Origin of the sequence: Xenorhabdus sp. NBAII XenSa04 (genome assembly GCF_963866145.1) — a bacterium.
Classification (GTDB): Bacteria; Pseudomonadota; Gammaproteobacteria; order Enterobacterales; family Enterobacteriaceae; genus Xenorhabdus; species Xenorhabdus indica.
In genome coordinates this window covers 57,672-100,171 of record NZ_CAWMEB010000401.1, presented here as the reverse complement: position 1 = coordinate 100,171, position 42,500 = coordinate 57,672, and the positions used below count along the sequence as shown (strand labels likewise).

The following is a 42,500-nucleotide window of genomic DNA, read 5'->3' as shown; positions in this document are numbered from 1 at the left end:
CTTCAATGATGATTGGTATAGAAGAAAATCAATTGAAAAATGAATGATATCTATGATATAGAGATAACACGATCAGCAAACTTAATTGTTGATGGTCTATGAGCAATAATAATTCTGGTAATATTCAATGCAGAGATTGATTCGTTGATATACGCTTCATTAGTTAAATCCAGATGGCTGGTTGCTTCATCCATAAATAAAATACTTGGACGACGATATAGCGCTCTGGCTATCAATAACCTTTGTATTTGTCCACCAGATAATCCATTACCTAATTCACCAATAAGTGTTTCATACCCCATTGGCATCAATAAAATATCATCATGAATGCTGCACCGTTTAGCACATTCTTGTATAAGGTCGATATTGGGTGAAGGTTCAAAACCGGATATGTTTTCAGCGATAGAGCCGGAAAGTAATTTATCATCTTGCAACACACAGGCAATACACTTCCGGTAGTTATTTAGACCAATGACATTAATATCAAGCCCGTTCATTAAAATAGTACCTTTATCTGGTTCTAATAACCCACTCATTAATTTCATGAGTGTTGTTTTTCCAGCCCCAGATGGGCCAACAATGGCCACACTTTCTCCCGCTTTGACATTAAGATTAAAGCCGGATATCACCGGTTTTGATAAGCTATCATATTGATAATGTAAATCATGAACTGTTAAATCAACAGGTTGTCCTGAAACGCCGATTTCCCGCGCAGGGGCTTCTCTTTCTGGTTCAGAGAGGACGATATCGGCAATTCTCTCATTATGTAAATTTAACATGCGCAATTTAATTGCCATGTCGATCAAATTACTTGCTCTGTCAGCAAATTGTCCCCGATATGCGTTAAAAGCAACAAACATCCCAAGTGTCATTTGGTTGTCTATCACTAATGATGCACCTAACCACAGAATAATAATTTGTTCACAAGTAGTAATAAAAACATTAATGATATTAAAAATTGAACTTATCTTACTGAGTTTAGTATTTGAGTTCAGGGTATCAATATTCAGGTTTAACCAGGATTTTGCACGAGTTTCACATAATCCCAACGCCTTTAATGTATTAATACTGTATAACGTTTCCATAAAATGGGAGTTTGCTCTGGCCTCTTTAACTATCTGTTCTTCAGAAAGCTGTCTATAATATTGATATGTCAGAAATCTGACTATTATATAAATGATAGTGAACCCTGATACAATCCAAACCAGCCAGTTACCATAAAGCAGCATCATAACAAAGACGCTGATCAGCATAATGGTGTCAATAATTCCATTAACAATATTTTGGGTAAAGGTTGTGCGAATAATATTTAGTGAACCGAAGCGTGACTGAATATCACCTAGCTTACGTTTTTCAAAGTAAGCTAAAGGTAATTTCATTAAATGGTCAAATACACCTGATTTCCATTGTACATCAACGAATGCTTCCATAGTAATGGATACCCAGCTACGTAACGTTGACACACTGACTCTAAATAAGATAAAGAAGAGCAAACCACAGCAAATAATAGTTAAAAGGCTATGATCTTGAGCAATGATAACATGATCCATGACCAATTGTGTCCCCACTGGGAGCAGTATATTAATAGCTTCTATGACAACAGATAAGAAGAAAATTTTCCCCAGTGCAGATTTAATTCCTTGAATATTATTTAATAAGGAGATAATACGTAATCTATTTTGCTTTTTTACAGGGGTAAAATCATTACCCGGCCATAATTCCAATGCAATACCCGTAAAGTGTTTGGAAAACTCCTGAGTACTCATTATCCGTTGCCCAAACGCTGGATCATGGATAGTAATCTTATTTTTTTTTACACTGACTAAGACAACAAAATGATTCATATCCCAATGTAAAACACAGGGGGTTTTTAATGCATGAAGCTCATCAAGATCTAACGATACAGCTCTGGTTTTAAATTTGAGCGTAGTAGCTATGCTAATTAAGGCAGGGAGTGTCGCCCCTCGCGTAGAAATTCCAAACTGACTACGTAAACTGGATAAATCGATTTGTAACCCATGATAATGAAATACCATTGCTAAACTTGCTAATCCACATTCGGCTGCTTCAGTTTGTAAAATCTTGGGGATTCTTCTTCTGAATCCTAAATTCAATTTTTCGGTAATGACGTCAAAAGATGCTTTATTCATTGCTAGGGCCTGTTAATGTTTTTTTCATATCATAGAATGGTGAGAACATCCATTGATAAAGAGGTCTTTTTTCAAGGAAGAAAGTAGATTGGGCTTTCATGCCATTAGATAAATATAAATTTTTTCCGTTATAACTAAACTGATTCTTATCCAGACTTACTAACACCTTATAATAAGATTCGGCTTTTTCTCCGACCTTATTTATCGGTGAACTTTTATAATGAGACATTTCTTGAGAGGATGCCGGGACATATGAAATGTTATTGATGTGTCCTGAAAATTGGCCGAATTTTTCAAATGGGAAGGCATCATAACGTATATTAATTGCATCACCTTTTGTAATGTAGGGTAAACTGTTATTAGGAACCCATAGGATTAAATAATAAATTGGTTTTATACCATTTTGGATCACCTGTGCTAAATTGTCATTTGTAATGACCATTTGCCCCACAGTAAATCCAAGTGATTCAATACGTCCATCAATAGGGGAGGTGATGAATAGGGAGCCACTGGCAGCCATTTCGGCTAGTTGCCGCTGTAGATCGTCTCGTTGAATTTTGTATTGTGAAATTTGTTTATCGAAATCCGCTTGCTTGAGCATGATATCACTATTCAGGCTTGTGATCTTTAATGAATCGCTGATATATTGACTATAGAGATTTTGGTATGTGTTTTGCTGCTGGTAATAAGAATACCCATAATTATTAAATTGATCTTTCGTGATCAGACCTCGTTTCTGATAGCTCTTGTAATTTTTCATATTTTCTTTTGCAAATTCAATACCCTGACGTGCATTTTCAACGACAATTCTGTCCTTCTCATGGGATAATTCATACTGTTTTTTTTGTTCTTCGAGGCTTTCTAAAGTGATACGTTTATTATATTGCAGGTTTTGAATAATATTATTGACTTGTATTAATTGATTCTTGAGGGAGTTTTTTGTATTAGTACTGATTTTGCCAGACTCTGTAATTTGGCTGAAATCTACCTGATAAATTTTCTGGCCTTTTTTTACTATGTCACCTACTTTGACGAATGTTTTTGAAATAAATCCTTGTTGAGAAGATAAAATATTTATTGGATGAGGATTAGTGATAACTTCACCATAAACACTAATTCTTCTTGTATAACTTCCAAAAGTAATAAATATAAATAAAACAGTTAAAAAAGTTAATGAAGCAATACAAATAACCCATGCTGGAATTTTTGCTATCAATAGTGCTTTTCCTGTCCATTTGGATTTTTGGTTATCTAAGGCTTCTTGCCTAAATAACTTATTCATAGCAGTCATATGTAATTAATCTTCATGCTTTGTTTAGTGATTATGGTTCGAGGAATAGTTGAAAATATCAATTTATCAGTGTGATGTCGGTAGATTTGGTCTGCTTGATGCAATATTACTGTAATATAGTTAACCTGAATGCCACTTCAACCATTAATAAAATTTCTTAATGTGGAGTTTCAAAATTTCGTCTTGGAATATTAAGAATAGGCGGGCTTATAAAAGAAAAATCCGCGTGATCACGCGGATTTTTAGCATAAATCTCATGGATTGGTATTGGACAAGATAAGTAAATTTGTTTATAGATTAGACGTTGAACAAGAAATTCATTACATCGCCATCTTTAACAATATAATCTTTCCCTTCAGCACGCATTTTGCCTGCTTCTTTTGCGCCTTGTTCACCTTTGTAAGTAATAAAATCTTCAAATGAAATCGTTTGGGCACGGATAAAGCCTTTTTCAAAATCAGTGTGGATTTTACCCGCAGCCTGTGGCGCCGTTGCACCAACCGGGATTGTCCATGCACGCACTTCTTTTACCCCTGCTGTGAAATAGGTTTGCAGGTTCAGCAACTGATATCCAGCACGAATAACGCGGTTTAAACCCGGTTCTTCCAGCCCAAGTTCTGCCATGAACTCTTCACGGTCTGCATCTTCCAGTTCTGCGATATCCGCTTCAATAGCTGCGCAAACCGGAACAACTACAGAGCCTTCCTGCTCTGCAATAGCGCGAACGGTATCAAGATGCGGGTTGTTTTCAAAACCATCTTCATTGACGTTGGCAATGTACATAGTTGGTTTCAACGTCAGGAAACTCAGATAGCGAATTACCGCTTTTTCTTCCACGCTCAGGTTTAAAGAGCGCAACATACCCGCCTGCTCAAGGTGGGGAAGACACTTTTCAAGCACTTCTAATTCAGCTTTAGCATCTTTATCACCACCTTTAGCTTTCTTCTGAACACGCTGGATAGCACGTTCACAGGTATCCAGATCTGACAATGCCAGCTCGGTGTTGATAACTTCAATATCGGTAGCCGGATCAACTTGACCGGAAACGTGAACAATATTGTCGTTGTCGAAACAGCGTACAACATGACCGATGGCTTCCGTCTCGCGAATATTAGTCAGAAACTGGTTACCCAAACCTTCGCCTTTTGAAGCACCTTTTACCAGACCAGCAATATCTACGAATTCCATTGTGGTTGGGAGGATGCGCTGTGGTTTTACAATTTCAGCTAGCTGGTCGAGACGTGGATCCGGCATTGGTACAACACCCGTGTTTGGCTCGATAGTGCAGAAAGGGAAGTTTGCTGCTTCGATACCTGCTTTGGTCAGCGCATTAAATAATGTAGATTTCCCAACGTTAGGCAGGCCAACGATACCGCATTTGAATCCCATAGATTTATCACCTTTGATCACTTATAAACCGACAGAAAATAGTCTGTCGGTGAGTTATAAAAAATTGGCGTTATTATACACGCAATAGTCTGATGCGCCACGCTCTACTCCGAGCGGACCTGTTAAGCGCTGGCTTTAAAAGCGTGCAGGCGGTTAATGGCTTTATTCATACCATCATTCATAAGAATGTCAGTACAACTGAGAGCTTCAGCAATAGCATCATCAATCAGTTTTTGTTCATTGGCAGAGGGCTTGCCGAGAACAAATCCCACAACTTTGTTTTTATCACCCGGATGGCCGATACCAATACGCAGACGATGAAAATTAGGATTATTGCCAAATTTGCTCTGGATATCTTTCAGGCCGTTATGCCCGCCATTGCTGCCACCTAGCTTCATTTTTGCGACACCGGGGGGAAGATCAAGCTCATCGTGTGCAACCAGAATTTCATCTGGCTGGATACGGTAGAAACTGGCTAAAGCAAGAACAGACTTGCCACTGAGGTTCATGAATGTGGTTGGCACAAGCAGACGGACATCTTGCCCATTCATATAGATACGAGCGGTATAACCAAAAAATTTACTCTCTTCTTTTAAGGGCTGGTTATGGCGTTGTGCCAATAAATCGACAAACCATGCTCCTGCATTGTGTCGGGTTTGTGCATATTCAGCACCGGGGTTTGCCAGACCAACGATTAATTTTATGTTACTCACAGTGTTTGATTTCGCTTATTGGCATTAAGGTATTAAAAAAAGAGGCTTAGTGTACCTGCCTGAAGGCTTGAGTACAAAACTCATTATGATATTAGATAATAAAGAGAAATAAGTTAAAAATCGTACAGCTTGTGATCGCCAACGCAATAACCTTTTAGATATTATGGCTATAATGTCTAAAAGGAGGTATCTGCTTTCGTGCTTTTGAATTCGTTTGTTGACAAATTGCGTTCACAAACTACGTTCACAAAAAGTATTGGAGGTTGGTTATGAAACGTAAAAAAGCCTTTATTCTGGGCAATATTTTCATGGGATTAGGCATGATGGCAATGCTTATCAGTTTATCTTATGTCTTGCTCAGCCACATATTCAGTTTTAGTGAATCTGAATTTTTGGCAGGAATCGCACTAATGGGGTTATTTGTTGGTGCATTGATTTGGCTAGGGGGAGCCAGTCTTGGAGGGCGGGAGCAGGTTACTGATAAGTATTGGTGGTTGAAGAATTATGATCAACGTTATCGCCGTAAAAAACAACATAAACATTCATAATTTTTATTACGTTATTTTTTAGATGTTGCTGATTTTGACGTAACACACGATATAACAAACACATAATATGAAACGAATACCTCACTTTTTAACTGACTCGATTTATAATATAGATGATTAATCGAATCAGCTCTCTGCACTGTAGATTTTTATCATAGTCTAATAGATTTCAAGTTGCAGCCAACAAGGCTGCAACTTGACAGGCAAAAGGATACATATAATTCACACTAAAAACTTGCATTGATACCCAGGCTGACATTGTAATCAGGCTCTTGGGCACTTCCTTCGTTGCGTGTTACGGAAACAATTCCATGTAAATTTTTTAAAAATTTAGCATTGATACCCACTGTATATTGACGCCAGTCCTTACTCTGTTTGCCGCTATCCATAACAAACGATGTTTTGGTGGAATTAATGGCGCTGCGCAGTTTGTAATGGGTATCACCGAACTGGTGATTAAACTGAACAGAGGCATATGGGTTGAAACGACCTAACTGAGTATCAACACGCCAGCCGAGAGAGCCTACTTTGGAAGTGTATTTCTGATCAGAAAAGTGCATAGAGGTGCTGTTGTGACCGGATTCACGGTAGCCTTTTATATTACCTTTATCCCAGGTGTACTGGATGATCGGGCTGGTGGTGATGACTTTAGTGACAGGAATGTCCCAACCTGCCGTAAGACGAGTACCCCATTGTTTACCTGTGGTTGAGCCTGATTCTCTGCGAGTTGCTTCACCAAGTTGGATACTACGGGTCAGGCTATCGTAATTAAGACGGGCATAGTGGAGATCGCCACTTAACCATGCATTGTTATAGAGATTCCATAAGCCATAAGTAGTCACAACATGACCAAGCCCCTCATAAGTGAATCTGGAGGCGAGGGTACGTTCATCTTGGTAATTAGAATATACTGCGCCCAGTAACAGACTATCCGTTAGTTGGTAGTCGCTACCCAATGTAAGGACATGGTTACCACTGTTTGTGTAACCACCAAAAACACCGATTTTCCCCTGTGGATTACCTCCGTTGCGAAGTTGTTGCAGGTGACCATCAAGAGAAGCCCGAACACCTTTAACCGCGAGTCGGTTAACTTGAGTCAGTGACATTACAAGTGATGGGGCTATATAAATAGAGGCAATGTATTGGCCAATAACTTGATGCCCTAATGGTGTTGGATGGAAACTATCGGAGAATAAAAATTCTCTGTTTTTATTAAATTCTTTATCCTTAGAAGAACAAGAACTGGCTGATTCTCCCTGAGGGCAGGCATAACCTAACGTATTTTGGATACCATAAATGTAGGGATTTGCTATCACTTCACGCATCAGAGCATTGACATCTGCACGCAGGATATTGCTATTACTCTGGCTGATTTTATCATCTATCAGCTTATTATAAGTATCAGTAAGCTCTGAGGCGTTTTTATTAGTTTTTTCGTAGGCCTCAGTCAGTTTTTTTTCAATTATTTCAGCGGGTATTCCAAATTCCTCCTGGGCTTTTTTAGCTAATTCTTCAAATATTTTTTTAAGGGCAAGTTTACGGGCTTTATCACTGGGGATATCATACTGGTCAATTTTCTTATGGACTTTATCCAGAACTTCTTGAATCTTCTCTTCAGAAGAACCTATTTTTTCTAAGCTATTTTTAATCAATATTTCTAGCAGCTTAGGTGTCATTCCCACATCGGGAGCAGTAGGTACAATGATGAGTCCGGCACCAGCTTTAACAAGTTGATTGATTTGTTCTGTGGTAGCATTGGCACTGGTATTGATAATGTTACGTGATTTAGAAAAGTCATCCTGACCAGCGACTAAAGCTTCAGCAAGATCATTACCGCCTACCCAGTGAATATAGATACCATTTGGATCGGCTTTTCCGTTATGTTGTTTGAGGTAATTATCAAGTTGTTCTTTAGTATTTGGCTGAAAAACATTTAATATAGGATTTTGCCGTGGCATCGGCAGGGCTGTTGAACCTCCCAGAGCATAATTAGTTCCTTTTTCGTTAGAAGGGATTAATTTCTTACCCGTAAGTTGATGAGAAATATACTCATCGTACAATTCGCTGTTGGCTCCGTCCGTTGTGAAACGATTATAATTTCCTCCGTCACTCAGACTATCACCAAAAACATAGACATTGTCATAAGCATAGGCGTTTGTAATGAAATTAACCAAAAATATTGTTGTTGTTGATATTCCAAAAAGTACCTTTTTCATTCGAATTCCCCGGTCGATGTAGCCATTACTTTTCAGTCAGCACAAAACCTCGAATAAAAAACCTCGCTCGAATTAAGGAGGTATTTATTTTTTCTCGAATCTGTCCGTCTTATTGGTTGGGTTGAGGGCTGATCCCTATTGATAATTTCTATGTGATATTACTTCTGGCTATATATACGGAAAGTCAACACCATGCAGGCATATGTATACGTAGGTTGAACGATGAGAAAAAAGCATGACAGGAATACAAAAGCGCAAGGAGGTTTCATTTTCCTTGCGCTTTTGCAGTGTTACGCATGTTATTGTGATGGTTTTATCAGATACATCACTTTACTACGTGCACAACATTAGAAACTGGCATTGATACCCAGATTGAAGTTGTAGTGAGGATCTTGCGAGCTGCCTTCATTACGGGTTACGGAAGCGAAGCCACGTACGTTACCAAACAGATTAGCATTCGCCCCTACTGTATATTGACGCCAGTTTTTGCTGTGTTTACCACTATCCATAACAAACGATGTTGCGGTGGAATTAATGGCGCTGCGCAGTTTGAAATGGGTATCGCCGAATTGGTGATTAAACTGAACAGAGGCATAAGGGTTGAAACGGCCTAATTGGGTATCTACACGCCAACCTAATGTACCGACCTTAGACGTGTAATTCTGGTCACTAAAGTACATGGAAGTACTATTATTGCCGGATTCACGGTAGCCTTTAACATCCCCTTTATCCCAGGCGAACTGGATGATTGGGCTGGTGGTGACAACGTCAGCGACAGGAATATCCCAGCCTGCGGCAAAACGGGCACCCCATTGTTTACCTGTGGTTGAGCCTGATTCTCTGCGGGTCGCTTCACCAAGTTGGATACTACGGGTCAGGCTATCGTAATTAATACGGGCATAATGGAGATCGCCACTTAACCATGCGTTGTTAAACACGTTCCACAATCCATAGGCGGTTGCAACATGGGCATTTCCATTATAGGTGAAATTGGAGGCAGGGGAGTGTTCAGTCTTGTCGTTAGAATACAGTGCACCCAGTAACAAGCTTTCTGTCAGCTGATAATCGCCACCTAAGGTGAACGTGTTATTGCGGCTGCCGCTATAGCCACCGAATACGCCCAATTTCCCCGTTTCATTGCCCCCGCTGCGCAGTTGTTGCAGGTGACCATCAAGGGAAGCACGAGCGCCTTTAACCGGGGTACGGTTGACTTGATTCAGGGTCATTACCTGTGATGGGGCGATATAAATAGATTCAATATATTGTCCCAGAATTTTGTGTGCAAGTGGGGTAGGATGGAATTCGTCAGAGAATAAAAACTCTCTGTCTTTATTAAATTCAGGATCTTTATCCTTATCGGAGCGACATATACTAGCTGATTGTCCCTGAGGGCAGGCGTAGCCTAATGTATTTTGAATACCATAAATATAAGGGTTGTCAATGACTTCATGCAGCAGACCATTAATATCAACACGCAGGATATTGCCATTGCTTTGGCTGATTTGATCATCGACTATCTCGTTATAAGAATTGGTGAGTTTTGTTGCCCCCTCGCTGGCCTTTTTATATCCCTTTGTAAGTTCTTTTTCAATTTCAGCCGCGGATAATGGTTTTTCGCCAGACGCTAATGATTTTTTCTTTAGTATCTGTTCGGCGTTTTGCGATAATTTTTTAAATAATTGTTGCAAAGCAAGCTCACGGGCGGCCCCGCTAGGAATATCATGCGTATTAATGCTCTGATGTACTTCTTTCAGAGTATACTCAATTGTAGCGTCGTCAATTTTGTGGTCTTCTAAACCTTGTCTGAGCACCGTTTCAAGAAGTCTAGGTGTTGTACCTACATCAGGCACGGTGGGTGCAATAACCAATCCGGCTCCAGCGTCTACCAACTGTGTAATTTGTTTCGCGGTTGCGCTTGCACTTTTTCGCACAATATCGTGAGCAATAGAAGGATCCTTCTGGCCCGCTATCAAAGCCGCAGCAAGATCATTACCCCCAACCCAATGGATGTAGATGCCATTAGAATCTGCTCGCTTATTACTTTGCAGATAGCTGCTGACTTGTTTGTTCGTTGTATTGTCAGGGGTTTTAGGATTTAATTCCCAAATAGAAGTCGCCCCACCTTTGGCATAATTAGTTCCACCTTTATTTGAAGGTATTAATTCGCTGCCAGTAAGTTTCCAGGAAATATATTCAGCATAAAGTTGCTCACTTTTCCCATTTGTTGTAAAGCGTTCTATATCTAGTTTATCCGTCTTACTATTTCCGGTGTCACTTAAGCTATCACCAAAAACATAAATTTTATCATAAGCATTAGCATTAGAAACGGTGCTGATTGAAAGCGCTAACAGTGCAGGTGTGAATAAAAATGCCTTTTTCATTAGCATTCTCCTTAAAGTAATTTTTCTTATTTATTATTTACCAGCGTATTGACTTCTACTAATAGCAAAGCCTGATTGACGCCCCTTCGTCAGATTTTGAGGTGCTGATGGGTTGAATATTCTAAATGGATATACTCTTAGTCAGGCTGTTAACCTATTGATAACAATTCTTTGGATTAAGTACTGATTCCCTGTTAACAATATTCCATATCGCTTTGATTTATTTGTATATAATGTGTTCTAAGAAATGTTTGGTGTTTATACCTTTTATTAACTGAACTAAAGCGACAATCAATGTTGGCACTATTTAACCCAAAGTTGATTTCATTAGAGAATTTTGATTTTTCTGATGAAAATTATTTAACAAAATAATTGTTGTGTAACTTGTCTATTTTTTGGCATTCATACTTTTCCTTGAAGGTACTTCGGAGATGGATATCAATTCTTCACCATCAATACCTCACAAGGCATAGCAGAAAACGGCCGACAGATTAGCAGTATACATGGCACCATACCAGTATTGTTACTCATGTTAATTACTGGACATACCAGATGATTTATTAAGCTGTCATGAGGTTGGTTTTTTTCTGTTCTTAGTATACAGGTTGTTGTTTTGTTTAATATGAAGTTTGTTATATTAATTAACTAATTGATATTAATAATTATTTTAACGATATAAATATTTCGGTTTTTAATTAAAACTATTGAAATTATTAAATTCATGGATTAGATAAAACAGAAAAACCCGTTGGTACAAATGTACCAACGGGTTTTCAGCGATAACTTATTTAATCACTTGTATAAGTTTGTGCTCAACATCTGCACTGCACTATACCTTAGTGTTCAAACATTACCTTAGTGTTCAAACATTGCAGAGATTGACTCTTCATTGCTGATACGGCGGATTGCTTCAGCAAGCATACCAGACAGTGTCAGAGTACGAACTTTGTTCAACGCCTTGACCTCAGCAGACAGAGGAATTGTGTCACAGACAATGAATTCATCTATCATTGAGTTCTTGATGTTTTCTACAGCATTACCAGAGAAAATAGGGTGGGTTGCATAAGCAAATACCCGTTTCGCTCCACGCTCTTTCAATGCCTCAGCGGCCTTACACAGCGTGCCACCTGTGTCGATCATATCATCAACCAGAATACAGTCACGGCCAGCAACATCACCAATGATGTGCATAACTTGAGAAACGTTCGCCCGTGGACGGCGTTTATCAATAATAGCCATATCAGTATCGTTCAACAGCTTAGCAATAGCACGGGCGCGGACGACACCACCAATGTCTGGGGATACAACAATCGGGTTTTCCAAATCTTTCTGGAGCATATCTTCCAGAAGGATTGGGCTACCAAATACATTATCAACCGGAACATCAAAGAAGCCTTGGATCTGCTCGGCGTGCAGGTCAACCGTAAGAACACGGTCTACACCAACGCTGGACAAAAAGTCCGCAACGACTTTGGCAGTGATAGGCACACGCGCTGAACGAACACGGCGATCCTGGCGGGCATAACCGAAGTAAGGAATTACAGCAGTAATACGCCCGGCAGAAGCGCGACGCAGAGCGTCGACCATAACGACCAATTCCATTAAGTTATCATTGGTTGGTGCACAAGTAGACTGGATGATGAATACATCGCCACCGCGTACATTTTCGTTGATTTGAACACTGACTTCACCGTCGCTAAAACGACCGACAGCAGCGTCTCCCAGGCTTGTGTACAGACGGTTGGCAACACGTTGTGCTAGTTCAGGGGTGGCATTACCAGCAAAAAGCTTCATATCGGGCACGAGAAAAACCTCAGGCTTGCGTCCAGAGAGATATTGTTGACCAATTGAACATTACCTTCATCTTTCAAGTTGCCTCTTGGTTGGCTGCGTTCACTTACCCTGATCACATAGTTATCTATGCTCCTGGGAATTCGTTCTCTTTCCGCCGAGATGCAACTCGAAATCTATTGGGTATAATTATTCATCGGTTCAATAACATGTTTATCCCAGAGCGGAATGTATGCAACGGTGAAATGTTAACGCCACGCGCAACAAAGCCCTGCATCCACTCTGGGGCTTGATTAAACACCTTACGGGCTGATGCTTCTGATTCGAACTCGCCGAAAACACATGCACCAGTTCCGGTCAGGCGTGACGGTGTGTATTCTAGCAGCCATGAAAGAAGCTGTTCAACCTCACGAAAACGTTTTCTTGCGATTGGTTCACAATCATTTTTGAATGGTGCCTGTAATAATGCGGGTAAAGTGCGGATCGGAGAATTTCTTTTTAATTCAGGATCTGTGAAGATTGTCGGGGTTGAGATCTCAATTCCGGGGTGGGCAACCAGAAACCATTTCTCTTTTGGAGAGGCTGGTTGAAGTTTTTCCCCGATACCTTCTGCAAAAGCAGCATGGCCTTTGACAAATACTGGAACATCAGCCCCCAATTTGAGGCCAAGTTGTGTCAGCTCATCATCAGCTAAATTAGCTTGCCAGTGGTAATTCAGGGCGATAAGCACGGTTGCTGCATTGGAAGAACCTCCACCTAGCCCCCCGCCCATTGGCAGACGTTTGTTAATATGAATATCGGCTCCCAGATATGGGGGGATAACTGAGACGGGGGTATTGTCTTGTAATAATTGGCTTTGTAATAAATGATTCTGTAATAAACGGGCAGCACGTACGATTAGGTTATCATCATGTGCTACGCCTTTAACAGGAGTCAACAGGCGAATTAGGTTATCCTGACGGGGAACAATAGTAATTTCATCACCGTAGTCCAGAAACTGAAACAGTGTTTGCAGTTCGTGGTAACCATCAGGGCGTTGTCCGGTGATATATAAAAATAAATTTAATTTTGCCGGGGAAGGCCAGGTCAAAGTCATTATTGGGTCGTCCAGTTATCCATTTTTAATTTGATACGGTTATTGCCCTGAATGAGTTCCAGCCGGTTTGGCAACGCGGGAGTGATTGACGTGTCATATCCTTGGTAATTGACTTGCCAGATTTCATCACCTGCGCCATCGCTTACGGATTTGAGCAGATAGTTTTTATCTAGCTGAAAATTTTTGACGTTTCCGGGCAGGCCGATAATCCAATTTTTCAGATTATCCAAAGGGATGTTCATATGGGTGAGTTGATAAATTAAGTCTTCAGGATTATCACTGATATATTTCTTTCCTTCATGATCAGTAAGCTGGATCATATTTGGCTGGACAAGTAATTCCAACTCAGTTGTTCCTAATGGATTAAGCAGCAGCAGTTTGTAATTATTAACGGTATATTGTTGCCAGAAAAAACGGGCATACACTTTTTTTTCATTTGCCAGGTAAGCAAAAGAACCTCGTGTCTGATAATGCTTTAAATTTTGCAGTTGTTGTTTGCGATCATGCCATTGCGGAGCATCTGCTGACCCTGTTCCGACGGGTGCTTGCGTAACGGTACAGGCTGTCAGTAAAACAGCGGAGAGGGGAAGTAAACGAAAAAATAATGCTATTTTCATACAGTAACCTTTGGCAGACAGACAAAATGGTCTGGTGGCGAATAATGGGCCATCAAAGTCTATAATCAAGGGGATAATTTAGCGAAGTTTTGCCAAAATTTCTCGAATAATTACAGCGGAACTGTTCTATTGACTTTTATTGGATTGTTGCATCAAGTAGAATGCTCGACCAATGAGAGTCCTTATGAAGGGTATAGGTTTATGAGAATGATTATTAATATTGTCATGGACTCCTGCCCATGATAACTCAACGCAGTTAAGATGACTTTATTAGCACTCGGTATTAATCATAAAACAGCGCCTGTTTCCTTACGTGAGCGGGTAGCCTTTTCTCCAGATACGATAGGGCTTGCGCTTGATAACCTGCTCCGGCAACCGTTGGTGCGGGGTGGTGTTGTGCTGTCAACCTGCAATCGCACGGAACTCTATCTCAGTGTTGAGCAGCAAGATAATCTAAAAGAGCAATTGATCGATTGGTTATGTGAATACCATCAACTTAATCCTGAAGAGATTAGCACAAGCCTTTACTGGCATCTTGATAGTGAAGCAGTCAGTCATTTAATGAGAGTTGCCAGCGGCCTGGACTCATTGGTGCTTGGGGAACCGCAGATTTTAGGGCAGGTGAAAAAAGCTTTTGCCGAGTCACAAAACTACCAGTCCTTGTCAGGAGAGTTGGAACGTCTGTTCCAAAAATCGTTTTCTGTTGCTAAACGAGTGAGAACCGAAACAGAGATTGGAGCCAATGCAGTTTCTGTTGCCTTCGCAGCTTGTACACTCGCACGACAGATTTTCGAATCCCTCTCTCAATTAAATATCCTGCTGGTGGGGGCAGGAGAAACTATTGAGCTTGTGGCACGCCATCTTAAGGAACATCAGGTAAATCGTATAATAATTGCCAACCGCACGAAGGAACGGGCACACGCACTGGCCAATGAGGTTAATGCTGAAGTTATTTCTCTGCCAGAAATTGATACCCGTCTGGCAGAAGCTGATATTGTGATCAGTTCTACTGCCAGCCTTTTGCCGATTATCGGCAAGGGTATGGTTGAACGGGCATTAAAATTACGCCGTAATCAACCTATGCTACTGGTTGATATTGCTGTTCCCCGTGATATTGAACCGGATGTTGAGAAATTGAGTGACGTTTACCTGTACAGTGTTGATGACTTACAGGCTATCATTCAGCAAAACCTTGCACAGCGCAAAGCTGCTGCTGTGATTGCTGAAGGAATTGTGCAACAAGAGAGCACTCATTTTATGGATTGGTTGCGTTCCCAGGGAGCAGTCAATACAATTCGCGAATATCGGGAACAGGCAGAAAAAATCAGGGCTGAAATGACTGCAAAAGCATTAATCTCCATACGGCAAGGTGCTGATGCAGAACAGGTCATCAACCAATTGACTCACCAATTGACGAATCGTCTGATCCATATACCGACTAAATCACTCCAACAGGCTGCCAGCGATGGTGATTTTGAGCGCCTGAATCTCTTGCGGGACAGCCTTGGGCTGGATCACAACTAACCCTATTTTAAATAAGGTCTGATATTACGAATGAAGCCTTCTATTGTCTCTAAACTGGAAGCATTGCAAGAACGCCATGAAGAAGTTTTGGCTCATCTCGGTGACGCCGATGTGATCGCTGATCAAGAGCGTTTTCGCGCATTATCAAAGGAATATGCACAACTTACTGATGTCACAAGCTGTTTTAAAACTTGGAAAACGATTCAGGATGATATACAGACTGCTGAGATGATGCTTGATGATCCCGAAATGCGGGAAATGGCGCAGGAAGAACTCAAGGACGCAAAAGTTCGTAATGAAGAACTGGAGCAGCAGCTACAGTTATTGCTGTTACCCAAAGATCCGGATGATGAACGGAACTGTTTTCTTGAAGTCCGTGCAGGAACAGGCGGTGATGAAGCTGCAATCTTTGCAGGAGATCTGTTCCGTATGTATAGCCGCTATGCTGAAGCCCGTCGTTGGAAAGTAGAAATTATGAGCGCTAACGAAGGTGAGCACGGTGGTTACAAAGAGATCATTGCGAAAGTTTCAGGAGATCAGGTCTATGGTCATTTGAAATTTGAATCAGGTGGTCACCGTGTTCAGCGAGTACCGGAAACGGAATCTCAGGGCCGTATTCATACTTCTGCCTGTACTGTTGCAGTTCTGCCGGAAGTTCCGGAAGCTGAATTGCCGGAAATCAGCCCCAGTGATTTAAAAATTGATACTTACCGCTCTTCTGGCGCCGGAGGGCAGCACGTTAATACCACCGATTCAGCTATTCGGATTACCCATATTCCGACAGGGATTGTGGTGGAATGTCAGGATGAGCGCTCGCAGCACAAAAACAAGGCTAAGGCTTTGTCTGTACTGGCTGCCCGCATTCGTGCCGCTGAGGCGCAGAAACGTCAAGAAGCAGAGGCCTCAGAACGTCGTAATCTTCTTGGTTCTGGTGACCGTTCAGATCGTAACCGCACCTATAATTTCCCGCAGGGACGAGTTACTGATCATCGCATCAACTTGACGTTATATCGTCTTGATGAAGTCATGGAAGGTAAACTGGATATGTTGATCCAGCCAATCATTACCGAATATCAGGCCGATCAATTATCTGCCCTGTCAGAACAGGAATAACAGCCAGAGCAGGACTAATGAATTATCAACATTGGCTACAATATGCAACGGCTCAGTTGTCTGATGACTTGCCTGGTAGTGACAGCCCTAAACGTGATGCGGAAATCCTGTTGGGATACGTGACTGGACATTCCCGCACTTATCTGATTGCTTTCAGTGAAACTTCCATTTCAGAGGAAGAGTCTCACAGGCTTGATAATCTATTGGCTCGCCGTATGCAAGGTGAGCCGATTGCTTATATTGTGGGTGAAAAAGAGTTCTGGTCATTGCCGCTTGCCGTATCACCGGCAACGTTGATCCCGCGCCCTGATACCGAGTGTCTGGTTGAAAAAGCGCTGGAATTATTGCCGGAAACGCCCGCAAAAATTCTGGATCTTGGTACAGGAACAGGAGCAATTGCTCTGGCACTGGCAAGTGAGAGACGTGATTGCCATGTGACAGGGGTTGATATCAACCCTGAAGCAGTCGCACTGGCGAAATATAATGTGGAAAAAATTAATACAGGGGAAATTGTCTCACAACTCGCAATTCACAATGTGAATTTTTTACAAAGTGAGTGGTTTTCTGCGGTGGGTGACAGACAATTTGATATGATTGTCAGTAATCCTCCGTATATAGACGAGAATGACCCTCATTTGCAAGAGGGTGATGTCAGGTTTGAACCAGCTACTGCATTGATTGCGGCCCATAATGGTCTGGCAGATTTAAAGGCAATTGTGGAACAAGCCCGCCATTTTTTATTACCAAATGGATGGCTGTTATTGGAACATGGCTGGAAACAGGGAGCTGTTGTGAGGAGCCTGTTTTTAGAGAAGGGTTATCATCAGATAGCGACTTTTCAAGATTATGGTGGTAATGAACGTATCACGGTAGGTCGATGGAATAAAAATGAACCCCATAGCTAATTATGAATTCAATAATGCTCCTCTGATTGATGGTATTATTTTGGTTACAAAGGCTATTCGTCCTGATTTTCCACAAACTTCAGTGGCAGAACAGTTAACTGTTTTGGTTGAAGAAGCACGGCAGGTACTTTCTTTAGTCAACGATACCAGGGCAAAATTGCAATCGTTGCTGACACTTTTTTATCGGGAATGGAAGTTTGGCGCGGCGAATGGGGTGTACTGTCTATCGGATACTTTATGGTTGGATAGTGTACTTCATTCACGTCAAGGTGCTCCGGTTGCGTTAGGTACGCTGTTTGCACATATAGCTCAGGCATTGGCAATGCCTGTACAGCCAGTGATATTTCCAACACAGTTGATATTGCGCATCGATTTGCCTGATCAACCTACGTGGTTCATTAATCCCATGAATGGGGAGACTCTCAATGAGCATACCCTTGATGTCTGGTTGAAAGGTAACATTGGCCCAACTGTTCGGTTGGAAAAGAAAGACTTGCAGGAAGCGGATAACAGCAGCATTGTGCGCAAGATTACAGATACGATCAAAGTTTCTTTAATGGAAGAGAAAAAGATGGAACTGGCACTCAAAGCCAGTGAGGTCGTATTGATGTTCGACCCTGATGACCCGTATGAAATCCGTGATCGTGGGCTTATTTATGCTCAGCTCGATTGTAATCATATTGCTGTTTCGGATTTGAGTTATTTTGTAGAGCATTGCCCTGAGGATCCAATCTCAGAGATGATAAAAATGCAGATTAACTCCATAGAGCAACCGCCAATAGTACTGCATTAACAGTATTTAAATAAATAGACTTATCGTGCAATGACGAAATGTCTGCGCCTGATTTTATGTTTTATTAATACAGCAAATTTATTTGCGCTTAACAACAGAAGGTATAAGCATGCAACAGAAAGTGGTTAATATTGGTGATATTAAGGTCGCAAATGATCTGCCATTTGTATTGTTTGGTGGCATGAACGTTCTTGAGTCACGGGATTTGGCCATGCAGATTTGTGAGCACTATGTCACAGTGACACAAAAACTGGGCATTCCTTATGTTTTCAAAGCATCTTTTGATAAGGCTAATCGTTCTTCTATCCACTCTTATCGTGGCCCTGGTTTGGAAGAGGGAATGAAAATCTTTCAGGAACTGAAACAGACTTTCGGCATAAAAATCATCACTGATGTGCATGAACCTGCACAAGCTCAACCTGTGGCTGAAGTGGTTGATGTTATCCAGCTTCCGGCTTTCCTCGCCCGTCAAACTGATCTGGTTGAAGCGATGGCGAAAACTGGAGCTGTGATTAATATTAAAAAACCACAATTTGTTAGTCCGGGGCAAATGGGTAATATCGTAGAAAAATTCAAAGAAGGTGGCAATGAACAGGTGATCCTGTGTGACCGTGGTAGTAACTTCGGTTATGACAATCTGGTTGTTGATATGTTGGGTTTTGGTGTGATGAAACAAGCAACCAATGGTTCACCTGTGATTTTTGATGTAACACATTCATTACAGTGTCGAGATCCTTTTGGTGCAGCTTCCGGTGGCCGCCGCGGGCAGGTTGCTGAACTGGCTCGTGCGGGAATGGCAGTGGGCATTGCTGGTTTATTCCTTGAAGCGCATCCAGACCCAGAAAATGCAAAATGTGATGGCCCATCTGCACTACCACTGGCAAAACTGGAACCATTCTTGATGCAGTTGAAAGCGATTGATGATGTAGTGAAAGGTTTCCCGGCATTGGATACCAGTAAGTAATAATTTAATCGACTGAAATATTGAATAATATGCGGTTACAGATAATTATCATTGTAACCGCTTTTGTATATCTGGTGTTTTTCAAATCGCAGCTTGAAAGCCATATTATTAATTTTTTAGACCTTTATAAAATAGCTGATCAATAATCAAGAATTTGAGTTGTCGAATTTTACACAGATTATACGGGGATTTTTTATTATAATGGAGCGATGAATGATTCATCACTCCATTATAATGTGGATGAGAAATTTTGTTCTTGGTTATGATATCAATATGCTAGTTTTTATCCTGGATAGAAATGTAAATAATATTAATTAATTACTTTTGCTCTTGTATTGTACTTGTTAAATAAAAATAAAATTCAACGTCTCTTCCTTGATGAAGATGAATGCTTGGTTTTTCAAAATGAGACATAAGACCTTTTGATGCGGGAGATTGTGCAAAATATCGCAGTTGTAATGCAGTTGTAACACTTTGAAATACTATGCCAGTTACTATAGGAATACCTGGAATTTTAAAGGCCTCCCACGAATTAGATTTTATATATGTTGATGCGAATTTTTCCTTTTTATTGAAGTAAAGGTATATAGATACGTAAAAATTGAATTCAGTATAGTTAGCTATGTACTTATCAGGATTATAATGAAGATTACTATCCATTTCATAACCTCCTGTTAGTTATGTTAAATGATATTATAATTCAATCAACGGAATTATAGAAACCTGAAAATATTCAGGTGGATTAACTTCATTCGTTTCATTATAATTAAGAACGAATTTTTCATATTTTAAAAAACTAGTTATTTCCGGCTCTTGCTCCATAGTTTTTAAACTCATACCAAAGTCAATTTGGTTATACTGTATAACCAAATCAAGCCGCGATATATAGTCTCCATCAACAGTTAAAGTTTCTGTTTCTTGAGGGTTGACTGTTTGTCTGTAGACTGAAGGGCTAACTGTACCCCTTACATACTCTGCCCCAAGAATTACTAAAATAGGCATTTTTGTATTGTTATAAAAAGTTTTTTCTATTTTCATGATGCTCCCCTTAATAATGAAAAATAGAAACTTTACATCCGACTTTCCGCAGCTATATCTGTAATATTTTGATCTCTAAGTGTTTGTATGTATATTGCATACACGACAATTCTTAATGAAAAGAAAACAATAAATTATGAATGAAGTGCGAAACGAAGGTATACTATTAAAGGTAGGTCATAAACGGTAATTGTCAAGATTGTTGTCACTCCAGATAAATTAAGTCGCTAAGGCAATGAATACCAGTAAATCTGACATGGACAATCCCGTAAAAAGGGTTCCACTGGATTAGTTTGATGTCTGATTGGATAAGCCAAGAGAATCTTAACAATGGCTGGTTTTTTCTGCTGAAATACAAATTTCAGGGGAATAATTAAACTCCATCTCTTTTAATGCTTTGGGTAAGGTAGCATAAAAACTAAGTTGTCCCTCAATGGGTACAATTTTTGCTCTTGCCAGTGTTTTCAATGGTTGGAAAGGAATGTCACAGACTACAACATGCTTCTGTCCTTTCGCCATTTCGCGTACAAAACCCTGAAAAGCATGTAGCCCACCGGCATCCAAAACAGGAACAGCATCCCACTGCATAATAATAATCTGATATTCCACACTTTTTTCTTTCAATTCAGTAAAAATACGCTCGGCAGCAGCGAAGAAAAGAGGGCCGTTAATCCGGACAGCTAATAGCCCTTGTTCAGTATCCGTCATTGCTGAGGTACTAATCCGGGTCATGTTGGCAATTTTGCGCATAAACAAAAGTGATGCCAGAACAATGCCAATAGTAATTGCTATCACCATATCAAACAATACAGTTAATGATAGACACAGCATCATCACAATGATGTCATCTCTGGGGGCATGACGAACTAAATCAACAACCTTGTGAGCTTCGCTCATATTCCAGGCTACTATCAATAAAATCGCGGACATTGCCGCTAAAGGTAAGTATGAGAGCATTGGGGCCAAAAATAACAGTGCCAATAATACCAGCAAGGAGTGAATGACTGTGGCAATAGGGGAGGTTGCACCTGCACGCACATTGGCGGCTGAGCGGGCAATAGCCGCAGTTGCAGTAATGCCTCCAAAAAAAGGTGCAACAATATTACCTAATCCCTGTCCAAGTAGCTCGCTGTTGGAGTGATGTTTTTTCCCTGTCATGCCATCAAGAATGACTGCACATAATAATGATTCAATAGCACCTAGCATAGCCATTGAAAAGGCAGCGGGCAGTAATGCAGAGACGGTATTCCAGCTAATATCGGAAGAACTTGAACCCGGTAAATTCCATGGCAACACAAATTGAGGAAGGATTGGCGGAATGCCCTGACCTTGTGCTCCATCCCCCAGTGTGTAACTAAACGAAGAACCGATAGTAGCGACATCATGCCCCAATAGGTGCATCACTCCCATTATAGCTGTGCCGGCAACCAAAGCAGGTAGATGACCTGGTAACTTAAGTCCCAATTTAGGCCAGAAAATCAGTATCAGAAGAGTGGTCAGACCAATAAGTGTATCACTCAACTGAAATGAAGGGAGGGACTGAGAGAGAGCAATAATTTTATCAATATAATTTTCGGGGACATGTGTGAGTTGCAGACCAAAGAAATTTTGTATCTGCATTGTGGCGATGGTGATAGCAATACCAGAAGTAAACCCCAGCGTAACGGACAGCGGGATGTATTCAATAAGCCGACCCAAACGTGCTAATCCCATCATAATCAGGATAACACCAGACATAAGTGTTGCTATCAGCAAGCCACTCAAACCAAATTGCTGTGATACCGGATAAAGAATGACCACAAAAGCAGCCGTTGGCCCGGAAACGCTATAACGTGAGCCACCTGTAATGGCAATAATCATACCTGCGATGGCGGCTGTATATAGCCCATATTGAGGCGCAACGCCACTCCCTATTGCCAGAGCCATTGCCAGAGGAATGGCAATAACACCAACAGTGATCCCGGCAATAGCATCTTTGATAAAACGGGAAAAGGAGTAAGATTCCTTCCAGCAGGAATCAATAAACGCACTAAATAGTCGTATCCCATTAATTTTACGAGTATTCATTTTAATATAAGACCTAAAAATAAGCTGCCCACACAACAGACTAAAATAAGTAATTAGTACAAGGATACCGCTTTTATCATCCAATAAAGGTGTTATACGTCAAAAAGTTACCTGATAGGTTAGCGTTGAATCAATAAAAATCAAATGAATAGTGTTTTTTTATAATTTCACTGTGAAATAATGTGTTCAGTATTTTTATGTCTATTCATTTATTGAGCTTGATTTCATTTAGTGCTCTGACAATCCGGTTATAACACGTTATCAAGAGTAAAATGGCTACAATAGGAAACAAATAACTGCTCCAATTTAAAGCTGAAGGAAAAATTGCAATAACCAATCCATAAACCCCAAAAACAAAAGCCCGGTCACTTTTCCCCATCGGACCGTCATAACGCCGTGATGCGCCGATTGTTTGCGCCAATATGCCAATAAATTCAGTCAGAATGGTAAGAAACAGAATAAGCAGTAAACTGATATTGCTGACATGAGGTAAAAAACAAAAAGGGAGATAAAGAGCCACATCAGAAATGACATCTCCCAATTCATTATAGATAGCTCCCAAATGAGATTTTTGGTTGTGTTCCCGTGCCAACATGCCATCAATGGCATTCAGTGCCATACGAATAAAAAGAAAAATAGGCAGGAGCCAATAGAGATGAGGAAAGGGGAATAAACTTAATAATAAACCGACAAAAATTGACAAAAACAGTGCAGCTAATGTGATCTGATTGGCTGTGCATCCTCGTTGATGAAGTTGAATGACGATAGGACGCAACAGGTTCTGAAAACGGGGTTTTAAATCATATATAGTCATTATTCCCTAAATCCTTTAGAGGTAAAACCGTTAGTCTTATTAATATAAAGTGTAATGTCAAATATTTATGTTCGGGAAAATATAATGATAAAAATAAGTCATCTTATGCCGGTTAAGCCCGCTATTGACAATAAACAAGATAGTTTTAGCCTGAATCGACTGAAAAGGTCTTTATTTATAATTCATATATAAATTTTGTTGAATATAACTATAAATTACAAGATATAATTCATAAAGTTGCAATGCGGGAAATAAAGAATATAGACCAATACAATATGAAACAGATAAAGCGATAAGTATTACAAGTAGACTTGTCTCTATTCGATAGGAGAGAGTAATGACTGTAACTGAAAGTCTTATTAACACCTACACGGAGTCGGATGCGCTTGATTTAGCCAGGCTGGTCAAGCAGGGAGAAGTAACACCTGTCGAGCTTGTGGAAGCGGCTGTTACGTGTATTGAACGACTTAATCCTGAGCTTAATGCTGTCGTCCACAAGCTATATGATCTTGGCAGAGAAGCTGCAACGTCTGTCGATCATAATGCCCTCTTTGCCGGTGTACCATTTTTACTTAAGGAACTGGCTACTCAATGGAAAGGCACATCATTGACCAACAGTTCTCGCTATATGAAAGATATAATTGCCCCTGTTGACTCAGAAATGGCACGGCGTATTAAACGTGCGGGATTGATATTGGTAGGGAAATCGAATACGCCAGAGAGTGGTTGGTCAATCAGTACTGAACCAAAACTTTATGGTGTCACAAAAAACCCCTGGAAAGAAGGTATTACTGCCGGAGGATCTAGCGGTGGTACGGCAGCGGCCGTTGCTGCTCGCCTTGTTCCTATCGGAGAAGCCAGTGACGGAGCAGGCTCTATCCGGATCCCTGCCTCCTGCTGCGGCGTTGTGGGGCTGAAACCATCCCGTGGACGTGTGACCTTAGCACCTTTTGGCGATTATTGGTACGGCGGCGTCCATTTTCTCTGTTGTTCACGCACAGTAAGAGATACAGCTGCTTATCTGGATGCGTTGGCAGGTGCACTTCCGGGCGATCCTTATACACCACCAACACCAGATTCACCGTGGCTGGAGCTGATGGTACGCGAGCCGAAAAAATTGCGTATCGGGTTTACTGTCACACCACCCAATAACACTCAAATTGATGCACAGGTTAAAAAGGCGGTATTAGCTACTGTTCATGAGTTGGAAAGGCAGGGACACATTGTGGAAGAGCACAATATGAAGTTTGACACGGATGTCGCCTGGAGGACTTACATCAACATGGCTTGTGTGCAGACAGCGGCAATTTTTGATGATTTATCTAATATTGTCGGACGCCCGGTAACACCCAATGATGTTGAACCTGTGACCTGGGCGATTTTAGAACGTGGGCGTTCGATAAATGGTATGGCTCATTCCAACGATATAGAAAAGATCCGTTTACTTGGGCGGGAACTCACATCTGACTTGGTATCTTACGATATTTTTATTACACCGACATTGACACAATTACCGCGTCCTATGGGGTATTATGATATGTCAGAACCTGATATCGATCGTTACAATGCCAAATGGGCAGATTCGGTGTTCGCATATCCCTTCAATATTACTGGTCAACCCGCTATTTCATTGCCACTTGGTTGGAGTGATGATGGTATTCCTATCGGTATACAACTCGTGGGCCGCTATGGTGATGAAGCCACAGTGCTTCAGGTTTCTGCGCAACTGGAGCAAGCAATGCCTTGGAAAGGGCGTCGTCCATCAGTGATAGCTTGATCAGGCCAGATAGATACACAAAGTATACTTAAACATAAATAGCCCTGTTTATTTAAGCAGGGTTATTATGTTTCCAGAGTTTCAGTTGAGTCAATTTCAGTAATTGGCTTATGATTTATTGGATTATTTTTAACAAATTAAATAGGGATGGAGAATTGTCCAGAGCACAGCGTTTGTTATCTCTCATGGAAATGCTACGCAGTTATCATTTTCCTGTACAGGGTAAAGTGTTAGCACAAAAAATGAACATTAGTTTAAGAACACTTTATCGGGATATTGCATCTTTGCAGGAGCAGGGCGCGATTATCGAAGGTGAGCCGGGAATAGGGTATGTTTTAAGACCGGGTTTTGTTTTGCCACCACTCATGTTTACTCAAAATGAAATAGAAGCACTGGCGTTAGGCACCAGTTGGGTGGCTAAACGTGCAGATCCACAACTAAGAGAATCGGCAAACAGTGCTGTCTGTAAAATTGCGGCTGTTATCCCAACAGAATTGAAACAATTGTTGGAGAACAATTCTTTATTAATTGGGTCGGCGGCAACAGCTATTCAACCCGTGGTTGATATTCAGTCTGTAAGACAGGCAATCCGTACCAGACATAAAATTACCTTCGTTTATTTAGATCTAAAAAGTAATGAATCTGAAAGAACAATTTGGCCTTTTGCGTTAGGGTACTTTGAAAATATCAGTATCGTGATTGGTTGGTGTGAATTACGAGAGGCATTCCGTCATTTCAGATCAGACAGGATAATGAGTCTGAAGGTGGAAAGGCAGTGTTACCCCCGTTCAAGGCAATCTTTACTGAAGGAGTGGCGGGAATTTGAAAAAATAACTGGCTAATCAGAAAGACTACTGACAAAAACTGTCACTTGGGGTTGATATAAATAATCCTGTTGTTAAATCCCAGGATTTCTTTAAACAAGTGACACATGATTTAGTTGAAACAGTATTAAGATTGAAAGCAGTTGTTGAATAAATAAGAAATATGCACCAGGGAAAAATTAAAAAAAAGATGTCAGTGTTTCATCTGAGTACTGATAAAAAATGTATTTAATGCAATGAATGTAGGGGGTAATAGGGTGGCTATATCTGCTAAACCTAATCTTCAGCTTGTCTATGTTAGTGATATTGAGCGTTCAACCGCGTTTTATAAAATGATCTTTAATATTGAACCCATATTTTTAAGCTCACGCTATGTGGCATTCCCTGCTGATGGAGAAGCGTTGTTTGCTATTTGGTCAGGAGGAACAAAACCAGATCTTACAATTCCACGGTTTTCTGAAATCGGTATTATGTTACCAAACAGTGAAGATATCGATAAATTGTTTGAAAAATGGAAACAGGAACCTGCAATTAAAGTCTTACAAGAACCTCATACCGAAGTGTTTGGCCGAACGTTTCTTGTTGAAGATCCCGATGGTCATATTATTCGGGTATGTCCTTTGGATTAGAGAGTATAGATAATTTATGTATAACAATTAAAAATGCGAAAAAATAGAGGATCTATTTAGGAACAATTATAATAAGAGCCTATAGTATTAGGCTCTTAATTTTTTATAATAATAGATTTCAAGATATAGCCAGCAAAGTTGTAACTTGTACATTGAAGAGAATAGATAAAGGTGAAAGGCATGTCGATCTTGATGGTTATAAAAAACACCCCTGTATGGGTTTGGGTCTTATTAGTCTTTTTGGTTTTCCGCGGAATTAAGGCGTTAGACGATAGAGAAATGCATCCCAGTCGTTTGTTTTTATTGCCTATATTGTTTTTTATCTGGGCAGTTTACAGTGTATTACATGAAACGGTTTTTCAGGTTTCTGCATTACTGGCGCTTATTGTGGGTATACTGGCAGGTATTGCGATAGGCTGGAAATTATGGAACTCTCAGCCACGATTAAGACAAAAACCTGAAAGTGATTTAATTATTCGTCAAGGTACACCTTTAACTTTGATTTTGATCCTTATCATTTTCTGTGTCAAATTCATTCTTTCCGCGATGATAGCTATTCATCCTCTTTTAATGCATTCTTTGAGTTTTAATTTGCTATTTGGCTTTGTCGGTGGTTTGTCAGATGGTATTTTTTGGGGAGGAATGCTGAATCTATTTGTTCCTTATTATAAAGATAAGCAAAAAAATGTTTGAGAAGGATGTATCCATCTCTTAACTAATGAAGTCGGCTTGTGAAGGGCGAAAATGATATGACAACAGATTTTCTGCCTGAAAGTATGGCTGTAATCGAAATCAGGTGTCTTGGTGAACCAGAAGTTCTGACTCTGGTGAAGAAACTCATTCCACAATTGGGAAACAGGGATATTTTGATCTAAGTGGTCGCGGCGGAGGTTAACAGACCGGATGTTTTACAACGTCGTGGTTATTATCCACCACTTGGTGCTTCTGACTTATATAAAAAAGTTTGGCCGTTATTGGCGCAGGGCAGGATTAGGCGAATCCAAGAAGGTTAAGTGATGCAGGTTCTGAGTAATACCCTGGATGAACAGGGTATTATTTTTCCCGCAATAAACAGGCTATTAATTCCACAATTGCTTATAAATGGCTACCATTTCCGCAATGGTTGGAATACGAGGGTTATTACCTGGTGAACCAGAGGCTTCAGCTTGTTTTGCCATTATTTCCACAACTTCAAAAAAACGTGTTTTATTAATACCAAATTGCTCTGGTGTTGGCACAGAAAACGCTTTATTTAAATCGGCTAAAGTTGCCAGAAGTTTTTCACCAGCTACATCGTCATTGTCTGTTAGTTTTGCAAAAGTTAGTGCGCGTGCGCATTCGGCATAACGCTCTTTGGCTGCGTCTAAAGAAAAACGGGTAACGGCAGGAAGTAACATGGCATTGGATAAACCATGTGGAACATGGAAGAAAGCTCCGATAGGGCGGCTCATACCGTGTACAAGTGCAACAGAGGAGTTAGAAAATGCAATGCCTGCCAGAGTTGAACCCAATATCATTGCTTCACGGGCAACTTTATTATTGCCGTCATGATATACTCTGCGCAGGTTGGGGCCGATGAGTTTCATAGCAGCAATAGCCTGGCTATCTGAATAGGGATTAGCTTTCCGGCTAATATAGGCTTCAATGGCATGAGTCATTGCATCAATGCCGGTATCTGCTGTTGTTCTTGCCGGAACGCTGATAGTCAACTCATAGTCGATAATTGCGGCGATAGGCATGAATCCCATACCTACGCAAAGCAATTTTTCATCGGTTTTTTCATCAGTAATAATTGTGAAACGAGTACATTCTGAACCTGTTCCTGCCGTTGTCGGAATGGCAATCACAGGTAACCCCTGTTCATTGAATTGGCGGGGAGAACGATATTCGTTGATTGTTCCGCCAAATTTACCCATCACGGCGATGGCCTTTGCACTGTCAATCGGGCTTCCTCCGCCAAGTGCAATAACTGCGTCAAACAAACCACTTTTTACCTTTTCAATCCCGGCCTGAATAGAAGCAGCAGTAGGTTCAGGTATTGTGTCAGCATAGACATCACTTTCAATACCCGCCTTTTGCAGAATAGATTGCAGTTTATCGAGATAACCTAACTGAACCATCATTTTGTCTGTCACAATCAGCGGTTTTTTACTGCGGATACTTTGCAGAATTTTCGGAAGATTGATGAGAGTCCCACCACCTATTTCCATAATACGAGGTAACACGACAGTGGACATATATAGCTCCTTAACGTTAGGAAATAAAGGTAATGATAAAAGAGGTTTGTCGAATGTCGAAGACAATAGATAGTGAAAAAATAGAATGGTTACCCATATTTTTAATAAATTGTTTATTAGAAAATTATTCGTGAGAAGTGCTCGAAATTGCAATGAACAGTCAACGATAAGAGGTTGGTTTGAAAGAAAATGGCTAAATTGGTTTGGTGAGGATAATGAGGCTTTCTTAAAAGAAGTGGCGGTGAGGGAGGGATTCGAACCCTCGATACACTTTCGCGTATACACACTTTCCAGGCGTGCTCCTTCAACCACTCGGACACCTCACCGTGTTTTTAATTTTTCAAAATATGGCGGTGAGGGAGGGATTCGAACCCTCGATACGTTTTCACGTATACACACTTTCCAGGCGTGCTCCTTCAACCACTCGGACACCTCACCATATTTTGTTGTTACAGGGATTCTTTCTGTGTTCGTCACTGCAACGGGGCGCTACTATAGGGAAAAGCAGTGCAGGCGTCAACAGACTTGTCACGATTTTTTTAGGCTTTTTGACTGATTAGACAAATAAAAAACAATTTGATTGCCTGGTAAACACTTTTTCGTATCCCACTCATTTATAGTTACTGGCAATCTTGTAGTTATCGGTTTTTTAATATTATAAATCAATTTATTATGGGTTTTAGTGCTATTGGGGGCCACGATAACAGCATTCGGTAGTTTTAATTAAGTAAAGGTGCTGAATATTTTAGCACCCTTGTATTGTAATGGTGTGGATTATAAACCAAATATGTTATTCCTAATCAACAAGCGGGAACAGGACCCCAAAGTGGCACTGCACTCACTATAGGAAGTACTGGAGAGTATAAATCAACTCCGCATTTGCTACGCGCATCCATAGCTATAATTATGGCAAGTTCCGCTGCAAGATATGCAATAAGTGCTGTAGAATATGGGGCGGCTAATTTCACCCAAGCGGGAAACTGATTTACTAAAAATACATTAAGACTGTTTGCAGCAGCTAGTGCCGATACAATGCCTGAGAAAGATTTAATCGTGTTATGGGGTAAATATACCACATGAAGAGGGATGCCTATGATTTCCTCTCTGTATGTTACTCCAGTGAAATCTGGAGCTATTTCTTTTTTCATAATTTGAAATTCCTTTGTCTATTATATCTATAGCGATTTTTTATTGATAACTCATGATGGTTGTTACCCAAAAATAACATTCATCATCAATCTGTTCTTTTGCAGCTTCTATAGTACTAATTCCATCGCGATAAATACGACTCAAATAATATCCGTTGTCAGCCCGCAACGTTATTTTGTTTTCAGAGATATAACCTACGATAAATATTGAAGGTTCATCTATTTTTCTTTTAGCTGCTTCAATGGGGTTTAATTCTCCACGATTCATTCTACTAAGGTACATTTCATTATCGGCCATAAGTACAACTTGGTTAGAACCTGATGACTTGATAGTGAATCTTGAAGGGAGATCGATAGCATCTTTTGACGCTTCTATTGGGTTTATATTACCGCGACTTATTCTGCTTAAATATTTTCCGGTTGTACTTTGTAGTGCGATTTGAATTATTTGCTCTGACATGATTTAATCCTCATTATTAATGATTGTTATAATTGAATTTTAATAAAAACTTTATTTTATAGGTAATTATATATCTAAATGAAATTTATTGTGAATTATAAAAAACATCAATCCATACACCAATAAATATATATAAATTAAACTATTATTAAATTTATAATTATTTTATGAAATAAAGTAAGTAAGGAATGGTAATTAAATGAGAAAACTATATTTCAAATATTTTTGATGTCATGAGGGATTCCTATGGAAATATCTATAATTACGTTAATTTCGCTTAATGTATCAATATTCAGTTTTGGTTGAGTGGCTGGCTTCATTCTAAAACGTGACTGATACGTCATATTGATATTACCGGTAACATAATTTCCCATTTCAACAATGGGAAGGTCTGAAACTAACAGCCTACCCTGACCCGGCAACAGGCGGCTTTCCGTGGACAATTGGTTATGGGCACACGAAAGGCGTCAAACCAAGACAAGAGATAACCGAACAACAGGCCGAAGCATTCTTACATGATGACCTCGAACTTATTGACATCACCATTGAATCGTCTGTTAAGGTATCACTGACTCAAGATCAGTTTGATGCGTTGTGTTCGTTCACGTTCAATTGTGGCGTCGGTAACTTTGTTCGTTCCACCTTGCTTAAGAAGCTTAATGCCAGTGACTACAAAGGTGCAGCAGATGAATTTCTGTGATGGAATAAAGCCGCGGGTAAGGTATTGCGGGGGTTGAATAATCGCAGGGCACCTGAACGCCAGATGTTTTTATCATGAAACTCAATAGCCAATATCTTACTCTTGGTGCCCTGGTGATTGTCTCTGGTCTACTTCGATAACACATCATGCTGCCATTTCGTTCCCGCCGTGTACCCAACGCACCCCGACGGGTGGCATTTTTATTTGCGTCGTGTTATCGCCGTCTATCGGTATTAGCTAAGATATGTCATTTTAAGTATAGTGCCATCTGCACGTGGGCGTTTTTCTATACTCGTTTTTTTATACTATAGTAGACCATAATTGAAAGTAGGCCATAATTGAAGTTCTCCTATCTGGGCTCCCTAAGTTTTGGGGCTTATCAGGGGTTCTGTTAATTTAAAAATAACCTTAAATACACGAAAATAAGTAAAAATATCAATTCAGGACATTCAACGTGATAGTGAATAATTATGGAAAATTGGCGTGAAATTTGGGTATTTTTTCTTTTTATTTAACCTTTTCAGCAATCGGTTAAATCTATCAAAAAAAACAATAAAGGAATGAGATTATATGAACATCATTTTTTTTAGCCCTTCATTTGATGCCGATGAGTGGATCCAAGGAATAGAAAAACGTTTGCCTAATGCCAGAGTAAGAAACTGGGTCAGTGGAGATCATGCTCCGGCTGATTATGCTCTTGTTTGGCACCCTCCTTATGAAATGTTAGCGAATCGTAAAAATCTCAAAGGCATATTTGCGCTAGGTGCTGGTGTTGATTCCATTCTCCAGCAAGAGCTAGACAACCCCGGCATGTTACCCGCTAAGGTTCCATTGATTCGTCTCGAAGATACTGGCATGGGTCGTCAGATGCAGGAATATGCCATTAGTTCAGTTTTATACTATTTTCGCCGAATGGATGAGTATAAACGGTATCAGGAGCAACGCATTTGGCAGCCACTACTTCCTCATAATCGGAAAGATTTCGTTATTGGGGTATTAGGTGCAGGAGTATTGGGGCGTAGTGTGATCGGGAAGTTGATGGAGTTTGATTTCACTGTACGTTGTTGGAGTAAGACAGCAAAAAAATTTGATAATGTTGAAAGTTTTTATGGAAAAGAACAATTAGGCGAATTTCTTTCTGACTGTAAGGTGTTGATTAACCTTCTTCCTAATACACCTGAAACCCGTGGGATCTTAAACCTATCGTCATTCAGTCAGTTAAAAAAGGCAGCGTATGTTATTAATATAGCAAGAGGTTCTCACCTTGTTGAGCAAGATCTTCTGACTGCTATTGATAAAGGATATATCGCAGGTGCAACGCTTGATGTGTTTGCAGAAGAGCCTTTATCAAATATGCACCCATTCTGGACTCATCCTCGTATCAATATTACGCCGCATATTGCCGCAACGACCATTCCTGAACTGGCGATGGATATCATTAGTGAAAATATCCAACGAATAGAACAAGGAGAAACACCAACTGGCCTTGTGGATATGTCACTTGGATATTAATAAGCAGCTTTACACCGTAGTTGAGGATTAGGGACAATATCCCCATTATTTTTCAATTTGTCGTTTTATTTTAAGTTGTTGGGACTAAATTAAGTCATGAACGAATTTTCTATTATCTGCCGCATACTGGGTACACTGTTTAATCGAGCACCACAGGATCCATTGTTACAACCTTTGATGACTATGATTGCTGAAGGAAAGTTAAAACAAGCATGGCCTCTAGAGCAGAATGAGCTGTTGGATCGTTTACAACAAAATTGTGAATTGTCCGTAATAGAGTCTGACTATCAGGCTTTGTTTGTAGGAAAGTCAGCTAAGGTGGCTACTTGTCGATCTGACTATACTGACGGAACAGAAAATGAAGTGCGTCAATTCCTGATAGCGCGGGGAATGCCATTATCGGATACTGTGGCAGATCAGTTTGGTTCTTTATTGCTGGCAGCATCATGGTTAGAAGATCAGGCAGCAGAAGATGAAGTTCAGGCTCAGATAACATTGTTTGATGAATATCTCTTGCCGTGGTGTGGGCAATTTCTTGGAAAAGTTGAAGCACATGCCATCAGTGGTTTTTATCGAACTCTGGCTATTATTAGCCGTGAGGCATTACAGGCATTACGTGAAGAATTAGAGTCTGTGTGATGTTGTCACTTAGTTGATTCCATTTGAGGCGATAATTCACTCAATTATCGCTAAAATAAGGGGTAAATTATAATAAATAATTTACCCCTTATTATTTCAACGACAATTAAAATTATTTATCAGTTAGCCTGATAACCAGTTTACCTGGTTTAATTTCCAGTCCCTTGGCAAATTTTGTCGCAGCAGCTTCAGCCTTACTTTTTTCTGGATCCAAAACATAAATCGGATGAGTATTAAAAAATTCACTTAATGAAGTATTCAGAGAAGGTATCAGTGCCTTGATAGGTTTTGCTGCTTTTTCAGGTGTTGTCTGATAGTCCACGATTTCTAGTCCTTTAACAAAAATGGCTCCTTTTTCTGCATCAAATACGGGTTTAGCTCTGAGCGTTAATTTCATATCAGCTTGTATAGACCCCAATATTGTTGCAATTTCAACTTTTGCCTGACTGGTCAGTTCAATTTTTTCCGGATCCTGACGGCCTATCTGGCTGGTTAAATTTCCCAGACTAATATTGGCGCTTGATATTCCAGGAATACTGATTTCTTTCTGATAATGTACTTTTTTTAATAGATAATCATTGAGCAGACCTTCATTGATACTGATATCCCTGAATTGATCACAGCCACTGAGTAAACCAACCAGTACTAATGCTGCCCCTAATAAAAATTTTTTCATATTGTCTCCTTTATTTTCAATGGGCAGATTTTACACCATTACTTACCTCATTAATGTCTGTTAATAGTGACGGGCTCAATTTTTTTCTGATTAAATTGGCGATGAAGAGCATAAATGGTGAGTAAGCCGATCAATCCTAAAAAGATCCAGGGTAATTGAGGCATGTCCAAAGCATGGCCTGTATCATAAAGCCAGCCACCACCGGTGTAACCGAATATGCCACCCAGAGCCAGTCCTAAGCGGCTGAACCCCATATAGCTGCCGCGTGCTCTGGGATCAGCCAGCCCAGCACTAAGTATTTCACGGGCAGGCTCTGCGGTTACTGTGCCTAAATAAAACAAGGCAATCAGAGCAAACAAAAGATGTAATTGGTCGATCCAACCGATTGGAAACATGCAGAAACTCATCAAAAATAAGCCCATCATCAGGCGTTGTTCCAGCCGGAAATATTTTTCGCTCCAACGTGCGATAGGGTAAAGCAATGTCAGGGAAATGGCGGCTTCAATGGCATACATCCACTTAACGGCTGTATGGCTACCAGAAATTTCATGGATAATAATCGGGAACATCAACATGACTTGTACTGACAAAATAAAGTATCCCGTTAGGGTCAGTACATAATAAAAGAATCGTCGATCTTTAATGACCCTTATCATGCCTTCTTTGATAGGAGAACGAATTGTCGAAATACGATATGCCGGCAATAACCAGGCATTAGCTATTGCGGCTAAAACAAAAATTCCAGCTCCGATCCAGCACACGATATTGAAATTGTATTGTAATAACCAGCTTCCTATTAGTGCACCAATCACAGCGCCCGCGCTGTCTTGCATCAGCAATAGTGAATAGAAGCGCCCACGCTCATGAGGGCGGGTCAGTTTTATCACCAGCGCAGCTCTGGGTGGATCGAACAGGGTTCCACCCAGAGCAGACAATGCGCAGGAAAGTATTAGTATCCACGGTTCAGAAGCCATTGCCATCAAGGCAAAACCTGATGCACGCAATAACATACCGATGACAATCATCGGCTTGGCACCAAACTTATCAGCAATAGCGCCACCAAAGATCCCTAATCCTTGCTGAATGAGTTGGCGAAGCCCCAATGCGAAACCAACAATGACAGCCGCCCAACCCAATTGTTCAACAAAACGAATAGAAATTAATGGAAAAACAACGAAAAATCCTAAAACGACCAGTAAATTATCAAATAATAGAAAATATTTTCCTAAACTACGGGCTTGTGAAACCGATGACATTTCGCACCATTAAAATATGAGGGAATAAAGAATGAAATTTCTATCATTCTGGACGTAATTTTATCTTTAGGGTAGCGGGTTTATAGATGATATTTTTTTATCGTGAGACAATGATATTATTTTTTATTAGCGATAAATTATTCAGAGTTTTTGCAAAATAAATATCAGGAGAAGGCATGTTTGGTTATCGGTCTACATCGCCTAAAGTTCGTTTTATTACAGATAGGATGGTTGTTCGTCTGGTATATGAGCGTGATGCTTATCGTTTGGCTGAATATTACTCAGAAAATAAAGATTTTCTTAAACCGTGGGAACCAACAAGAGATAACAGTTTTTACCAGCCTTCAGGTTGGACAAACAGACTGAGTTATGTTGCAGAATTGCAACGGCAAAATACGACATTCAATTTTGTGCTGTTAGACCCTGAGGAATGCGAGATTATCGGAGTGGCAAATTTCACCAATGTTGTACGTGGTGCATTCCATTCTTGTTATCTTGGCTACTCTTTGGCGGAAAAACGACAGGGGCAGGGGTTAATGTATGAAGCGTTGCAACCTGCTATCCGCTATATGCAGCGTCATCAGAAAATGCACCGAATTATGGCTAACTATATGCCGCATAATCATAGGAGTGGAAATTTGCTCAAAAAATTGAATTTTGAGCGGGAGGGATATGCCAGAAAATACCTCATGATAGATGGAACCTGGCAAGATCATGTTTTGACCTCGTTAACTGATGATAACTGGCGAGAAAGGTGACAGATTATTTGCTGAGTTTGCAGGATTAAAAATAATTAATAAAAAAGAGATAGCCAATGTAGACAGAGTTGTTGTCTGTTAAACTTTGCCCATCAGTGCTATCTCATCAGATCATATTCTTTGTCACAGATGGCTGTGTTTTGTCATGTTGAGCATGTCTGGTGGAATGACTTTACGCTTTCATTCTCATGTCATAAAAATACACTTTTTAAATAATATCATGAATTTATTAAAATCACTGGCAGCAGTCAGTTCAATGACGATGTTTTCACGCGTGCTAGGCTTCATTCGTGATGCCATTATTGCTCGTATATTTGGCGCAGGAGTGGCAACAGACGCTTTTTTTGTTGCTTTTAAATTGCCTAATCTGTTACGCCGCATTTTTGCTGAAGGCGCTTTTTCACAGGCTTTTGTTCCCATTCTTGCTGAATACAAAAATCAGCAGGGGGATGAAGCAACACGGACGTTTATTGCCTATGTTTCAGGTATGTTGACGTTGATTCTGGCGATTGTCACAGTGATTGGTATGATCGCAGCACCCTGGGTGATTTATGTTACTGCGCCGGGTTTTACCGATACACCCGATAAATTTGTTTTGACTCGTGATTTACTCAGAATCACATTTCCGTATATCTTTTTAATTTCTTTAGCATCTTTGGCAGGGGCAATCCTCAATACCTGGAATCGTTTTTCTGTTCCCGCTTTTGCACCAACACTGCTGAACGTCAGCATGATCGTCTTTTCACTGTTTGTGGCACCTTATTGTGAGCCACCAGTCATGGCTCTGGGATGGGCTGTTGTTGCTGGTGGCATTTTGCAACTGGCATACCAACTTCCTCATCTGAAAAAAATAGGCATGTTAGTATTGCCGCGTGTTTCTTTCCGCGACAGTGGCGTATGGCGGGTTATCCGTCAGATGGGGCCTGCTATTCTGGGGGTATCAGTCAGCCAAATTTCTCTGATCATCAATACGATTTTTGCCTCGTTTCTGGTTTCAGGCTCTGTTTCATGGATGTATTACGCTGATCGTTTAATGGAATTACCTTCTGGAGTATTAGGAGTGGCATTGGGAACGATTTTGCTGCCTTCTCTGGCGAAAAGTTTTTCCAGTGGAAACCATGAAGAGTATCGTAAATTAATGGACTGGGGATTACGTCTCTGTTTTCTCTTAGCACTCCCTTGCGCGGTAGCGTTGGGCATTCTGGCAGGACCTTTGACCGTTTCACTTTTCCAGTATGGTAATTTTTCCGCGTTTGATGCAGAAATGACGCAACGGGCATTGATTGCCTATTGCTTCGGGTTAATGGGGTTGATTGTGGTTAAAGTTTTGGCCCCTGGTTTTTATTCTCGTCAGGATATTAAAACGCCAGTCAAGATTGCGATTGCTACTTTGGTTCTGACTCAGCTCATGAACCTTGCCTTTATCGGCCCCCTGAAACATGCAGGGTTAGCACTTTCCATTGGTTTAGCAGCTTGTTTTAATGCAGCTATGCTCTACTGGCAATTGCGTAAACGTGAAATATTTAAGCCATTAGCAGGATGGGGAGTATTTTTGTTTAAGTTGTTAATGGCGATTGGAGTAATGGTGGGGGTATTATTGGCAATGTTGTGGATTATGCCTGCCTGGGAGCAAGGAAATATGGCATTGCGCCTGCTGCGATTGATGGGCGTTGTCATTGCTGGTGCCGGTAGTTATTTTGCCACATTAGCTTTGATGGGCTTCCGGTTAAAGGATTTTGCCCATCGAGGATTGCAGTGATTATCTGACATTGCTAAAAAACGGGCGTAAAATGATTTTTACGCCCGTTTTTATAAAGTGTGATTACATCCGTTCTACGGTCTGGATACCTAAAGTATCAAGACCTTGTTTTAATGTCTTCGCTGTCAACAGCGCTAATTTCAGGCGGCTTTGACGCAATGCTTCACTTTCAGCATTCAGGATCGGGCAATGTTCATAGAAACCGGAGAACAAGCCTGCCAGATCATACAGATAAGCACACATTACATGCGGTGTCCCTTCACGAGCCACAGTAGTGATAGTTTCTTCAAACTGTAACAGACGGGTAGCTAATACTTGTTCACGCTCTTCGTTCAGAACGACTGGTAATGTCAGGCTATTTTCATCGATTTCAGCGCGTTTGAAGATAGAAGAGACGCGGGTATAAGCATACTGCATATAAGGCGCGGTGTTGCCATCAAAGGCCAGCATATTATCCCAGTCAAATATATAGTCTGTAGTGCGACTCTTGGAAAGATCGGCGTATTTCACTGCGCCAATGCCTACTGCTTCGACGACTTTTTTCAGTTCATCTTCCGGCATATCCGGGTTTTTCTCACGGATAAGCACATCCGCACGTTCAATGGCTTCATCCAGTAAATCAGACAATTTCACTGTACCACCTGCACGGGTTTTGAATGGTTTTCCATCTTTACCTAGCATCATGCCGAACATATGGTGTTCCAGTGACATGGAATCAGGGATGTAGCCAGCTTTACGTACAATTGACCAGGCTTGCATCAGATGTTGATGTTGACGTGAATCAATATAGTAGAGAACCCGATCCGCATTCAGCACTTCATGGCGGTATTTGGCACAGGCAATATCTGTAGTGGTATACAGATAACCACCATCTTTCTTCTGGATGATAACACCCATTGGTTCACCTTCTTTATTCTTGAATTCATCAAGGTAAACCACAGTCGCGCCATCACTTTCAACAGCAATGCCACGTTGTTTCAGATCAGTAACGATCCCCGGCAGCATGTTGTTATACAGGCTTTCACCCATAACATCTTTTTCTGTCAGAGTGACATTCAGACGATTATAGGTTGCCTGATTTTGTGACATGGTTATCTCAACCAACTTACGCCACATGTTACGGCAATATTCGTCACCGCCTTGCAGTTTCACTACATAGTTACGGGCACGAACGGCAAATTCTTCATCTTCATCGTAGTTTTTCTTGGCGGCGCGGTAGAACTCTTCCAGATCAGCCAATGCCATATCGCTGGCATTTTCATTCTGCACTTTCTCCAGGTAAGCAATCAGCATCCCGAATTGGGTTCCCCAATCACCAAGATGGTTGGCGCGAATAACTTTATGGCCGAGGAATTCAAGAGTACGTGCGGCAGCATCACCAATGATAGTAGAGCGGATATGACCAATGTGCATCTGTTTAGCAACATTGGGAGCAGAATAATCGATAACGATAGTGTGTGGCTCTACAGGAGAAATGCCCAGTTTTTCAGCTTTCAGCGCGTTTTCTGTATTTGTGGCAACCCATTCTTTATCAAGAAAAATGTTGATAAAACCGGGGCCAGCGATTTCGACTTTGCTGGCAATTCCTTGCAGATCCAGCAAATTGACGACTTTTTCTGCCAGTTGTCGAGGAGGCATACCTACTTTTTTAGCTGCCGCCATGACACCATTTGCTTGATAGTCACCAAATTGTGCCTTTGCAGATTGACGAACGTGAGCTTCACTATCGGTTGGAGCACCAGCTGCAATCAGCGCACTACTGATTTTTTCTGAAAGAATAGCCTGTATATTCACAGTGTTACCTTAAGTTACGCGCTGAAAATCACACATTTCTATAATGCAGCATTTTCAAGCGTGTGGGTTATGAGAAAATAACGGGGTTTATACCATATTCAACACCCTGCATGCTACTGCCAGCCTGTGTTGGCAGGGTTACTTTTTGTTTTTCAGCTCTCTTTCGGTGGATTCTTCGTCGAGGTAGTTGAGGTGAATGTGTTGTAGGCCTTTACCAAGATAAATAATTTAAAATGGAACTGTTCTTAAATGAGAATGTAATCTCGATCAAGTATTATTTGCTTTCTATCAAGAAGTATTGACAGAAATGCGGAGTGCTTGGCAAAAGTGACTTTTTATTGTGTTTTTTCAGTAAAAAACTCTGATCTTGTGATTTCTGACATGCCATTTTAAAAATATAGTTGTCATAGTTAATAAGTTCAGTAATGAAATATTTCGGATCTATTTATGACGTGTGGGCAGATTGATATTCAAGGGGCTTTTAATGTTAAAGCTAGAAATTTGCTGTTATAGCATAAGTTGTGCTCTGATTGCACAAGAAGCAGGGGCTGATCGAATTGAACTGAGTGCAGGCCCGTTAGAAGGTGGCTTAACACCCAGCGCAGGTGCATTACAACAGTCGTTACAATGTTTATCTATTCCTGTTCATCCAATTGTCCGGCCCAGAGGTGGAGATTTCTGTTACGATAAACTTGATTTTGAGGCCATGAAAAATGATGTTTCCCTTGTTCGTGATATGGGATTTCCTGGTGTTTCCTTCGGTGTCTTGGACGAAGAAGGAAAGGTTGATATGTTGCGTATGAGGCAACTCATGGCATTGGCAGGGAATATGGCTGTCACTTTTCACCGTGCTTTTGATATGTGTTGTGACCCTCTCAACGCATTGGAAAAACTTACCGATCTTGGAGTAAAGCGTATCTTGACATCTGGCCAGCAAAATAGTGCTGAACTGGGTTTACATTTATTAAAAGAGTTGTCGCAATCGAGCCGTGGGCCAAGCATTATGCCAGGAGCGGGTGTCCGGGCCAGTAATATCAGTAAGTTTTTAGAAATTGGGGTGACGGAGGTTCATAGCTCAGCAGGCAAAATTGTATCTTCTAAGATGAATTACCGTAAGGCGGGGGTGAGTATGAGCTCCGAAAATAGTGAAATGGGGGAATATTCTCATTACAGTGTCGATCCTGAATTAGTGGAATCCATGAAGGGTGTGATGAGTTTGATTGATCGCTAGTCTAGCTATGATTGGTTTTACTAAAGTAGTATCTAAACAATTAATAGTATCTGAACGACTAGTCGCATCTGAGTATTGAAGGTGTGAACTGCCATGATAGGCAATTCACACATCAATATGTTATGCAGGATTAAGGCTTGCGGGCAATGAGAACAGCACGCAGTGGCGCTGGATAACCTTCTATTGTTTTATTTTGATCTGATGGATCAAGGAAATCAGCCAAAGATTCTGTTTTCATCCACGCTGTCCGGCGTTGTTCATTGATTGTTGTAATTGCATGATCAACAATTCTGACATCAACAAAACCACATTTTTCCAGCCAGGTTTTTAACATGTTAGCTGAAGGAATAAAGTAAACATTTCGCATTTGCGCGTAACGCTCACCCGGAATGAGGCAGTGATTTTCATCACCTTCGATCACTAAACTTTCCAGTACCAGTTCACCACCAGAAACCAGTTGATTTTTCAGCTGCCACAAATGATCAAGGGGAGAGCGGCGATGATAAAGTACTCCCATAGAGAATACGGTATCGAAAGCTTTCAGCTCAGGTAACTGCTCAATACCCAGTGGAAGAAGATGCGCTCGTTGATCATTGCCCAATAGTTTTCTGGCTGCTTCAAATTGGCAAAGGAAAAGTTGGGTAGGATCGATACCTACCGCTAATTCAGCGCCTTCACCTACCATGCGCCACATGTGGTAACCGCTACCACAACCGACATCAAGTACAGTTTTGCCTTCTAAAGAAGAAATATGAGGCAGAACACGATCCCATTTCCAGTCAGAACGCCATTCGGTATTAATTTCAATACCGTAAAAAGAAAAAGGCCCTTTGCGCCATGGCATCAGAAGTTTCAGGATATTGTGGATACGTGTCTTTTCCCCTTCTGATAGATCGGGTTCATGTATAGCAATAACCCCATTTTTCAGATCAACATGAGTGGGTTTAATAACAGGCAAATTGTCCAGAATTTTTATCCACGAACCAAACTGACCATGCAATGATGTCTTCTGCCAGTCACTTAACTGGGCGGGCAGATAATTTAGCCAATGGCTCAGATGGTTTTTAGCAATTAGCTGATAAAAGTTACCGAAATCGATCATTATTCAGCTCCTTTTATAGCTAATAGTGAGCCGAAATTGAAACACTGAAACCACACTTCTGTATGCTGAAAACCAGATTTTTTCAGGCGAATTTTGTGGATTTCAATAGAATCTGTCCGCATGACATTTTCCAACATACTACGTTTTTGACTGATTTCTAGCTCGCTATAACCATTGGCTCGTTTGAAGTCGTGGTGCATATTGAATAATAATTCACCAATGTTTTGATCTTCAAAGTTGAATTTTTCAGACAGTACCAAAACACCACCGGGTTTCAGCCCGGCATAGATTTTATTTAATATTTTCTGGCGATCCTCTGGATGAAGGAACTGTAATGTGAAATTTAATACCACCATTGAAGCGTTTTGAATGTCGGTATCAAGAATATCCTGCTCGATCACTTCAACGGGAGTTTTTGCTTTGAAAGCGTCAATATGACGGCGACAACGTTCGATCATGGCGGGTGAATTATCAATAGCGATAATGCGGCAGCCATCAGCATTGATATTGCGGCGAATGGATAAGGTTGCTGCACCGAGAGAACAACCGAGATCGTAGATCTGGCTGCCCGGAGTCACAAAGCGGCTT

Annotated in this window: 37 protein-coding genes, 2 tRNA genes and 1 pseudogene (1 of these 40 only partly in view); 17 read left to right on the top strand and 23 right to left on the bottom strand. The window is 40.7% G+C overall.

The annotated features are described in order from the left end of the window. Positions 1 to 50: 50 nt before the first annotated feature. The 4 genes from AAC147_RS14240 to pth all read right to left on the bottom strand — a co-directional run bounded on the left by AAC147_RS14240 (position 51) and on the right by pth (position 5,543). Complete coding sequence (locus AAC147_RS14240) at positions 51 to 2,150, bottom strand: peptidase domain-containing ABC transporter (protein WP_047682249.1); 2,100 nt, start codon at positions 2,148 to 2,150, stop codon at positions 51 to 53. After that, a complete protein-coding gene (locus AAC147_RS14235; RefSeq protein WP_047682247.1) occupies positions 2,143 to 3,441 on the bottom strand; it encodes an HlyD family secretion protein in 1,299 nt (432 codons plus the stop codon). Before AAC147_RS14235 ends, AAC147_RS14240 begins: the two co-directional genes overlap by 8 nt. Before the next feature lie 297 nt (positions 3,442 to 3,738). Beyond that, complete coding sequence (gene ychF, locus AAC147_RS14230) at positions 3,739 to 4,830, bottom strand: redox-regulated ATPase YchF (protein ID WP_047682246.1); 1,092 nt, start codon at positions 4,828 to 4,830, stop codon at positions 3,739 to 3,741. Between the two features lie 122 nt (positions 4,831 to 4,952). Then, entirely contained in the window at positions 4,953 to 5,543 is a 591-nt protein-coding gene (gene pth, locus AAC147_RS14225) for an aminoacyl-tRNA hydrolase (protein ID WP_047682244.1), read from the bottom strand. 269 nt (positions 5,544 to 5,812) lie between these two features. Between pth and ychH the strand changes: the two genes are divergently transcribed. After that, entirely contained in the window at positions 5,813 to 6,091 is a 279-nt protein-coding gene (ychH, locus tag AAC147_RS14220; protein ID WP_047682242.1) for a stress-induced protein YchH, read from the top strand. 227 nt (positions 6,092 to 6,318) lie between these two features. Here ychH and AAC147_RS14215 read toward each other — a convergent pair whose 3' ends face one another. The 5 genes from AAC147_RS14215 to lolB all read right to left on the bottom strand — a co-directional run bounded on the left by AAC147_RS14215 (position 6,319) and on the right by lolB (position 14,192). Further along, a complete protein-coding gene (locus AAC147_RS14215) occupies positions 6,319 to 8,307 on the bottom strand; it encodes an autotransporter domain-containing esterase (protein ID WP_052189563.1) in 1,989 nt (662 codons plus the stop codon). Positions 8,308 to 8,654: 347 nt separating this feature from the next. Continuing rightward, complete coding sequence (locus tag AAC147_RS14210) at positions 8,655 to 10,688, bottom strand: autotransporter domain-containing esterase (protein WP_047682240.1); 2,034 nt, start codon at positions 10,686 to 10,688, stop codon at positions 8,655 to 8,657. An 855-nt stretch (positions 10,689 to 11,543) separates the two neighbouring features. Next, a complete protein-coding gene (gene prs, locus AAC147_RS14205) occupies positions 11,544 to 12,491 on the bottom strand; it encodes a ribose-phosphate diphosphokinase (protein WP_047682238.1) in 948 nt (315 codons plus the stop codon). A gap of 181 nt (positions 12,492 to 12,672) precedes the next feature. Next, the gene (gene ispE / locus AAC147_RS14200; protein WP_047682236.1) at positions 12,673 to 13,575 is read right to left on the bottom strand and encodes a 4-(cytidine 5'-diphospho)-2-C-methyl-D-erythritol kinase; all 903 of its coding nucleotides are present in this window, start codon (positions 13,573 to 13,575) and stop codon (positions 12,673 to 12,675) included. Further along, entirely contained in the window at positions 13,575 to 14,192 is a 618-nt protein-coding gene (lolB, locus tag AAC147_RS14195) for a lipoprotein insertase outer membrane protein LolB (protein WP_047682234.1), read from the bottom strand. The genes ispE and lolB overlap by 1 nt, the downstream gene beginning before the upstream one ends. A gap of 261 nt (positions 14,193 to 14,453) precedes the next feature. On the opposite strand from lolB, the gene hemA reads away from it, so the two are divergent. The 5 genes from hemA to kdsA all read left to right on the top strand — a co-directional run bounded on the left by hemA (position 14,454) and on the right by kdsA (position 19,491). Beyond that, entirely contained in the window at positions 14,454 to 15,716 is a 1,263-nt protein-coding gene (hemA, locus tag AAC147_RS14190; RefSeq protein WP_047682232.1) for a glutamyl-tRNA reductase, read from the top strand. A 30-nt stretch (positions 15,717 to 15,746) separates the two neighbouring features. Continuing rightward, the gene (prfA, locus tag AAC147_RS14185; protein WP_047682230.1) at positions 15,747 to 16,829 is read left to right on the top strand and encodes a peptide chain release factor 1; all 1,083 of its coding nucleotides are present in this window, start codon (positions 15,747 to 15,749) and stop codon (positions 16,827 to 16,829) included. 17 nt (positions 16,830 to 16,846) lie between these two features. After that, the gene (gene prmC, locus AAC147_RS14180) at positions 16,847 to 17,734 is read left to right on the top strand and encodes a peptide chain release factor N(5)-glutamine methyltransferase (protein WP_047682228.1); all 888 of its coding nucleotides are present in this window, start codon (positions 16,847 to 16,849) and stop codon (positions 17,732 to 17,734) included. After that, positions 17,718 to 18,527, top strand: coding sequence for an invasion regulator SirB1 (gene sirB1, locus AAC147_RS14175; RefSeq protein WP_047682226.1), 810 nt, complete (start codon positions 17,718 to 17,720; stop codon positions 18,525 to 18,527). The genes prmC and sirB1 overlap by 17 nt, the downstream gene beginning before the upstream one ends. Before the next feature lie 109 nt (positions 18,528 to 18,636). After that, positions 18,637 to 19,491: a 3-deoxy-8-phosphooctulonate synthase gene (kdsA, locus tag AAC147_RS14170; protein WP_047682224.1), complete on the top strand. Its 855-nt coding sequence runs from the start codon at positions 18,637 to 18,639 to the stop codon at positions 19,489 to 19,491. Positions 19,492 to 19,809: 318 nt separating this feature from the next. Here the strand turns inward: kdsA and AAC147_RS14165 are convergent, their stop codons facing one another. The 4 genes from AAC147_RS14165 to AAC147_RS14150 all read right to left on the bottom strand — a co-directional run bounded on the left by AAC147_RS14165 (position 19,810) and on the right by AAC147_RS14150 (position 23,410). Continuing rightward, complete coding sequence (locus AAC147_RS14165; protein ID WP_047682222.1) at positions 19,810 to 20,151, bottom strand: hypothetical protein; 342 nt, start codon at positions 20,149 to 20,151, stop codon at positions 19,810 to 19,812. Positions 20,152 to 20,184: 33 nt separating this feature from the next. Continuing rightward, positions 20,185 to 20,529, bottom strand: coding sequence for a hypothetical protein (locus AAC147_RS14160; protein ID WP_047682220.1), 345 nt, complete (start codon positions 20,527 to 20,529; stop codon positions 20,185 to 20,187). A gap of 324 nt (positions 20,530 to 20,853) precedes the next feature. Further along, positions 20,854 to 22,596 (bottom strand): C4-dicarboxylic acid transporter DauA, encoded by a 1,743-nt coding sequence (dauA, locus tag AAC147_RS14155; RefSeq protein ID WP_047682218.1) that lies wholly within the window; start codon positions 22,594 to 22,596, stop codon positions 20,854 to 20,856. Between the two features lie 205 nt (positions 22,597 to 22,801). Beyond that, complete coding sequence (locus AAC147_RS14150; RefSeq protein WP_047682216.1) at positions 22,802 to 23,410, bottom strand: CDP-alcohol phosphatidyltransferase family protein; 609 nt, start codon at positions 23,408 to 23,410, stop codon at positions 22,802 to 22,804. Positions 23,411 to 23,747: 337 nt separating this feature from the next. On the opposite strand from AAC147_RS14150, the gene AAC147_RS14145 reads away from it, so the two are divergent. The 5 genes from AAC147_RS14145 to AAC147_RS14125 all read left to right on the top strand — a co-directional run bounded on the left by AAC147_RS14145 (position 23,748) and on the right by AAC147_RS14125 (position 27,515). Next, the gene (locus AAC147_RS14145; protein WP_047682214.1) at positions 23,748 to 25,187 is read left to right on the top strand and encodes an amidase; all 1,440 of its coding nucleotides are present in this window, start codon (positions 23,748 to 23,750) and stop codon (positions 25,185 to 25,187) included. A gap of 155 nt (positions 25,188 to 25,342) precedes the next feature. Next, entirely contained in the window at positions 25,343 to 26,029 is a 687-nt protein-coding gene (locus AAC147_RS14140) for a helix-turn-helix transcriptional regulator (protein ID WP_047682265.1), read from the top strand. 239 nt (positions 26,030 to 26,268) lie between these two features. Further along, positions 26,269 to 26,640, top strand: a complete 372-nt coding sequence (locus AAC147_RS14135; protein ID WP_047682212.1) for a VOC family protein — start codon at positions 26,269 to 26,271, stop codon at positions 26,638 to 26,640. Between the two features lie 192 nt (positions 26,641 to 26,832). Beyond that, entirely contained in the window at positions 26,833 to 27,333 is a 501-nt protein-coding gene (locus tag AAC147_RS14130; protein WP_246432490.1) for a DUF6622 family protein, read from the top strand. Positions 27,334 to 27,389: 56 nt separating this feature from the next. Next, complete coding sequence (locus tag AAC147_RS14125; RefSeq protein ID WP_255347673.1) at positions 27,390 to 27,515, top strand: hypothetical protein; 126 nt, start codon at positions 27,390 to 27,392, stop codon at positions 27,513 to 27,515. A 204-nt stretch (positions 27,516 to 27,719) separates the two neighbouring features. Here the strand turns inward: AAC147_RS14125 and AAC147_RS14120 are convergent, their stop codons facing one another. From AAC147_RS14120 to AAC147_RS14100, 5 genes are all read right to left on the bottom strand, one after another. Then, complete coding sequence (locus tag AAC147_RS14120; protein ID WP_047682207.1) at positions 27,720 to 28,877, bottom strand: iron-containing alcohol dehydrogenase; 1,158 nt, start codon at positions 28,875 to 28,877, stop codon at positions 27,720 to 27,722. Between the two features lie 236 nt (positions 28,878 to 29,113). Next, positions 29,114 to 29,203, bottom strand: a tRNA-Ser gene (locus AAC147_RS14115). Between the two features lie 22 nt (positions 29,204 to 29,225). After that, positions 29,226 to 29,315: transfer RNA gene (locus tag AAC147_RS14110), tRNA-Ser, on the bottom strand. A gap of 362 nt (positions 29,316 to 29,677) precedes the next feature. Further along, positions 29,678 to 30,025: a hypothetical protein gene (locus AAC147_RS14105; protein ID WP_047682205.1), complete on the bottom strand. Its 348-nt coding sequence runs from the start codon at positions 30,023 to 30,025 to the stop codon at positions 29,678 to 29,680. A 40-nt stretch (positions 30,026 to 30,065) separates the two neighbouring features. Then, complete coding sequence (locus AAC147_RS14100) at positions 30,066 to 30,485, bottom strand: fascin domain-containing protein (RefSeq protein ID WP_047682203.1); 420 nt, start codon at positions 30,483 to 30,485, stop codon at positions 30,066 to 30,068. Positions 30,486 to 30,861: 376 nt separating this feature from the next. Between AAC147_RS14100 and AAC147_RS14095 the strand changes: the two are divergent. The 3 genes and pseudogenes from AAC147_RS14095 to AAC147_RS14085 all read left to right on the top strand — a co-directional run. Further along, positions 30,862 to 31,263: pseudogene (locus AAC147_RS14095) on the top strand (lysozyme); the annotation flags it as partial. Positions 31,264 to 31,755: 492 nt separating this feature from the next. Beyond that, entirely contained in the window at positions 31,756 to 32,697 is a 942-nt protein-coding gene (gene ghrA, locus AAC147_RS14090; RefSeq protein WP_047682199.1) for a glyoxylate/hydroxypyruvate reductase GhrA, read from the top strand. 96 nt (positions 32,698 to 32,793) lie between these two features. After that, positions 32,794 to 33,336 (top strand): TorD/DmsD family molecular chaperone, encoded by a 543-nt coding sequence (locus AAC147_RS14085; protein ID WP_047682197.1) that lies wholly within the window; start codon positions 32,794 to 32,796, stop codon positions 33,334 to 33,336. Between the two features lie 112 nt (positions 33,337 to 33,448). Here the strand turns inward: AAC147_RS14085 and AAC147_RS14080 are convergent, their stop codons facing one another. Together AAC147_RS14080 and mdtH are read right to left on the bottom strand one after the other, a co-directional pair. Then, positions 33,449 to 34,012, bottom strand: coding sequence for a lipoprotein (locus AAC147_RS14080; RefSeq protein WP_047682195.1), 564 nt, complete (start codon positions 34,010 to 34,012; stop codon positions 33,449 to 33,451). Between the two features lie 50 nt (positions 34,013 to 34,062). Beyond that, on the bottom strand, positions 34,063 to 35,268 hold the full coding sequence (gene mdtH / locus AAC147_RS14075) for a multidrug efflux MFS transporter MdtH (RefSeq protein WP_047682193.1): 1,206 nt from the start codon (positions 35,266 to 35,268) through the stop codon (positions 34,063 to 34,065). Positions 35,269 to 35,444: 176 nt separating this feature from the next. Here mdtH and rimJ point away from each other — a divergent pair, with 176 nt between their 5' ends. Both rimJ and murJ read left to right on the top strand, forming a co-directional pair. Further along, positions 35,445 to 36,026, top strand: coding sequence for a ribosomal protein S5-alanine N-acetyltransferase (gene rimJ, locus AAC147_RS14070; RefSeq protein WP_047682191.1), 582 nt, complete (start codon positions 35,445 to 35,447; stop codon positions 36,024 to 36,026). A gap of 220 nt (positions 36,027 to 36,246) precedes the next feature. After that, positions 36,247 to 37,785 carry a murein biosynthesis integral membrane protein MurJ gene (gene murJ / locus AAC147_RS14065; protein ID WP_047682261.1) on the top strand — a complete coding sequence of 513 codons (1,539 nt, stop codon included), beginning with the start codon at positions 36,247 to 36,249 and terminating at the stop codon, positions 37,783 to 37,785. A 63-nt stretch (positions 37,786 to 37,848) separates the two neighbouring features. Here the strand turns inward: murJ and argS are convergent, their stop codons facing one another. Next, positions 37,849 to 39,579 carry an arginine--tRNA ligase gene (gene argS / locus AAC147_RS14060; RefSeq protein ID WP_047682189.1) on the bottom strand — a complete coding sequence of 577 codons (1,731 nt, stop codon included), beginning with the start codon at positions 39,577 to 39,579 and terminating at the stop codon, positions 37,849 to 37,851. A 484-nt stretch (positions 39,580 to 40,063) separates the two neighbouring features. Here argS and cutC point away from each other — a divergent pair, with 484 nt between their 5' ends. Then, complete coding sequence (gene cutC, locus AAC147_RS14055; protein ID WP_047682187.1) at positions 40,064 to 40,810, top strand: copper homeostasis protein CutC; 747 nt, start codon at positions 40,064 to 40,066, stop codon at positions 40,808 to 40,810. Positions 40,811 to 40,940: 130 nt separating this feature from the next. Here the strand turns inward: cutC and cmoB are convergent, their stop codons facing one another. Both cmoB and cmoA read right to left on the bottom strand, forming a co-directional pair. After that, positions 40,941 to 41,912 (bottom strand): tRNA 5-methoxyuridine(34)/uridine 5-oxyacetic acid(34) synthase CmoB, encoded by a 972-nt coding sequence (cmoB, locus tag AAC147_RS14050; protein WP_047682185.1) that lies wholly within the window; start codon positions 41,910 to 41,912, stop codon positions 40,941 to 40,943. Next, on the bottom strand, positions 41,912 to 42,500 hold the 3' portion of the coding sequence (gene cmoA, locus AAC147_RS14045) for a carboxy-S-adenosyl-L-methionine synthase CmoA (RefSeq protein WP_047682183.1). Its footprint extends 167 nt past the window's final position; 589 of the gene's 756 nt are visible here — the last part of the coding sequence; the start codon falls outside the window, past its right edge — the gene reads right to left on this strand; the stop codon is at positions 41,912 to 41,914. The genes cmoB and cmoA overlap by 1 nt, the downstream gene beginning before the upstream one ends.

Coding starts and splice junctions, on each gene's coding strand:
- AAC147_RS14240 (WP_047682249.1), bottom strand. CDS start 2,150: ATGAATAAAGCATCTTTTGACGTCATTACCGAAAAATTGAATTTAGGA.
- AAC147_RS14235 (WP_047682247.1), bottom strand. CDS start 3,441: ATGACTGCTATGAATAAGTTATTTAGGCAAGAAGCCTTAGATAACCAA.
- ychF (WP_047682246.1), bottom strand. CDS start 4,830: ATGGGATTCAAATGCGGTATCGTTGGCCTGCCTAACGTTGGGAAATCT.
- ychH (WP_047682242.1), top strand. CDS start 5,813: ATGAAACGTAAAAAAGCCTTTATTCTGGGCAATATTTTCATGGGATTA.
- AAC147_RS14215 (WP_052189563.1), bottom strand. CDS start 8,307: ATGAAAAAGGTACTTTTTGGAATATCAACAACAACAATATTTTTGGTT.
- AAC147_RS14210 (WP_047682240.1), bottom strand. CDS start 10,688: ATGAAAAAGGCATTTTTATTCACACCTGCACTGTTAGCGCTTTCAATC.
- ispE (WP_047682236.1), bottom strand. CDS start 13,575: ATGACTTTGACCTGGCCTTCCCCGGCAAAATTAAATTTATTTTTATAT.
- lolB (WP_047682234.1), bottom strand. CDS start 14,192: ATGAAAATAGCATTATTTTTTCGTTTACTTCCCCTCTCCGCTGTTTTA.
- hemA (WP_047682232.1), top strand. CDS start 14,454: ATGACTTTATTAGCACTCGGTATTAATCATAAAACAGCGCCTGTTTCC.
- prfA (WP_047682230.1), top strand. CDS start 15,747: ATGAAGCCTTCTATTGTCTCTAAACTGGAAGCATTGCAAGAACGCCAT.
- prmC (WP_047682228.1), top strand. CDS start 16,847: ATGAATTATCAACATTGGCTACAATATGCAACGGCTCAGTTGTCTGAT.
- sirB1 (WP_047682226.1), top strand. CDS start 17,718: ATGAACCCCATAGCTAATTATGAATTCAATAATGCTCCTCTGATTGAT.
- kdsA (WP_047682224.1), top strand. CDS start 18,637: ATGCAACAGAAAGTGGTTAATATTGGTGATATTAAGGTCGCAAATGAT.
- AAC147_RS14165 (WP_047682222.1), bottom strand. CDS start 20,151: ATGGATAGTAATCTTCATTATAATCCTGATAAGTACATAGCTAACTAT.
- AAC147_RS14160 (WP_047682220.1), bottom strand. CDS start 20,529: ATGAAAATAGAAAAAACTTTTTATAACAATACAAAAATGCCTATTTTA.
- dauA (WP_047682218.1), bottom strand. CDS start 22,596: ATGAATACTCGTAAAATTAATGGGATACGACTATTTAGTGCGTTTATT.
- AAC147_RS14150 (WP_047682216.1), bottom strand. CDS start 23,410: ATGACTATATATGATTTAAAACCCCGTTTTCAGAACCTGTTGCGTCCT.
- AAC147_RS14145 (WP_047682214.1), top strand. CDS start 23,748: ATGACTGTAACTGAAAGTCTTATTAACACCTACACGGAGTCGGATGCG.
- AAC147_RS14130 (WP_246432490.1), top strand. CDS start 26,833: ATGGTTATAAAAAACACCCCTGTATGGGTTTGGGTCTTATTAGTCTTT.
- AAC147_RS14125 (WP_255347673.1), top strand. CDS start 27,390: ATGACAACAGATTTTCTGCCTGAAAGTATGGCTGTAATCGAAATCAGG.
- AAC147_RS14120 (WP_047682207.1), bottom strand. CDS start 28,877: ATGTCCACTGTCGTGTTACCTCGTATTATGGAAATAGGTGGTGGGACT.
- AAC147_RS14105 (WP_047682205.1), bottom strand. CDS start 30,025: ATGAAAAAAGAAATAGCTCCAGATTTCACTGGAGTAACATACAGAGAG.
- AAC147_RS14100 (WP_047682203.1), bottom strand. CDS start 30,485: ATGTCAGAGCAAATAATTCAAATCGCACTACAAAGTACAACCGGAAAA.
- ghrA (WP_047682199.1), top strand. CDS start 31,756: ATGAACATCATTTTTTTTAGCCCTTCATTTGATGCCGATGAGTGGATC.
- AAC147_RS14085 (WP_047682197.1), top strand. CDS start 32,794: ATGAACGAATTTTCTATTATCTGCCGCATACTGGGTACACTGTTTAAT.
- AAC147_RS14080 (WP_047682195.1), bottom strand. CDS start 34,012: ATGAAAAAATTTTTATTAGGGGCAGCATTAGTACTGGTTGGTTTACTC.
- mdtH (WP_047682193.1), bottom strand. CDS start 35,268: ATGTCATCGGTTTCACAAGCCCGTAGTTTAGGAAAATATTTTCTATTA.
- rimJ (WP_047682191.1), top strand. CDS start 35,445: ATGTTTGGTTATCGGTCTACATCGCCTAAAGTTCGTTTTATTACAGAT.
- murJ (WP_047682261.1), top strand. CDS start 36,247: ATGAATTTATTAAAATCACTGGCAGCAGTCAGTTCAATGACGATGTTT.
- cutC (WP_047682187.1), top strand. CDS start 40,064: ATGTTAAAGCTAGAAATTTGCTGTTATAGCATAAGTTGTGCTCTGATT.
- cmoB (WP_047682185.1), bottom strand. CDS start 41,912: ATGATCGATTTCGGTAACTTTTATCAGCTAATTGCTAAAAACCATCTG.